Annotated in this window: 42 protein-coding genes, 4 tRNA genes and 2 pseudogenes (1 of these 48 only partly in view); 24 read left to right on the top strand and 24 right to left on the bottom strand. The window is 38.4% G+C overall.

Features of this window, described 5'->3' with window-relative positions; all coding sequences use genetic code 11:
- The first annotated feature begins 33 nt into the window (after window positions 1-33).
- The 7 genes from C2M25_RS16325 (at window position 34) to C2M25_RS16295 (ending at window position 5757) form a co-directional block, all read left to right on the top strand.
- Window positions 34-109: transfer RNA gene (locus C2M25_RS16325), tRNA-Val, on the top strand.
- A gap of 43 nt (window positions 110-152) precedes the next feature.
- Window positions 153-228: transfer RNA gene (locus C2M25_RS16320), tRNA-Val, on the top strand.
- Window positions 229-270: 42 nt separating this feature from the next.
- Window positions 271-346 (top strand) — tRNA-Val (locus C2M25_RS16315).
- Between the two features lie 103 nt (window positions 347-449).
- Window positions 450-525, top strand: a tRNA-Val gene (locus tag C2M25_RS16310).
- Window positions 526-793: 268 nt separating this feature from the next.
- The gene (locus C2M25_RS16305) at window positions 794-2428 is read left to right on the top strand and encodes a response regulator (protein WP_105181581.1); all 1635 of its coding nucleotides are present in this window, start codon (window positions 794-796) and stop codon (window positions 2426-2428) included.
- 6 nt (window positions 2429-2434) lie between these two features.
- Window positions 2435-3811, top strand: coding sequence for an extracellular solute-binding protein (locus C2M25_RS16300; protein WP_105181580.1), 1377 nt, complete (start codon window positions 2435-2437; stop codon window positions 3809-3811).
- Complete coding sequence (locus C2M25_RS16295) at window positions 3808-5757, top strand: ATP-binding protein (protein WP_105181579.1); 1950 nt, start codon at window positions 3808-3810, stop codon at window positions 5755-5757. The genes C2M25_RS16300 and C2M25_RS16295 overlap by 4 nt, the downstream gene beginning before the upstream one ends.
- Before the next feature lie 7 nt (window positions 5758-5764).
- On the opposite strand, the gene msrB is transcribed toward C2M25_RS16295, so the two are convergent.
- The 5 genes and pseudogenes from msrB to C2M25_RS16270 form a co-directional block, all read right to left on the bottom strand.
- A complete protein-coding gene (gene msrB, locus C2M25_RS16290; RefSeq protein ID WP_063707007.1) occupies window positions 5765-6208 on the bottom strand; it encodes a peptide-methionine (R)-S-oxide reductase MsrB in 444 nt (147 codons plus the stop codon).
- A gap of 80 nt (window positions 6209-6288) precedes the next feature.
- A complete protein-coding gene (locus tag C2M25_RS16285) occupies window positions 6289-6741 on the bottom strand; it encodes a hypothetical protein (RefSeq protein ID WP_105181578.1) in 453 nt (150 codons plus the stop codon).
- A 9-nt stretch (window positions 6742-6750) separates the two neighbouring features.
- On the bottom strand, window positions 6751-7239 hold the full coding sequence (locus tag C2M25_RS16280) for a DUF2919 domain-containing protein (RefSeq protein ID WP_063707002.1): 489 nt from the start codon (window positions 7237-7239) through the stop codon (window positions 6751-6753).
- A complete protein-coding gene (locus C2M25_RS16275) occupies window positions 7236-7580 on the bottom strand; it encodes a DUF3392 family protein (protein ID WP_105181577.1) in 345 nt (114 codons plus the stop codon). The genes C2M25_RS16280 and C2M25_RS16275 overlap by 4 nt, the downstream gene beginning before the upstream one ends.
- A pseudogene (locus C2M25_RS16270) lies at window positions 7573-8451 on the bottom strand (helix-hairpin-helix domain-containing protein); the annotation flags it as partial. The gene C2M25_RS16275 and the pseudogene C2M25_RS16270, both read right to left, overlap by 8 nt.
- Window positions 8452-8806: 355 nt before the next feature.
- Here C2M25_RS16270 and C2M25_RS16265 point away from each other — a divergent pair.
- Genes C2M25_RS16265 through C2M25_RS16250 form a run of 4 tightly spaced genes read left to right on the top strand, consistent with a single transcriptional unit; the run spans window position 8807 to window position 14610 of the window.
- The gene (locus C2M25_RS16265) at window positions 8807-10780 is read left to right on the top strand and encodes a hypothetical protein (RefSeq protein WP_105181576.1); all 1974 of its coding nucleotides are present in this window, start codon (window positions 8807-8809) and stop codon (window positions 10778-10780) included.
- Window positions 10773-12722, top strand: coding sequence for a hypothetical protein (locus tag C2M25_RS16260; protein WP_105181575.1), 1950 nt, complete (start codon window positions 10773-10775; stop codon window positions 12720-12722). Before C2M25_RS16265 ends, C2M25_RS16260 begins: the two co-directional genes overlap by 8 nt.
- 5 nt (window positions 12723-12727) lie before the next feature.
- The gene (locus tag C2M25_RS16255; protein WP_105181574.1) at window positions 12728-13282 is read left to right on the top strand and encodes a hypothetical protein; all 555 of its coding nucleotides are present in this window, start codon (window positions 12728-12730) and stop codon (window positions 13280-13282) included.
- The gene (locus C2M25_RS16250; protein WP_105181573.1) at window positions 13279-14610 is read left to right on the top strand and encodes a site-specific integrase; all 1332 of its coding nucleotides are present in this window, start codon (window positions 13279-13281) and stop codon (window positions 14608-14610) included. Before C2M25_RS16255 ends, C2M25_RS16250 begins: the two co-directional genes overlap by 4 nt.
- A 1-nt stretch (window position 14611) precedes the next feature.
- On the opposite strand, the gene C2M25_RS16245 is transcribed toward C2M25_RS16250, so the two are convergent.
- The 3 genes from C2M25_RS16245 to C2M25_RS16235 all read right to left on the bottom strand — a co-directional run bounded on the left by C2M25_RS16245 (window position 14612) and on the right by C2M25_RS16235 (window position 18993).
- Window positions 14612-17179, bottom strand: a complete 2568-nt coding sequence (locus C2M25_RS16245; RefSeq protein WP_105181572.1) for a DEAD/DEAH box helicase — start codon at window positions 17177-17179, stop codon at window positions 14612-14614.
- A complete protein-coding gene (locus tag C2M25_RS16240) occupies window positions 17179-18114 on the bottom strand; it encodes a HamA C-terminal domain-containing protein (protein WP_105181571.1) in 936 nt (311 codons plus the stop codon). Before C2M25_RS16240 ends, C2M25_RS16245 begins: the two co-directional genes overlap by 1 nt.
- A 129-nt stretch (window positions 18115-18243) precedes the next feature.
- Window positions 18244-18993, bottom strand: a complete 750-nt coding sequence (locus C2M25_RS16235; protein WP_234003592.1) for a WYL domain-containing protein — start codon at window positions 18991-18993, stop codon at window positions 18244-18246.
- Window positions 18994-19305: 312 nt separating this feature from the next.
- On the opposite strand from C2M25_RS16235, the gene C2M25_RS16230 reads away from it, so the two are divergent.
- The 6 genes from C2M25_RS16230 to C2M25_RS16205 all read left to right on the top strand — a co-directional run bounded on the left by C2M25_RS16230 (window position 19306) and on the right by C2M25_RS16205 (window position 25855).
- The gene (locus C2M25_RS16230; RefSeq protein WP_105181569.1) at window positions 19306-19617 is read left to right on the top strand and encodes a hypothetical protein; all 312 of its coding nucleotides are present in this window, start codon (window positions 19306-19308) and stop codon (window positions 19615-19617) included.
- Between the two features lie 22 nt (window positions 19618-19639).
- The gene (locus tag C2M25_RS16225; RefSeq protein ID WP_105181568.1) at window positions 19640-20278 is read left to right on the top strand and encodes a helix-turn-helix transcriptional regulator; all 639 of its coding nucleotides are present in this window, start codon (window positions 19640-19642) and stop codon (window positions 20276-20278) included.
- Window positions 20279-20732: 454 nt separating this feature from the next.
- Window positions 20733-21080: a hypothetical protein gene (locus tag C2M25_RS16220; protein WP_105181567.1), complete on the top strand. Its 348-nt coding sequence runs from the start codon at window positions 20733-20735 to the stop codon at window positions 21078-21080.
- A 401-nt stretch (window positions 21081-21481) separates the two neighbouring features.
- Complete coding sequence (locus C2M25_RS16215) at window positions 21482-23227, top strand: hypothetical protein (RefSeq protein WP_105181566.1); 1746 nt, start codon at window positions 21482-21484, stop codon at window positions 23225-23227.
- Window positions 23224-24960, top strand: a complete 1737-nt coding sequence (locus C2M25_RS16210; protein ID WP_105181565.1) for a hypothetical protein — start codon at window positions 23224-23226, stop codon at window positions 24958-24960. Before C2M25_RS16215 ends, C2M25_RS16210 begins: the two co-directional genes overlap by 4 nt.
- Window positions 24953-25855: a hypothetical protein gene (locus C2M25_RS16205; protein ID WP_105181564.1), complete on the top strand. Its 903-nt coding sequence runs from the start codon at window positions 24953-24955 to the stop codon at window positions 25853-25855. Before C2M25_RS16210 ends, C2M25_RS16205 begins: the two co-directional genes overlap by 8 nt.
- Before the next feature lie 226 nt (window positions 25856-26081).
- Here the strand turns inward: C2M25_RS16205 and C2M25_RS16200 are convergent, their stop codons facing one another.
- From C2M25_RS16200 to C2M25_RS16155, 10 genes and pseudogenes are all read right to left on the bottom strand, one after another.
- Entirely contained in the window at window positions 26082-27266 is a 1185-nt protein-coding gene (locus C2M25_RS16200) for a hypothetical protein (protein WP_105181563.1), read from the bottom strand.
- A complete protein-coding gene (locus tag C2M25_RS16195) occupies window positions 27263-28924 on the bottom strand; it encodes an AAA family ATPase (protein ID WP_158679735.1) in 1662 nt (553 codons plus the stop codon). Before C2M25_RS16195 ends, C2M25_RS16200 begins: the two co-directional genes overlap by 4 nt.
- A gap of 75 nt (window positions 28925-28999) precedes the next feature.
- Window positions 29000-30940, bottom strand: a complete 1941-nt coding sequence (locus C2M25_RS16190) for a BRCT domain-containing protein (protein ID WP_105181561.1) — start codon at window positions 30938-30940, stop codon at window positions 29000-29002.
- Between the two features lie 26 nt (window positions 30941-30966).
- A pseudogene (gene ligA / locus C2M25_RS16185) lies at window positions 30967-32166 on the bottom strand (NAD-dependent DNA ligase LigA); the annotation flags it as partial.
- 82 nt (window positions 32167-32248) lie between these two features.
- On the bottom strand, window positions 32249-32986 hold the full coding sequence (zipA, locus tag C2M25_RS16180) for a cell division protein ZipA (protein ID WP_105181560.1): 738 nt from the start codon (window positions 32984-32986) through the stop codon (window positions 32249-32251).
- A gap of 33 nt (window positions 32987-33019) precedes the next feature.
- Window positions 33020-36421 carry a chromosome segregation SMC family protein gene (locus tag C2M25_RS16175; RefSeq protein WP_105181559.1) on the bottom strand — a complete coding sequence of 1134 codons (3402 nt, stop codon included), beginning with the start codon at window positions 36419-36421 and terminating at the stop codon, window positions 33020-33022.
- Window positions 36422-36481: 60 nt separating this feature from the next.
- Window positions 36482-37213, bottom strand: a complete 732-nt coding sequence (locus tag C2M25_RS16170) for an RNA methyltransferase (protein WP_063706992.1) — start codon at window positions 37211-37213, stop codon at window positions 36482-36484.
- A gap of 118 nt (window positions 37214-37331) precedes the next feature.
- Entirely contained in the window at window positions 37332-37778 is a 447-nt protein-coding gene (locus C2M25_RS16165) for a flavodoxin (RefSeq protein WP_063706990.1), read from the bottom strand.
- Entirely contained in the window at window positions 37765-38538 is a 774-nt protein-coding gene (gene truC / locus C2M25_RS16160; protein ID WP_063706988.1) for a tRNA pseudouridine(65) synthase TruC, read from the bottom strand. Before truC ends, C2M25_RS16165 begins: the two co-directional genes overlap by 14 nt.
- 1 nt (window position 38539) lies before the next feature.
- Complete coding sequence (locus C2M25_RS16155) at window positions 38540-38854, bottom strand: YqcC family protein (protein ID WP_105175165.1); 315 nt, start codon at window positions 38852-38854, stop codon at window positions 38540-38542.
- A 106-nt stretch (window positions 38855-38960) separates the two neighbouring features.
- Here C2M25_RS16155 and C2M25_RS16150 point away from each other — a divergent pair, with 106 nt between their 5' ends.
- A complete protein-coding gene (locus tag C2M25_RS16150) occupies window positions 38961-39989 on the top strand; it encodes a DUF3549 family protein (protein ID WP_105181558.1) in 1029 nt (342 codons plus the stop codon).
- Window positions 39990-40289 (top strand): DUF3301 domain-containing protein, encoded by a 300-nt coding sequence (locus tag C2M25_RS16145; RefSeq protein WP_105175167.1) that lies wholly within the window; start codon window positions 39990-39992, stop codon window positions 40287-40289.
- A gap of 732 nt (window positions 40290-41021) precedes the next feature.
- On the opposite strand, the gene C2M25_RS16140 is transcribed toward C2M25_RS16145, so the two are convergent.
- Complete coding sequence (locus C2M25_RS16140) at window positions 41022-41669, bottom strand: GNAT family N-acetyltransferase (protein ID WP_063706980.1); 648 nt, start codon at window positions 41667-41669, stop codon at window positions 41022-41024.
- Window positions 41670-41816: 147 nt separating this feature from the next.
- On the opposite strand from C2M25_RS16140, the gene C2M25_RS16135 reads away from it, so the two are divergent.
- From C2M25_RS16135 to C2M25_RS16125, 3 genes are all read left to right on the top strand, one after another.
- Complete coding sequence (locus C2M25_RS16135) at window positions 41817-42047, top strand: DUF2789 domain-containing protein (protein ID WP_036969581.1); 231 nt, start codon at window positions 41817-41819, stop codon at window positions 42045-42047.
- A gap of 157 nt (window positions 42048-42204) precedes the next feature.
- The gene (locus tag C2M25_RS16130; protein ID WP_063706978.1) at window positions 42205-42471 is read left to right on the top strand and encodes a hypothetical protein; all 267 of its coding nucleotides are present in this window, start codon (window positions 42205-42207) and stop codon (window positions 42469-42471) included.
- Window positions 42471-43244, top strand: a complete 774-nt coding sequence (locus tag C2M25_RS16125; protein ID WP_105181557.1) for a Zn-ribbon-containing protein — start codon at window positions 42471-42473, stop codon at window positions 43242-43244. The genes C2M25_RS16130 and C2M25_RS16125 overlap by 1 nt, the downstream gene beginning before the upstream one ends.
- 61 nt (window positions 43245-43305) lie before the next feature.
- Here the strand turns inward: C2M25_RS16125 and syd are convergent, their stop codons facing one another.
- On the bottom strand, window positions 43306-43845 hold the full coding sequence (syd, locus tag C2M25_RS16120; protein WP_105181556.1) for a SecY-interacting protein: 540 nt from the start codon (window positions 43843-43845) through the stop codon (window positions 43306-43308).
- Window positions 43846-43904: 59 nt separating this feature from the next.
- Between syd and queF the strand changes: the two genes are divergently transcribed.
- A complete protein-coding gene (gene queF / locus C2M25_RS16115) occupies window positions 43905-44750 on the top strand; it encodes an NADPH-dependent 7-cyano-7-deazaguanine reductase QueF (protein ID WP_105181555.1) in 846 nt (281 codons plus the stop codon).
- A 66-nt stretch (window positions 44751-44816) separates the two neighbouring features.
- Here the strand turns inward: queF and C2M25_RS16110 are convergent, their stop codons facing one another.
- Window positions 44817-45851 carry an isoaspartyl peptidase/L-asparaginase family protein gene (locus tag C2M25_RS16110; RefSeq protein ID WP_105181553.1) on the bottom strand — a complete coding sequence of 345 codons (1035 nt, stop codon included), beginning with the start codon at window positions 45849-45851 and terminating at the stop codon, window positions 44817-44819.
- A 125-nt stretch (window positions 45852-45976) separates the two neighbouring features.
- Window positions 45977-46681 carry a SapC family protein gene (locus tag C2M25_RS16105; RefSeq protein ID WP_063706969.1) on the bottom strand — a complete coding sequence of 235 codons (705 nt, stop codon included), beginning with the start codon at window positions 46679-46681 and terminating at the stop codon, window positions 45977-45979.
- A gap of 234 nt (window positions 46682-46915) precedes the next feature.
- Between C2M25_RS16105 and C2M25_RS16100 the strand changes: the two genes are divergently transcribed.
- Window positions 46916-48433: a tryptophan halogenase family protein gene (locus tag C2M25_RS16100; protein ID WP_105181552.1), complete on the top strand. Its 1518-nt coding sequence runs from the start codon at window positions 46916-46918 to the stop codon at window positions 48431-48433.
- Between the two features lie 10 nt (window positions 48434-48443).
- Here C2M25_RS16100 and C2M25_RS16095 read toward each other — a convergent pair whose 3' ends face one another.
- Together C2M25_RS16095 and C2M25_RS16090 are read right to left on the bottom strand one after the other, a co-directional pair.
- On the bottom strand, window positions 48444-49871 hold the full coding sequence (locus C2M25_RS16095; protein WP_158679734.1) for a tetratricopeptide repeat-containing sulfotransferase family protein: 1428 nt from the start codon (window positions 49869-49871) through the stop codon (window positions 48444-48446).
- Window positions 49868-50441, bottom strand: partial view of a tryptophan halogenase family protein gene (locus tag C2M25_RS16090; protein WP_199775187.1) — the 3' end only. Its footprint extends 974 nt past the window's final position; only the last 574 of its 1548 coding nucleotides appear in the window; its start codon lies beyond the right edge, outside the window; the stop codon is at window positions 49868-49870. The genes C2M25_RS16095 and C2M25_RS16090 overlap by 4 nt, the downstream gene beginning before the upstream one ends.

Raw genomic sequence — 50441 nt, 5'->3', positions numbered from 1 at the left:
TAAAGTGGTGTTTCATATTACAAAAATCTAAATGGGTCGTTAGCTCAGTTGGGAGAGCATCGCCCTTACAAGGCGAGGGTCACTGGTTCAAGTCCAGTACGACCCACCATTAAATAAACGTTGATGGTATTTTCATTTAGATTATTCTTCGCGGGTCGTTAGCTCAGTTGGGAGAGCATCGCCCTTACAAGGCGAGGGTCACTGGTTCAAGTCCAGTACGACCCACCATTTACTTTTTAAAGAGTATGGTAGCGAAGAACAAGATTATATGGGTCGTTAGCTCAGTTGGGAGAGCATCGCCCTTACAAGGCGAGGGTCACTGGTTCAAGTCCAGTACGACCCACCATTACTTTTTGAAGCAGAGAGCATCGCAACTCTTTACAACGAAAAGGCTCGGTGGTTAAGTTCAGTAAAACCAACCATTTAATCTAAAAACAAAATTTATATGTGGGTCGTTAGCTCAGTTGGGAGAGCATCGCCCTTACAAGGCGAGGGTCACTGGTTCAAGTCCAGTACGACCCACCACATATAACAATCACTTCTACTATCTAACTTCTACTATCTAACTTCTAATATCTAACTTCTAATATCTAACTTCTAATATCTAACTTCTAATATCTAACTTCTAATATCTAACTTCTAATATCTAACTTCTAAAATCTATTACTCACTTCCCCCTTTATTGATATAGCCCAAAGCTAAACTTTAAATCGTTGCAAAAGCTGTAATTTGCCTTGTCAGCAGCTAGACTGTTTATTATAGTCATTGTTAACGTCACTTAGTCGCAAGTCCAATGCCTGCAAAGATTTTTTCGAAAGCCAAAATTTTAATAGTTGAAGAGCAGCCACTCGCTCAAAGCTATATGAAACAGTCCTTAGAGGGATTGGGGTTTCGTCAGTTGCGCTTTGCAGAGCATGCAATTGCAGCAAAAGAACAATGTCAAATTGAGCAATTTGATCTCATCGTTTGTTCATTTAATCTTAGTAAACATCAAGATGGCTATCAGCTTTATGAAGAGCTGAAAATGAAGCGTCTTATCAAAAACTCTACTGGCTTTATTTTTATTTCGGCTGAAACAAGTGGTTCTTTGGTTCACAGTGTACTCGAGCTACAACCAGATGATTTCTTAGTTAAACCTTTTACAATTAACGAATTAAAAAATCGTATTGAAAAAGTGTTATTACGCAAAAGTAACCTTCATCAAATTTATCAACTTATTGATGATGGGAATGACTCCAAAGCAATTAAACAAATAGATGCCTTGTTGCAAAACAAAGGCAATAGCTACAGTGCCATTCTATTAAGATTAAAAGGCGATGCCCTACTTCGCCTCAAACGCTTCGAAGATGCCAAAGCATTTTTTAAATCGGTGCTTGATATTCAAAAATTTACTTGGGCAAAAGTTGGTTTAGTCGAAGCACTGATTGCAAATAATGAACATACCCTAGCACACCGCATGCTTAAGACGATGTTGCAGCGCAGTGAAACTCGACTAGTTGCTCTTGATTTACTGGGTCGATTAGAAATCAAACTCAATAAGTTTGATGAGGCACAGGATTTTTTTAGTAAAGCTGTTGAAATTGCCCCGCGTAACATTGACCGCCAGAAAACCTTAAGTCATGTATCACTGCTTAATCACGATTATGAAAAGAATTATTTAACGCAAAAAGACATTGCCAGTTACGCAAAACACTCAATTCACGATAACCCTGATATATATTTAAATGCGGCGCGCGCAGGGATTGATTTTGCTTTAACGACGGATCAAACCGATCAAGTTAATCGTATTTCAAGACAGACAAACCAGTACTTGAGTGATTTAAAAAAGCAGTTTCCGAATAGTAATAATCAAACACAAATTGATGTTCTCAATGCGCGTTTACATTATTTAAAAGATGAACATCAAAAAGCTAAAGCACTTATCAACCAACTTGATGAAAGTGACACTCAAATTCGTTCAGTAGATGGTGCGCTCGATAAAGCGAAAGCGTTTCATGAGCTTGGTTTTCACCACAAAGCGCAGATGCTGTTTAACCAAATTATTACTCACTGTGAACGCCACCCATCGGTAAGCGATCCGGTGTATTTACGTTATATTCAACAACAACAAACTGAGCGACGTGATATTAAGCTCGGTCCGAAAGAGCTCAATAACCACGCAGTTACACAGTTTAATAAGGGCCAACTTAATACGGCGCTTGAGGCATTCACCCAAGCATTTAGGATCATGCCTAAAAATGCCAGTATCGCTTTAAACCTACTGCAATGTTTATTCGATACAAATAACCAAGGCCAATCTTTTAATTTAGCACTCGCGAAAAAGTGTTTTGCTTTGTTAGATACTCAAACATTAGAAGATGAACAAGCAATCCGCTTTGAAAAAATTAAAGCTCTGGCGGCAAAATTAAAAATTAAGCTTGCTGAGTAATTTCGTATGGCATCTCAATTATTTAAATTTAAAAAGCCCTTCTTATACGTTGCGCTTGTCATCTTTTGCCAATGCAGCTTTGCCTCGGCAACTTTACAACATTGGCAACAAGCCAGTATCAATTGGCAGAGTGAGGCCGGTAGCCATATCAATATTTTGGCCGATGAACAGCCCGCTTTTATGGCGCTAAAGCCCTACATTCCTTTATTTGAGCAACTAACTGGGATTTCGGTTGGCTTTCATGCCTTAGAGCAATCACAAATGCGTGTTCGTCGTCATCAAGATTTGAGCGAAGCCACAGGTCTTTACGATGTACTGCCGATGGGGATCACCTTTTTAGGTGAAGCGCAAAGCCAAGGCTGGATTGAGCCTTTACAGCCCTACATTGATAACCCAAAACTGACAGATAAAGCTTGGTATCAATTAGAAGACATCAGTGAACGTAGCCTAGCGCTTTGTAAAATTGATGACACGCTATACTCGTTACCATTTGATTTTTCTGCGCCGATTTATTTTTATCGTAAAGATCTTTTCGAACGCTTTAATTTAGATGTTCCCGATACTTATGAGCAACTACAAGCAGTTAAGATTAAGCTTCAAAAGGCTATTGACCGCACTCCTTCTTTGAACGGGATGCACGCATTTGCCTCACGGACGTTGCCCGGTGCAGGATTAAACACTTGGACAGTATTACCCGTTATGCGTGCTTATGGCGCTGAAGTTATCGACGCGCAGGGGCAGTCTGTTTTTGATAGCCCTCAAACAGCACAAAGCCTGCAAGTGTATCGCGACCTTGTAACAGGGTTCGGCAATCCAGATAACAGCCGTTTACTACACTTTTATGAAATTCGACGCTTGTTTAAAGAAGGTCAACTTGCCTCAGCCTTTTTGGCCTCGCATTTTTATAATGAAATCGATACCGCAGAAGAGTCTGATATTTGGAATAAGTGGGAAGCAGCCCCCTTGCCGGCAGGCCCAATCGCCCGAGAAACATCTCCTTGGGCATGGGCGTTTGCGATAAACAGTAAATCAAATAAAAAACGTGCGGCATGGTTATTTATTCAGTGGGCGACGAGTGAACAAACTGCTGCACTTCTGAGTACAGGTGGCTCACCGCCAAGACAAAAAGTGTGGCACGACAAACTATTTACTCTCGTAAACAAACCTGGCTTTAATCAAACCATGTTATGGGTATTTGAGCATGCAACACCGGATCGCCTGCAGGCTGGTATGGTTGAGTTTCCGGTTATCGGCGAAATTATCTCACAAACTTTTAGCCAAATTTTCTATGGTGCAGATATAAAACAATCAATTAAAAGCACCGACGCAAAAATCAACGCCAATATGCAAGCACTAAAAATACGGAGCAATATTCAGCAATGAGAATTAGTATTGCCCACAAAATTTTAATGATCATCGGCTTTACCATTACCCTTATTTTAGGAGCAAGCACCTCATTGCATGTGATGGAACTTAAAGAGCAAACGCTTTTGAACATGAGTGAAAAGGCCGATGCGATTGTCTCGCCCATGCTGTCAGAAATAAACAGCCTCACAAAAGACAATACCGTAGGAAGTTGGGTGCTTAAAATTCAGGGGATTACTTTAAAGAACATTTTAAAAAATAATACCTTCGATGATTTAAAAACGATTTACTTTATCGATCAAAATAATTTTATCGCCGCCCATCCTGATAACAGTAAAGTAGATACCCTTGAAACTAACCAAGAGCTGCTAAAGCAGCTCAATCCTAAGCATAATGTCATTGTAGCCATGGAGCAGCAATATGTTGTTGCTGTGCCAATTAGCAACTTTCAGGGCGAAAATATCGGTTACGTTATGGTGAGTTTTTCAGATAAAGACTTAGCGTTAAAGACCAAATCGATTATTAGCAATGCGGTTTCGCTGTTTGCTATTTACCTGTTAACCGCACTTATCATCGCCTATATCATTATTCGCCGTATTATTTTACAACCCATTGATCAGCTCGTGGAGTTTTCTCATGCCGTGACCACAGGTGATTTAAACTGCCCTATTAATATAAAGAGCCAAGATGAAATAGGTACTCTCGCCAGTGGCTTTAAAATGATGCGCGCTGCGGTTAGACAGCAGATAAACAGCATGCATGAACAACATAGTTTACTTGAAGACACCGTAGCAAAGCGCACTCAAGAGTACCTTGACGCTAAAGAGCAAGCTGAGCAATCAAATCAGGCTAAAAGTCGCTTTTTAGCTAATATGTCGCATGAGTTAAGAACTCCGCTCAATGCAGTGCTAGGTTTTAGCCAATTACTACAAGATAGCGAAACAGATAAAAATAAGCGTCGTTACTTAGAAGCAATATCAATCTCTGGTAATTCACTGCTTAATGTTTTGAATGACATTCTCGATTTATCAAAAATCGATGCTGGTAAAATGCAACTCGATATTGAGCGTGTAGAAATCCCTAAAATGTGCCATGAGCTTAATATGATGTTTTTACAACTCAGTGCGCAAAAAGATCTCGACTTACAAATAACCTCTCACCCAGAGTTAACAACCCCAGTGTTACTTGATAGCAATAAAGTTCGCCAAGTACTAACCAACTTAATCAGTAATGCCATTAAGTTCACTGCACAAGGCAGTGTTAAAGTGTATTTCGATTTTAAAACCCACGATGACAACAGTAATATTGATATTAATATTCATGTTACAGACACAGGTAAAGGTATTCCTAAAGATCAACAAGATCTTATTTTTAATGATTTTGAACAAGTACAAGGCCAACGTAGTTCGGAGTTTGGTGGGACGGGATTAGGCCTTGCGATTTCACTGCGTTTTATCAAGCTAATGGGTGGTGAGTTATCGGTGATCAGCGATAAAGACAAAGGCAGTGAGTTTATCGTGTCTTTACCAAATGTTGAATTAGCTGAGTCTAAAAACGAAGTGGAACATCGTAACTACCCTGCTATTTCAAGCTACCATTTTAATCCTGCTCGCATTTTGATTGTTGATGATATTCCTTACAACCGTGACTATTTAGAGTCCTTCTTATCACGCTGGAGCTTTACCATCGACACCGCTATCAATGGTGAAGATGCCCTTAAAAAAATTGAGCAGCATCAGCCTGATTTAATCATCATGGATTTAAAAATGCCGGTGATGGGCGGGTTAGAGGCTAGTCAGTTAATTCGCAGTGATGATCGCTTCAAGCATATTCCAATCATTGCGGTTACAGCGTCGGTATTAAAAGATGATAAGGCGCAATCCAGTATTTTGACAGACTACATAATTAGTAAGCCAATTCACCGTGAGCACCTTATTTTCATTATTGCTCAGTATTTAGATTAGCCACGCATTAGTCGCGTTTTTTCATCGCTATGGCATTCATGCAGTAGCGTAAACCACTTGGCGGTGGGCCGTCTGGGAATACATGCCCTAAATGCGCATCGCAAACATTACAGACGGCTTCAATACGCTGCATGCCATGGCTAGAGTCCGCGATATAGGCAATGCTTTCAACACTGCTAGGCTGAGTAAATGACGGCCAACCAGTGCCGCTATCGAACTTTTCATCGCCATCGAAAAGTAAGTTGTCACAACATACACACACATATTGACCCGGTTCAAATATCGTACATGAATCAGAGCTGTGAGGACGTTCAGTGCCTTTTAAGCGGGTAACATAGAATGTATCTTGTTCGAGCTCAGCTTGCCATTCAGATGGCGATTTTTCGACTCGACGTGGAGGTGTTGGGTTACCGTTATGGGCAAACTCTAAAATATCTTGCCAAGTTAACATAGTGCTCCCTCAGGGTTGAATACAACAGTTGCACAGTACATCACAAGCCCTACCAAGGGCAAGCAGCATGCGTTTAGTGATTACTGTGTTTGCAGCCGGATATCTATTTGTGCACGTTCACGCTCAGAAAGTAACTGTGCTAAATGGCTATTAATTTGGCTGCTATTAACACTTAATACGGCAGTTATCTGCTGTTCGTTGACATCCGTTACATGAATGATCCCTTCGCCGATTTCAATCTGCTTAATTTGGCCAATTAATACAAACTCAGCTTTGCGTTTAAAATCGAATAAACCAGCCAGACTAATCAGTGCTAGCTGATTCACATCGCGCTTTAGTAAATCGGCAATGGGATTACGCGCGACAAATAACGGCGTGACTCGATAGAGGCTTGATAGCGTTATAAAGCCCCATAACATCACAAACAACGAGAATGCAGCACTGTGCCAAAGTGGCGTAAATACCCATAAAGCACTTAATACCAGCGCGATAGTGAGTGAAATTTTTGCTAAAAGCTTATTAATTGCCAACATAGTGTTGCCCTATTTCTTTTCAATTGGATCAGGCCAATCATTAAAAAAGACCGACAAATATCTGCTTTTTAATAGATATAACAGTACCCATAATACCAGTACCATTTGGCAGGCTAAGAACAACGAAAATTGATAATGACTGTGTGCAGCCTGATAGGTTAACCAACTTAAATCCGTGATGGCACACATTATTAATGGCCAGCGCATAAATCGCCAAATAGACGACAGACGTTTTGCACTTTCGGCGTTTTCTTGAGGTCGGCGTAAACAAAAGATCACCGCCGGTAATAAGGCGATTGCAGCTATGGCAATGGCTATAAAGAAATCGCTTTTCGATTTAAAAAACAGCGACATGATATCTAAATCAGGGCGACGGCTGAGCGCCGCCATCAGCCAAATAAAGTAACTGCGTAACAGCACTAATAACGTTAAATGAAACGCCACAGGGGTTCGATAAGCACCGTGTTTATCCCAGTATTCTGGCCCGTAACGGTTCATATTTGGTTCTTCTTATCGGCAATGATACCAAGGATCAAAAACGCAGCGGTAAGTGTCAGTGCCAGCCATTTAACACCGAGTAGCATTAGCAGCTTACTTAAAAATGGGGTCACAAACACCACAAGTAAGCCCATGCCAAACCCAGTGACCAGCACAAAGCAAAGCACGCGAATAATAAAGTGACGACGCGCGACAAAGCGCTTGGTCACTTTAATAATGTCGTTTGCGTACAAGGATATAAAACACACCACCAGCAGTAATGAAATATTGTAAAGGTGTGGTTGCAGCCAGCTGCCGATTGTTAAAGCAACTGACGACAATGCCTGCAATAGACTATCCATTGTGCTTACTTAAAAGCGCAATAAGGTCAGCCTCAGTTAACACATCAATACCTAAGTCTTGTGCTTTGGTTAATTTTGAGCCTGCTTTTTCACCTGCAATCAGTGCATCCGTTTTCGCCGATACACTACCCGATACTTTTGCACCTAACGCCTGTAAACGTGCTTTTGCATCATTACGGTTAAGCTCGCTCAATGTGCCAGTCAGAACGTAGGTTAAGCCCGCTAATGGCTGCGAATCGGCACTCGGCGCGGTTAATTCTGGCCAGTGAATACCTTGCTCAACCAATGCATTTACAACCGCCATATTGTGCTCTTCGCTAAAGAAGCCACGTACATGCTTGGCAACGATTTCACCCACGTCACTTACTTCAGTTAACGCATCAACGCTTGCTTGAGTAATTTTTTCTAGCGTTAAAAAGTGGTTTGCTAAGTTTTGCGCTGTTGCTTCACCCACTTCGCGAATACCTAACGAGTATAGGAATTTAGCTAAGGTTGTTTGCTTTGCATCTTGCAGTGCATTAACTAAGTTCTTAGCAGACTTAGGACCCATTCGCTCTAGTGATTCAAAATGGCCTTGTTTAAGGATAAATAAATCAGCAGGCGTTTTGATCAGTTCACGGTCAACGAGTTGATCAACAATTTTGTCGCCTAAACCATCAACATCAAGGGCTTTACGTGACGCAAAATGTTTAATAGCTTGCTTACGCTGCGCTTGGCACACTAAGCCCCCCGTACAACGGGCAACCGCTTCACCTTCAATGCGCTCCACATGTGAGTCACAAATTGGGCAAGTCGCTGGAAATTCAATGTCTTTGGCATCGTCAGGGCGACGTTCAAGGACAACTTGGGTAATTTGCGGAATAACGTCAGAGTGTAATGTTAGATCTTTTTTCAAATAGACATTCGGAAAAACGAATCGCGTATATCTACTTGCATTTTCAACATATTGATTACTTATCACATACCCTACTTAACTGAAAATAATTTCAAACAGAAGCTTCTGATTATTTGCTCTAATTTTATCAGATTAAATGACGGTGAGACTAGAGCTAGCCGAGTAAATTTAACCTATACAGAAAAATACTGTTGATCATCCACTTCGTCAGCACTTTAATAAAACAAAGTTTTTACCAAACATATCAACAACTTAAACTACATTAATAATTGACTTTCAGTAAAAGTGAGTAATATTTGTATCTAAATTCTTTAAATTTAGAGTCATAGTTTTGAAAAAAATCACAAACAATCATTACGAGAATAATGGCACCATCAAAAAGCCAGATTTTGACACTCGATACCTAGAACCGAAAATAGAAAAGCTAGGTAAATTATTAAATTCAAAAAAATTAGCTTCTGATCTGTTTTATAAAATTACAAGTGGAGTAAGTAGTAAGACCTACATCCGCTATCACATAAGACTGGCAATAGACTTAATCCAATACCACAACAATAAACGTCATCTGCCCCCCCTTGAATTAAGCTCATTTCAATCATCTCTGACTGACTACATAAATGATATTCAAAGAAAACAAGAAAAGATTGATATTGCCTTTTATTCAATTTTAAAGAAAATTTACTTCTTTTTCGAGAAACGTGAATATTTTCATAGTGATGAACTTAGTGATAACTTTAACATTTATGAGCTATGTCCAGAAAATGGCGGCGAGATTCTAAAAAAACACTTCAAGCGCTTAGAGCAATATTCTAAAAACATAGAAATCACACAAACTACAGAACAATTTCTCAGCTCAAAAAATGTCATTAAAAACTTTGTACGCTGTTACGCCGATGTTTTTGAGAACATAACTAAAATAGATCCCGATTGGACTCCAACAGCCATCAGGTTGGGTATTGAGGAATATAGAGATCATTTCAACACTGACACGGGCTCGCTTAATACTAAATACCATGAAACAAGCCGGGTCCTTGAATTGTTCAATTACTTAAAAACTATAGGATTAATTGATAAAAAAACGGTACTACCTAGAAATATAAAAAGACCTGCATATTCAAGTCTAATGAGAAACACTAATCCGACATTTTCTGTCATAAATGTTGACTCTCTAAGTATCGAGGAATCAATGAGTTCAGCAAAAGTGTTAATTGATAATTTCTATAGTGATTTGATAAAAAAGCTGGATTGTTTAATCTCTGCTGCTAAAAAAGTTGTTACTGACTTTTATAATCAATTTTCACAAAGTGGTGCTTTTCCAATTGATGGCATGAGTTCAAAACTTATATCAGCCATGCATGTAGTCATTATTGATGAGATGGGACTTAACCCAACCTCTCTATATAATTTACGAGTCAGTACTAAACCTGGCATACGAAATAAAAAAGAATTTATAAAAGTAGACGACGATGGCACTGTAAGGATCAATATTATTAAATGGAGACAGCGTTACCTTCAAAAAAGAACAACTTCATCAGTAGCTACACTTAAAGATCAAACACTTCAACAGCAAGATGTTAATGCTTCTTTTTGCATCCAGTTTGCCATTGTTTTAACAGATGAAAAAAGGAACGCCCTGAATACTAATTTACTTTGGATAAGGGAAGGTCAAAAAGTAGTCCGGACATCAAATGCGTTTGACCAAGATTTCCGTGACTTTTGTAACACCCATTTACCGTCAGATTTCGCAAAATTAAAACCTACCTTGATGAAACTGCGTTCATCTAGAGCCATAGAAATTTACATCAGCAGTAACGGCGACGTAATAAAAACGGCTACATACTTAGGAAATAAAGTTAAAACAACTCTAAGCACCTATATACCTCTATATTTACAAGAGGTTATGTACAGAAGAAAGTTATCTGTCTTTCAACATTTATATTTATTACTTGCTACAGCCCACGAATCAAAAAAACTTGAAATGCTGGGTATGACAGAAAATCAGTACAATAATTGTATAAGAACAATTTACAAAAATGATGACTTTGGCGGCCCCCTTTTTGAATTACTCAACCCCAAAATAGACGATATTTCAGATGATAATGTCACTGAAGTTTTCTTTATCTGCTCACCTCAAAACTTCGCGTATGCAATAAAAATAATCAAAACATCAGCTGACAAGGCTGATGAAAAATACAAAGTTTGCCTAGATGCCATCAACAAAGCATCTTCAGGTTCAACAATCTTTAAGAGCATGATACTTGAAGCTGAAAAAATTTTGGAAGATGAGGAAATTGATAATGAATAACACTTTAAATCCAAAATTTTCAGAAGTAACAATTGAAACAATTACGACTAAGAAGGAATGGATTGCTAACGATATCACTAGCAACTTTTGGTTAGTTGCTAAATCGGGCTACTCGAATAACGTAGACAGCAACACACCTAGAGACAAGTTAGAAAAAATAAGTTTTGAAAAAGAAATTTGTCCAGGAGGCTTCCTGACTGATAGTTTGTTCAGCAACCTTCTAATAGACTTAAAACAATGTTTGATTAACATTTTTGAAAGTGGTTCTTCTCAAAAGCCATATCGTTTGAGAAGTATATGTAACAATATTATTTACCTAATCATCTCTGTAAACGAGCACCGTTCGGAATATGGTTTACCACCAATACTGGCTTTCAACCAAATAACAGAAGACGATATCTATGACTTCTTAAAATCATTCACGATCGAACCTGAACTTATTAACTCAGTTTTAAGTGAGTTAATATCCTATGAAGGAAAACCAAAAAAGCAAGATTGGCTTAATATAAAAAATAAATATTCGATAAGATCTAAAACACTCTCCATTCTTAAAAGTCGTATAACAAGTTCTAAAAACTCAAAATTATATAAATCATCAAAGACTGAAATAAAAAAATTTGAAGATGCAAATATAAATAGAGATATCTGTAGTTTTCACGCACCAAATAAGAAAACAATTCAGAACTACATTTCAGATATTAATCACATTTTTCATAACTCTAACCACCTAATGTTTCCTTTACAATTTTCTCCATATGAGCTGTTTAGTAGCGAAGAAAGCTTAGCAAACATATTTAAGGAATTTCAGCGCAACATAAAAACTTCGATTGTTCCACTTGAGGTTGCATTTCACCTTATATCCAACGCACTGAAATTTCAATACGACTATGGCGAAAGTATTCTTAAGTATTTAAGATCTGTTGATGAGCACTACAAAATCAACACAGCACATTTAAAAAAGTCGACTTTACTAAAAGATTGCAATAGGAGAGAGAAACTATTCCATGAAGTGGAAATTCCTGAGCCACTGACCTCTCTAAATATCAAAACCCTAGGTCTAGAAAAAGAGCCAAAAACCCCTGGCACGCTTAGCCTAACACAGGTTATTTATTTATATGCTGCTTCAATGTACATTTTGCTCGCTTCATTTTCTGCAACAAGAGAGTATTCACTTTTACTGTTGAAGCGAGATTGTTTCAACCATTCTCCTCTAGACGGGCTATTTGATATTAGTTTCAAACAACAGAAAGCAAATACTACTAATATGCTCCAAACAATACATCGACCAATACCAAAGCCAATCTATCGCCTAGGGCTTCAATACGCTGAGTTTTCTCAATACCTAGAAAATAGGTTCAAAATATTTAATGAAGACCATGAAAGTTACTTATTTACCAGCTTTCACGGAATAAAAAAAATCATAACTCGTCATTTTGATCGCTTCTCTTACGATAATGCACCAAACCATTTCTACGAAGATAAAATGCAATCAATATTAGATTTTTTTAGTGATTGGACTGACGTTCCGCTTATTGAAGGTAAACGTTGGTACGTCAATGATCATCAGTTTAGAAGGCTGTTTGCTGTTTTATATTTTAACCTCACTGATGAAACCGGAATTGAAGAGTTAGCTTGGTTTCTGGGTCATGAGGATTTAGAAATGGCGTTTCATTATGCTGAAGTCGACCCATCCAGTGAATGGATAGACGAAGCAATAATATCGATATCTAAGAGAGCGACAAGCATTAATCGAAACTTAAATGCGGATAAGGAGATAGCCAAAATTATTGAAGTATCAAAAGAGAAATCTTTGAAGCTTAATCTCCAATTGGAAGGAGTTATATATGAAGCAATTAACGAACGAATTAAGACTACTGGAGAAAAAGTTCATTTCAAGCGAGTAGATGATAAAGATATTTATTTCTATTTTTCAATGGAGTAAAGCTAATGGCATATCAGAAAGGGAAAACCTCACCAGAGATAGAAGCTAAGAGTAATGAGATTACACATTCAATTATAGAAAAAGCCAGACTGATCAGAGAAGCCATTGCGCATAAGAGTATCCCAGAATACATTCCGCTAAATAAAACAAAAACCAAATTAAACGTACTTGACGTCCATGCATGGGAGTCAAAAGAACTTAAAATAGTGGGATACTCATACAATGCAACAATTACAGAAAAAAACAAACCACATTTAGCTAATCTAAAAAGTGCAATTTTCAAATTGAATGAAGGGCTCGCTAACAACAATATAACTGTAACCGTTGGGAAATGTGAGAACTCAAATTCAGGATACAAAACACGCGCTCAGTTGGATCTCGAAAATAAAGAGCTAAAAAGTATGATTGAAAAATTAGATAGGCAGGTCGTTGAACTTTTTCGAGCTTATCTTCAATTAAACCACTTCATTAAGCAAAATGGATTTGAAAACAGGCAGTATCACGAATTACTAAAGTTACACTGTCAAACTGAAAATCAATATTTAAGTAAAGTAAAATGAGCAAAGCACGCATAGCTCACAATCCTGATCTAAGTTTTCTGATGGTTCACCCTGAACACTCATATGATCACCCTTACCTTCTTGATTCCGGGGGGAGATTTGATTGGGATGCTAATACATATCTAGTAGAATATGGTGGGGGAAGACTATGCTACGGTGCAAAGCCGCAACCTTCTGAGATTGTTAAGGAAGCAAGAAGTTTGGCGATTTTTTTAACTTTTATAGAGGATGTTTTAAAAATAAATAAACTAAATCTTTGTGACGACCACCTCTTTACTTATGTAAAACATATTAAAAAAAGAAACGTGGACAATGGTACAATTAAAACTCATTGCAGAACCGCAATTGATTATATATTTTACTTACAAGCTAAGAATAAGCACATAAATCTTATTACTGATAAACCGAATGAACAAGAAAACTATCAGATACATGTAACAAAAAAATTCTATAACGGCGGCGGTAAAATTACACCGTATTTTGACCATAAATCTTTTGAGAATTTAGTTAAAGTAAAGGAAGATATTGACTATATTAGAGATGACGAGTTTATCGATTGGCTTGACGCTATCAACCATACTACAGTGCACCCTTCTCCAGATAAATTATTAAAGTTAAGGTGGCAAGCAATTAGTTACTTATTAGATGCGACCGGTTCAAGAATAAGCGAACTAGCTAAAATCACTCGTAGCAGTATTAAAGATATATATAACCCATTTGCTGATGGTAACGATACCTCTGAACTTAAGTGCATACCTATAAATAAAGGTAAAAACAAAGGTAAATTTCGAAAAATCCATATGTCTAACGGGACTATTCAACTCTTAATGGAATATATAAAAACTATTGAGAGAAAGTGGCCAAATATGGAACATGATAACCTTTTCGTTAATGTTGATGACGGCCAACCACTTAAACCGAGCTATATAAAAAATTATACTTTATCAGTTATAAAAAATAGTATTTACGGCAATTCACTAAAGAATATAAACAACCACTCCTTCCGTCATCGTTTCATAACTTTAAACGTTGCTCAAAAAATAAAAGAATTATCACCAAGTTCGCCGTTCCCAAATCTATATTCACTGGCTATGCATGCAGTTAGAAAGCTCACATTACACGCATCTGCCAGTTCAATGGAAACTTACGTCCACCTAGCGCAGGAATATAACAACAAATATCGGTTAAAGAATGAACACGCACAAGTTAACAGTATTGTAAAAACAGAACTCAAAAAGCTTAAGAGGTTACAAAAACAGTTAGAATCTGGGCAAATAAATGAATCATTTGCCCTTGAACGTATGGTCTCAATCATTAAAGAGATCTAATTCAATGCAACTCTTTTAGTAGAAGTTTAATCTCTTCATGTACAAGCTTAGGCAAATCAAAGTCCTCAAGATTCTGTTCTTTTATCCATTTAATAACAGCTTGAACTGACATTTCTGAATCGGATGCGTATGAAGATAATTCTATTGCAGATGTTCTAGATAGACCAATTGATATCATAGACAATTGGGTTTTAATGTTAACACCAAATTCTAAACTTAATTGAACATCACCCAGATGATTTACCAAGTCTAACTTACCTTCCTCCGCTAACACATGTTTAAGAATATCGTTGTAGCAAGATAAGTACTTAGGTGCCCTGAAGCGAGCTACATTCTCAATATCTTCCAATACACTTCTTATCAGAGCATTAATTTTTACATCTTTACCTTTGTCAGTTAAATATTTCTCTCTATCACTGATCAGTCTTGCCACACTATACCCGTTCATCCATTTCGTAATTAACATTGAAAGTACAAATGTAGCTTGTGGTTTAAAACCAAATGCATTGGGTGACAAATATTTATTAATTCGAGCCAAAACTTTGGTTAGTTCAATAACAGGTTCTTCACTAGCTGGATGCGGAGGAATGAGCGACTCAAGTGCACCATTTTCTTTCTTTATCAGAAAATATTTGTGCATTTCATCGATTGCTATCGGACTAACTCCTGGATTATTCTGATAAATCTCGTGCGGCAAATTGCATTCATCTACAACCATTTCTACTGATTCAATTAGCCGAGCATAATCCTGATTACCACTAACGCTATCTAAGATTCGTTGATCTTTTTTAGTCACTCCTTCAACTAAATAACTTAAAAGATATTCGAAATTAATATTTTCTGCGGATTCATTTCTTGGTGTGCCACGATTTACATAATCTATAAACTGACTTGAATTCCGTAATTCCTTTTCGACAGATGGCTTTATTTCATATGGCTCGCGCTCTCTTGGTTTTCCGTTAGGCCATAAATCTTGTCTAGACACATCAATACAGAACACATTACCTTGAAACTCTTGACCCCACCTCCCAGCCCTACCAGCTAAGTTCCAAAAGTCCTCGCTTGTCATAGCCATATTTTTCTTTCTGCCTTTTCTAGGCCCCCTTACAAAAATATTCTTACAAGAAAGGTTAACGCCCTCAACTAGAGTCGATGTACATACTAAAAACTGTAAATGACCGAGTTTAAATAATTCTTCTACTTTACCTCTTATTAGCTGTGGAATATTTCCATAGTGAAATGCGACTCCGTATTTTAGAAACTTCCCTAACAAAAACTTTTTATGGATTGTTTTTTCGCACAGTTCAATTAAATCCTGTATTTCTGGAATTTCTAGCTCCTTGCAGCCTTCTCTTATTTTTAAATCCACTATTAAATTGCAAACCTTTTCCGCATCACTGGGAATATTTACATAAACCAAATTTCCATGATTATGCTTTCCAAGGTTGTGAGCAATGAAAGCTAGCCGCTTAAGTTCACTGTTAGGGGTATTACTAAGCTCCAACTCTCCTATATCCACAACTTTTTCGGACACATATTGTATGTTCCAATTCTTAGGCTTCTTTGGTATCTGATTGACCCAAAACAAGTTTTGATTAACAGTCGCAACGGCATCATAAACAGAATCCTTTTTCTCTTTATTTGAATGTAAATCTAAGAGCTTTTGGGGATTTTTCGAGAATGGACTGGCATAAACGATTACGGTTTTTGGAGAAGCAGCTCTAAAAATTGCGTGCTGTAAAAGAACTCCCCTGTAAGAGTCAGATAGTTTATGAGCTTCATCTACGAATATATAATCAAATTCGACTTTATGACTTCCCAATAAGAAATGCAGCCGCTCTTGGGTAAATACAAAAACCTTTTTAAGTGTAGTGTCAAGAAATTCATGGTTCGGGAGAGTAACAACTTCATAATTATCCAAAGCTCCTCTAACACTATTTTTAATATCTTCGCTTACTTGACTAACCAGTGCCCTAGTGGGTACTAAATAGAGTATATTTACCTCATTTCCCGAGAGCATTATCTCCAAAAGCTTTTGGCAAAATATAAAAGACTTACCTGCTGCTGTTGGAGCTGAAACAGATAACACCTGATTACTAGAAGCTTTATTCCAAAAACTATTTTGAAACGCATTACCTTTAAAAGAATTTCCATTTGGCAAAAAGTTAGTGTGTTGCAACTCTATTTTGCTTTGAATTAAAACTTCATCCAATCCAATCTCATTTGTATCTTCAGCTTCTAGTAAACCTTTTGAGTTTGCTAGGGATATAAGAGGGTAATTCCCTAATTTCTGTAAAATAAAAATTGCTTTATCACGATAAAAAGCGGATAAATCAGGGTCAGTTATAGTAGCTTGACAAATTCTCAACACTTTATCTAACACACTGTAATTATTAGAGAATGATAAGACATCCGCACATTTTAATAAGTACTTAATATCAAATGAACCAATATCTTTCCGCTTTATTTGCTCATGAAACTGGCTTCCAATATTTTTTTCTAAAAGCGAATTAAATTGATTAATGAAAGCCTCAGAGGTAACAATTTGTGGGATTAAGCTTTGAATCATTATGCTAACCCCAACTCTTTACGGAATGTGCTTCTAAAGTTATCAACCGACTGAACTGGCAGATAAAAGAATATTACCTTGCAAAACTGAATATTATTTTCTGCTAATTTTCTTTCTAGATTTTTTTTCCAGTGAGTATTGAAGGAGTGCTCCACTTTGGCTTTCAAGTCTTCATTGGTTAGCTTTTTTACTGGATCGAACTTATAGGAAACATGATCAAAACCCACTAAGCAGACTGCACATGATTTTAATTTGTCATAATTCGGAGAATTAAAATCAAAATACTCTTTAATTGCATTTTCTAACTGCTCATTATCTAAATCAATGAAATCAATCAAACGGATATCGCTATCAATTTCGGATTCCATTTTTAATATTGAAGCAATGCTTTCAACACATTCTGCTAATGCAGATGAGTGATCTGCGTGAAGTTTTGACTCCCCCCAAAAGACACTAAGCATACCATCATCATCTACACCTAAAAAAACACCATCTGCACCGTGAAAATGCACCTGCTCATCTGTCTTTAAATTCATTTTACATAGAATTTGAGGGTACTTGAGTATGCTTTCTGTTAAAGCGAAAAGAAGTAATTCTCCTCCTTCCCCTGATTGTTCCAACTTAGTAAACAACTTCCTTGCTTCTAGAGTAAGTCTCGTAAATTCTTCTGTGGAACCTGTCTGAGCCAATTTTGACAATGCTGCCTGCACTTTACTTCTTGGAATTGCATAATCGGTTATCTTCAAGCTCATGTATTTTATTAACTCGGTCAAACGAGGCCTTCCGTTAGCATCGACCTTAAGGTGATAACAATCCACTTTGTTATCGTTATACTGGTGCTTAACGACAGGAGAAATAAAGCTGGAAATGTCATCTAACTTGCCCCTTGCTAGGTCTTTTAGCATTTCACCGATTTTATCGAGATTCCCTTCCATAATATTCACTTTTATCTTTTTTTAATTAATTTTTAATAACATACAATGACACTTACATTAAGAAATACATTCACTGTGACATCATAAGTTACACTTTCAATCTCAATCTGCCTTAGTCAGTCAAAATTATTATCTGCTTTTATAAATTGATTTATAGTCGATTAAATCGACCAAACTGTTTTTATTCTTCAAATACAATTGGTACTCGTCGCCAGTTAATGTTGCGTCTTCTGTACAATCAACATTCCACTGGCGGAGTAAGTAAATTGCTAAAGCGGATCGAACCTCAAGGTGAAGCATGCCCTTTGTCATGCCATAGTCCATTTCAATCGCCTTGCTATGGCTAAGCCTTGGATGAGGTACTAGCTGCAATTCACACACCGTATTCCAAACACTATCTGCCTCAGCTAATTCATAATTATGAGGCTCTGCTTCTATTAGCTCTACTCGCTTGAATCGCGTGCAAACAAAATCCCGAAATTCTTTACCCTTACGATCATATGCTCTTACATGCCAACGGTGGCCGCTATTAACAATGGCATGTGGTACTAACTCTCTCTTGGTCGTGCCGCTGCTGAGTGACTCATATTCGCACCAGATTGCTGAGTTAGAGTAAATCGCTCGCATAATGGCAGAAATGATATCAGCGTTTGGATAAACCAACCGAATCGCATCAAAGCATGTTGGCGACTTCTCATGTGGCAACGAGAAGCCGTCTACAAAGCCGTTTGCCAATGTTCTTAGAACTGATTCGGGATCGTGCTCGAAAATGGCTCTGAATGTCTCTGTGCGCACATATCGCTTGTTTTCATGCATGAGCACAGCATTGCCAGGTGCCAACTCCCTATACAGAGAAAGGTCGCGAGTACATGAAGCCAAACCAGTTCCAAATTTTTGGATCAAGTCTGCTCTTGCTATTTGACCAAAGAATTCAAGGCTATAGTCAATAAAAGCGAGGCGTTCGCGTTGTGCATGATTCAGATTTTCGAGCTGCATACTTTAATAAAACCAAGTTTTAATCAAAGAACATTAGCTTAATCAGCTCTATGGAGCAATCAAATTGATGTAATCATTTTGATTACTTAAGGGTTGATGGTGTAGTCTTAGTGAATAAGAGCATTCTAATTTACGTTTAGCTGCGTATATCTCGGTGTATTTAAATACGGACACATTTTGCAAAAAGGTGAGCATATGAACAAAGATGTTCATGATGATGAATTTGTATCGATGATGAGACTATGGGTCATTAAGAATGGTACTTACCCGCTCGAATTAATTACATTTCTGCGGGCAAAGAATCAGGAGAAAATTATTGCAATACCTCAATACGTCGATCCTGATGAATACCTTTATCTGGGGGCAAAGTCGTATGCAACATATCAGTCAGCATTAACAAAAGTAGGAGCGCTTATGGATAAAATGAATTACCCAGAAGCACTACATATATTTAAGGAAAACCACCCCCTAAGTGTGTCCAAAGCCGCTCAGAAAAATGATTTTTAGCTATATAGAGAACCTGCTTTAAATGTTTGAAGTTATTGTTAATTTTGAAGTAAAAGATAATTCATTAACTATGGATGAGATAGATGATGCCCTCTTTGAAGCAGGATTCGATGATGCGATTGTTAGTCATCCAAGAAACGGAAGAGTTGCAATAGAATTAAGTCGAGATGCAACTAGTTATTCTGATTTAGTCGAATCAATTGTTTTCGAGGTAATGAATGCTATCCCGCTTGCAAAAGTCATCGGGGCTTCGTGTGAAAGTTGTCAAACAAGCCAAAAGCAACAACCAAACCCTTTCAAGAACAACGGTTTGGATAACCCAGGAGTTGATGTTACGACCTCTAGAACTCGCAGCCGACAAAAGCTTAAATATATTGCTGATATTGAAGACGATGATATTGTGAATGTTCCAGATGGCAAAGAGATGCTACATCCTGCTAGATATTTCGAGGCTTTGTACTTACATAAATTCCGAGCTCAAGGACTAGGCAATACTGACCTCGGTAAAATGTTAGACCTCCCGATCGAGCAATACGATGATTTTCTTAAAGGGAAAATAGGCGTAACAGTTTCTTTAGCTGAGCGACTTGAAGTGGTAAGCGGAATGCCGCGTGAATTCTGGTTACGCGCACAACGAAAATTTGATAATTCACGTAAATAAAATTGTTGGTGATCAAAATGAAGGCTTATATGAATATTTGAGCTTATCATCAAAGCTTCATTTAGTATTGAGATCAGAATGAAGCCTTATTTGAATATTTGAGCTTATCATCAAGGCTTCATTTTAGTATTGAGATCAGAATGAAGCCTTATTTGAATATTTGAGCTTATCATCAAGGCTTCATTTTAGTATTGAGATCAGAATAAAGCCTTATTTGAGTATTTGAGCTTATCATCAAGGCTTCATTTTAGTATTGAGATCGGAATGAAGCCTTGTTTGAATATTTGAGCTTATCATCAAGGCTTCATTTCAGTATTGAGATCAGAATGAAGCCTTATTTGAATATTTGAGCTTATCATCAAGGCTTCATTTCAGTATTGAGATCAGAATGAAGCCTTATTCTAATATCAAGAGCTGATTCAAGACTAATTAAATACCATACACAGGTTGATATATGATTATGAAAGTAGGTAAAAATGGAGCTATTCCGCTACCAGACAACGAAGAATGCAAGTTTGCTATCGGTGATATTCTATTATGTAAACTTACTGAAGATAAGTGCTCAATTGAGCTTGAAAAGTTTTCAGATCAATCTTTAAATAATGAACAAATAAAAGCCCACGGCTCTTTAGTTCGTGTTGAGCCACTAAACCCTGATGACTACAATAAGCTATTCGACTTAAATAACTTTTTCGGTATCTTAGTCATTGATAGCTGTAAGCAACCCTTCTTCAATCAAAAAGAAAGCACACTATGCACGACTTATGGTATGCACAGCAAATTTACTCAACTGATGATGTAAAGATAAATTATCGGGAATAATAAACGAATATTATATGTAACGACTAAATTAAACAAAGCTTAAAATGCATGGCAACATCAAAATTTAAACGTTACTGTAACATTTATAAAACATTCTGCGCCTCTGGAGTAGGTCCATGATTATGCAACCAGATGGCTATTTTTGCATAATCAAAAGCAGTTGCGTAAAGCTAATGACAGAAACTCACTTTCAGTGGCTGCATAAGCTCCACTTTTACGAGGGTTAAAGAGGAGTGTCACCAAGATGCTACGGATACCAGTTAAACAACCCAAATCCGTCTATTATGCTACGAACAAAACTGGCACATAATTTTCTTACATCTTACCTGTTGATTTATCAACCAACTGCCCCAATAAACCTGCTTAAGAACAAGTACTTCTATGTATGGTGATTTAATTAGCGTGTCTGAAATAAAAACAAAAATTCTAACTGCAATAAATGAAAACCGCTTTATTAATGAAGTTCTAGAGCTAGAAGACAGAAGGAAAAATACTGAAAGTGTTGTTAGTGAACTTATAGAGTTACACAAGGGTCTTATAATTAATATACCTGAGCTATTTTTAAGCCTTGATGATACAACAGGACAGTATAACTTATTCTTGGCTTTAGACTTTTTTTCAAAGCTATTACCAAAGCTTGATATTGAAGTCAGCGAGGCAATCGAAGTTGTTGACTACCTACACGAATTAAATCAGCAAGACCTTGCTTCAGGTACGATATTAGATGCTTATATTGACTTTTGTGTTGCAAGTGAAGATCGAGTAATTGATAGCCTAAACTACTCAATAAAACATAGTGAAACAAAATCCCATTTTATTCCATTGTCTTTAATAGCTGGTTCACGAGTTAACTTCCCGAAATACTTCTCTCAAATAATAGAGCTTACAACTAATAAATCCGCTGTAGTTAAAACATCCGCTGTTTTCGCACTTGGACGCATCGACTACGAAGAAAGACAAGAAGAGACAGAGCATGCACTGAAACAAGTATCAGAGATAGTCATAAAAGAACAAGTATCTGACTTATACGCTAACGCTTTAAAAACAATGATATCGCTAAAACGAGCCAATCCTCAATTAGCAATAGAAGAAGAAATTGACAATATTTTATCGGTTACTGACGATGCTGTATTGCATGTAGCGTCTTCTACTTTTGCACATCAACAAGATGTAATCACGCAAAGTATTTCTTCAAAGCTATTAATTTATTTACTTTCAACAGATACTAGAAACAAAGGTACGCTAAGTAACATTGACTATGGTTTAAGCAGACAGATCAAAGCTGAAAATATTGATTCTGTACTGGAGTTTATTGAACCCTACTTGATTACCAATCAAAAGCACATAACTATCAATAGCTTTAGCTGCACTATTCGAATGCTACTGGACAATGACAATAAACACTTAAGCTACATAATAACTAAATGGCTCAGCTCCAAACAAACGTTCTTGTGTAGGGCTGTAATGGATATACTCGAAAATGTATACGCTGAAGAGTTTTCAATTTACGCAGATATTAAATTACTTGGCAACGATACTGATAAAAGAATATTTACAGCAAGAAAAGCTGTAGGGTGGCTGTTCCTCAAGCCAATCACAGCCGCTAGCTATTTAATTTCATTAATTGATACTGCCAGCGATGAAGAAGCTCAACACATAGAAGAGCTATTGTTCGAACCTCTACTGCTAAGTTACTCAGGCAAAGTAAAGCGATACTTAATCAAACAAAAAGAAATTGGCAATGAGAAAACGGCTCAAATAGTATCAAGAGTATTCAGCAGGCTATTGTCATACGATGAAGGACTAAAATCTGCCTGGGAAATAAAAGAGCTTCGATGCCCCCAATCACAATACGAGGCTTGGCATAGGCACTTTAACCAACAAGTGTCAGAGTCTTATAAGGAAACTAAGAAAGGTTCAATCACTGAGCTATTTACTAGTGTAACGCTTTTGTACGGAAACTGTTCTATTCATCAAGTTCACCTAGGTGATGGTGATTCTAAACGAGTAGAGTCTCCTCTCCAGTCATTTGAGCACTCTACTGAGTTTCCTAGACTCGATTCACTAGACCCTTACGGGTGCGATTTTGACCTGCGCGTTCTCAGAGTAGAGGGGTGTGACAAATGAAATTAATCATCAGCCAATATCTTGCTTCGTTAAGAGAACGTGATGAATTAGATGTAATACTACCAGATCTGTTAAGTGAACTAGGACTAACAGTATTTTCTCGTCCTGGAAGAGGCACAACCCAAGACGGTGTTGATGTTGCGGCTGTCGGCTCTTTAAATGGTGAGTCAGAAAAAGTTTATCTACTGTCAATAAAGTCAGGGGATCTAACTAGAAGCACTTGGAATGGAGATTCTCATCAAGCACTTAGACCTTCATTAGAAGAAATTATTGACGCTTACATTCCAAACAGACTCCCTGTACAACATAGAAACAAAGAAATTGTAATTTGCTTATGCTTCGGAGGTTTTATCAATGAGCAAGTACGACCAAAGGTAGAAGGCTTTATTGCTCGCAATACCCTTGAGAAAATCAGTTTTGCTGAGTGGAATGGCGACTTTATCGCTGATTTAATTATGCGAGGATTTCTAAAAGAAGAGTTGCTCCCTATAGACGCTCGCTCTATGCTCAGAAAGTCTTTGGCACTTATTGATGAGCCAGAGTACTCATATCAACATTTTTGCAGACTGGTTCACTGGTTTAGCAATCAAGAAACTAAAGACGATAAAGAGAGTTTAACACTACTACGGCAACTAAATATTTGCCTATGGATTCTTTTTTCCTGGTGCCGAGACGCTAATAATCTCGAACCAGCCTATCTTGCAAGTGAAATTACATTACTAAACGCATGGGAAATAGCTAAGTCGCACAGTGCATCAAACTTAAAAATATCTAAAAATATCATGAGTACGTTCTCATCATGCCTACACACTTATCGATCTATCACTAACGAATACTTAGATAAATGCATAACCCCACATGTTGATAAAAGGCATGCGATTTCAAATGCAGTTAACCCTATGTGCAAATTCGACGTTAACTTAAGGCTATTTGATTTACTTAGTAGGTTAAGCATGCAAGGCATCTGGCTTTCAAATGAAATAAGACAGAACTACGCTAACAGCGAAATCGTAAGCGAAAATTTAATCAATAGCCTGCACGAAAATTTCGATGCAGTAAAAAAACTCATACGTAACAACCCTGTTTTACTGTCACCTTATAAAGATGACCAAGCAATTGATATAGGCATAGCGCTATATTCTCTTTCCCTTGATCAATCAAATATGACTTTCATAAAAGATTGGTTAAAAGAGTTAATAGAAAGAGCTACGTTTTCATATGAAGCTAATGGTATTTTTCCAAGTATTACACACGATTACGCAAAGTTAATCACACTGGGAGAGCGGCAAACTAAAGAGCAGAAAGAAGAACTTACAAAATCTAGTGTGTTGTATCCACTAATTTCGACTGTAGCTTCACTGTACAAAATGGAAGATATCTCTAAAGCAATAGGTGATTTTTGCGAAAAATCACTAAGCCATTGTGCTATGCAATACTGGTATCCGCTGGCTGATACTGAGGATTTTCTTTATACAAACAAACATAGGCACGGGGGAGTAGTTCATCCAATCGATCTTTTTGGTAAAGTTGAAGACAGGCTTGAGCAAATATTTGACGAGTGTACCAACACAGAATATTACAATAAATTGAGTGCTATTGAAGGTGGGTTAGAGCCACTAATAGCGATGGCATGTAGGCACTATAGATACCCATTGCCTATCCACTTCTGGCTAGATGATTATGAACTATTCAAAGAACAATTAAATTCAGCTGAGGCAGCAATTAATGGCTAGTACACTTAAAGAGCAGTTAATCACAATTCTACTTACCTCTGCACTAACTAGCACAGGTTGGGTTGGTGTCCAGTATTACAACGCAACTAAGCAACAAGAACAATTTTCCAATCAATTGTATAAAGAGCTATACGACAAAAGCGCAAAAGCACTTGAAGAGATTGATGACAAGTACTCAAAATTAATGGATTTCTATGCCACTAAACATGGTTTATCAACTCACGAATATAAGAGCGAGTTTAACGAATTTAAAAATGCCGTTGAGGGTTATAAATCCTATGTAAAAGAGCTTGAACGCTATGGGAATTCATCACAAGTAAAAGCAGCTAACTACCTGAAAGAGTTGATATGGGGTCTTTATGGTGACTTCTATTTACACTTTAGCACTATTGAGCAAGTAGAAGGCCATGTTCAGTTAGTGCTACTTAATCAATATTCAAACAGTGAGTACTTTGACGCGTTAAATGAAACTTTAGATAATGATTTGGATAGCTTAATACAGCTAGAAAACCGGACTTATTATGAAGTTAGCCAATATAAGAAACCGCTAATTGACGCTTATAGACAATTTTTAAACTACCATTTCAGATCATCGTTAGGTCTAGAGGCGACTGAAGATATGGTAAATGCGATAAATTCAATTGCAAGTAAGCAACAGAGAAATCCTGAAAATGAATACAAAGATAAAGCTCTTCCTTTTATGTTTTCCGAGCAGCGAGTCTACCAAGCTGCAACGCTTGATTTCTCTGAATCAGATGATTTTTTAAAGCAAAAAAACGCCGCTTTAAAGCATAATACTAAATTGAAGTTCATCGCCCTTGTTATCGAAAATGAACCAAGTCTAAAGAGCAAACTTGAAGAGCAAGTAAAAGATAAAAAGGAAGTTATAGAATAACTACCCTTGAACCATAGTCCATTAAATGGGTAAGTTGAATACTTCGGACTTTAGTAGATCTAATTTGACTTTCTAACCTGTAATAATGTGATCACGTCAAAATCGCTTGATACTTATACCGTCAGTATCCCTTGGTAATCACACTTATCCATCTAATCAAAGGTAAAAAAGATTAATTTCAATAGCTTAGCTAGTAAGTATTATCAAAAACATCTTATTTATAGCGTCATTTTTTAGTTGAAAAATTTTTACCAGTTACTTTTCTTAACGTATCAATCTTAAATTTTTGAAGACGCCTATCCTTGATTGGGACTGTTAAATCAACATTTAAATCATGGTGTATAGCCTTGACGTCACTCAATTTTTTTTCATAATCACTTTTATCCAAACACATTATAAATTTATTGCGTGTAAAAATGTCTACAAAAGTCTCTTTTATATCCTTTTTGTTGTATAAGTTTTTGAAATTAAATAGCTCAAAGTTTTTACTGAAATTTTTATCATCATTAACTTTAACAACTAAATTTTGGACAGTAGCTCCTTGATCTGGAGGATATTCAAAATCAAATAAAGTATTGTCACTAATACCATCAATATAAGGGTTTCGATAATCAAGCATTACCCTATTTCTTTTGTACTTTTGGTTACATTTCTCTCCTGCTGGCAACAAATTTGATAATGTTAAACTCAAAAATGGAAATTTAGCTTTCGGATGAAAATGATCTAAATCAGGCCTCGTTGTACAAATATCATCACCAAAGGTCTCTGTATCTTCATAATTACAATATGGGCATATGTTTATATCCAACTCCTTTGTAAGCTCAGAAGCAAACTTCTTCGCCATGCTGTCGTAATCAAAAACAATAGCCAATTCATGAACCCAATTGTCAAATAAACCTAATTCTTTTTTGTTTAGTAAATAATTTCCAGATTTGAAGTTATTTAACCTATTTAGATATTTTTTTATTTCAGATGCCACATTAGTACTTTTTAGACTTGATATAACATCAAAAATAACAACGGATTCTTCTATATTTAATAAATCATTAAGCTGATTAATAACTTCTTCCTTGTATGCTTGAATAAGACTCTTTGATGCCTTGGTAGAAATATTCATATCAAGAAATTCGGGCTCGAGATTCAAACCACTCAGACTATACTCTAAGCAATACCTCTCAGCCAAAATAGGAACTAAGCTATAAAACTCATCAATCTTTAAAATTAATTTATCAGGAGAAAGTAATATCAGCTCTTTCAATCCTTCACCTGTTATCAAACCTCTTAAATTATCTGAATAGGGTTTTGGTACTCTATTTAATAAATCTAAACATTTTTCCTCTAGAGGATTGATAACTAAATCAGTATATCGCGCCAACAGTTCTTCACGGCAAGTAAAATCAACCCTTATCATGGCTTCCTCAAGAACATATTTCTAATTGAAATATCCTCAATCCTAGAAATAAGCAATCTATCCTCATGAGTTAGATTATTTTCATCTCTGCGTTTTAAAATAGAACTAAGGAGTTTTTTAGAATACTCTCCAAAAGTAGAATTTAGGTGCATTCCATGAAGATATAGATCTGTAATTTGCGTACCAAATCCATATGCTTTGCACAAAACTGTTTTCCCTTCATTATCAACTTTTAATGACACAATATCTTCGGGAAGGAAGTCGCTGACAATGATTGGTGAGTGAGTACTTAAAATTAACTGAACTCTATCTTTTGGAAACATTAATCCAATAAAATTTAGTAAATCCTCCAAGAAAGTTCTTTGCCAATCAGGGTGCTGAAATAAATCAACCTCATCCATCACAAGCAAGTATTTTTCTTTTTCATTCCGTTTTTCACTGTTAATAAAATGAAAAAGCTCAGAAAATAAATTCAGCCTAGCAAATTCGCCAGTGCTGAGGCCATGCCAACCAAAAATAAAGTTAGTCGATATGTTTGAAGGCAACAACTGTATGGCCCCAGTCAATCTTACAATCAAATCAACATTGGATGTCGAAATTTCATTACTCCCGACAACTGTAAAGTCTTCTTGGTAAAAATCTAATAACCTTCCAACATCCCAAAACACTTTCGAAATTTCATTGAATTTTTTAGCAATTATTAATGTATCCATTTCAAGTAGACTTTCATCGCTCCTGATAAAATCAGAAGCTACTTTCTCTATGAGACCTTTAAGCAACTCAAATTTTAGACCTCTCTTATCAAATTCAACTAAGAAAGAAATAAAGAAAATATCCCTTTTTTCAGATGGGATAATCGAAAGTGAAGAGAGATTTCTTACAATAGATAATAGGTTTATGAATAACAACTCTTTACATAGTCTATGAGGACTTGAAAATGAGAGCTCATCCATATGATTATTTTCTATTACATTTTTTACTGCAATTAATTGCTCATTATCTAAACTAGATCTTAACGCTTTGTTATTTATTAAAGAATTAACATATGAAACGGAGGATTCTTTAAACTTAAAGTTAAAAGTAACTTTTGTTCTCTCAAACCCATCATTCTGGTACATCGAAAAATATTCTAATAAACGACTTGTTCGTTCAATTACTTTCCTTTTAGATCCTTTCGCGTATTGAGATAATGACAAATCATGAACAAATTTTTTGGCCTTGCTCTTTACAAATGAAAGCTCTTCAAGACCAGTCAAATTATTAGCTTTAATTAACTTAATGGCGCTACTAGACACAAAAGATTTATAAGATGGTTCAATCTTAAATTTAAAGCTAGTTTCTATACCTTCTTCATTTAAATATAAGTTAATAGGACAAACATGATATCGATTTAGGACTGAGTCATAAAAAATTATAATCCCACTCGAATCAGTCAAACCATATGCTTCTTCCAAGAAGTTTAAAATTGTACTTTTACCAACCCCGTTATTTCCTATAACCGCACTACATTCAACGCCGTTGTAATAATTAACCTCATTCTTTTTAAAACGCAAAATGAGGCTTTGATCATCATAAAAGCAGCCGTGCTTGCCAGAAAAAGGAACGTTCAACTTTTTTATAACTTTATATTCTGAAATATAAACATGTACTAGCTTCAAAAACTTAACTCTCCATCCCTTGAATGCATATATTATTTGTAGTGAACAATTAAACTATGACCTACCTAAATTCATCTATGTAGCTAAAAAATCGATATATTCTTGCTCTGTAAGAACTGTGACACCTTTATCGCTGGCAGCCTTTATTTTTGTTTCGCCAACCTTCTCACCTGTTACTAAATAGGTAGTATTACCAGTGACTGATTTAGCCACCTTAGCTCCAAGAGCTTTTGCTTGCTTTTCCATGTCGCCACGAGAACCTTGTTGCATCGAGCCGGTAAAAACGACTACTTTTCCAGCGATAGGAGAGCTTGAGTTTTCTCTATCGGATTCCTTTGGTGTGACACTTAAGTTAAAACCAAGGTTGTACACCTTGAAAAACTCTTCTCTAACGTTTGCAAGTCCCTCGACAATTGCTTCTGCACTTAGTTGTGCAAAGCCATCTATTTTTACCATCTCCTCGACTGATACTTCGAAAAGCTCAATGATTGAGTGATGTTGAAGTAATTTTTCACAGTTTCCTCCAGCTAATCGGCTAACACCAAATGCTGCAAGAAATTTCCAATCTTCAATTTCGATGTCTTTACTTGCTTGTAATTGGTCAACGAGGTTTTGAGATGTTTTATCACCGAATCCAAAACCAACAAACTTATGCTTTGGTATTTCATAGATTTCGTGAATATGCTTTATGCCGTAATTGGTTATTTTTTCAATGACTTTCGGGCCAAAGCCGTCGACATTACCTAATGTCTTAAAAAAATGAATAAGCGTATTCTCTGTTTGAGCAGGACAATCTGACTTATTTGGACACATTAAATGATCACCTTCCCAAATAAGGTGAGCATTACAGCTAGGGCACTTTTCTGGCAACTCAGGTTTAGTTGATTTTATAACCATTTCAATTTTTGGAATAACCAAGCCACTTCTAACTAGTTTAATGATTGCCCCTGGACCAACTCCATTTGTTTTCACCATATTATAGTGATGGACTGTTGCTTTGCTTAAAGTTGCACCACTCAGTTTGGTCGGGACCAATTCAGCTACAGGGGAAACACGACCAGTCCTTGAAGTCTGAGGAATAACTCTCAACACTTCAACTTCAGCAGATTCATTATTCACTTTGAACGCAATTTGCCACCTATGGAACTTTCTAGTAGCCCCCATATGTTCTTTAACTAGCGTATTAGTCGATTCTATGATTAATCCATCAATATCAAAATCAACTGCATTCCACATCTTTTCAAGAATACTCTCGAAATTTGACAACAATTCATCAATACTTCCTGTCCAGTTCTGTAATTCTGAAAAAGGGTAGAAAACACAGGCGCCGTCGTCGATTGCTTTTTGGACGTCTTCATCGACTTTCTTTTCGGCAATAATCGCTGCTTGTATATTTCGAGAGTTCTCAAATTTATCACTTAATACTTCATCAAAATAACTTTTCTTAATTACGATTTCACCGGGTCCTAATCCTCTTGCCGCGTTATTTGCAACTTTGAGACCTCGTTCAAATGCACGAGTAATGTCTTGACCCCTAGTGCCATCACCACGGGTATAAAGTGTTGTTCCATCATCATATGCAGCATAACCATCAAGCTTTGGAGTGATTTTTAGTTCAATTAACTTTCGATCAAAATTAATTTCTGAAGCTGCTTTTATAATTCTCTCAGTCCACTTTTTTATTTCTTCAAAAGAATAAGCCTTATCAGTCGACAGCATTTTTTGAGGGAGAGGGACCGTTTTACTGTCAATCAGAACTTCAGGCTCTACATTTGATAAGAAAGGATTGTCAGGATCTAAATCACGGAAGTAAGATAAATAGTCATCGTACGTCTTATCTTCAATAATAGGGTGGCCAGATCTATAGAGCGCATTGGCAACTTTAAGAAGTGTTTCCAACTCTTCAACACTGTACTTGCTTAAAGAAAAAAGATTCTCTACATCAGTGACACTAAGTTCTAGATTTAGCTTTTCAATAATAGCGATTTGGTTTTCGTTTAATTTATAGTTAGACATCACTACTACCCTTATGCTGCCATTTGGAATTCTAATTGCGTTCTATTTGAAACATTTGTGTTCAGGGTGACACCCACATCACCCGCTCGGCGGATAATCACGGTATCGCCAATTTTAACGCCTAAACGGGCAATTTCATCGCCATTGTGAAGCGTTGCGTTAGATACCGTCACGCCACCCACAAATACCGGCTCTAATCGTGCTACAGGGGTAATAGCGCCAGTGCGGCCTACCTGAAACTCAACATCAAGTAATTGGGTGATTTCTTCTTGCGCAGGGAATTTAAAAGCAATTGCCCAGCGTGGTGCGCGTGCCACAAAACCTAAACGCTCTTGGCGTTTTTTGTCGTTAACTTTAATAACCACACCGTCAATTTCGTAGGCAAGGCTACTACGACGCGTCAAGATATCTTGGTAGTAATCAAGTGCAGCTTGCTGGCCTTCAACCAGTTTTGTTTCTGGGCAAAGTGGTAAACCCCAATCGGTAAGTTTAGCAAGCTGTTGATAATGATCTTCTGGTAACTGCCCATCTGCAACAAGCCCAGTGCTGTAAGCATAAAACATCAGTGGACGTTTTGCTGTTACTTTAGAGTCAAGCTGACGTAAGCTACCGGCCGCAGCATTACGTGGGTTAACAAAGACTTTGTCGCCACGTTTTTCGGCTTCACTGTTTAGTTTGGCAAAACCAGCGCTGTCCATAAATACTTCACCGCGCACTTCAAGCTCTGCTGGGAAGTCATCGCCACGTAACTTAAGCGGCACATTACGAATTGTTTTCACGTTTTGAGTGATGTTTTCACCCACCATACCATCGCCACGGGTAGCCGCTTGAACCAAAACACCATCACGATAAATAATCGATACCGCTAAACCATCAAGCTTTGGCTCACAACAAAAAGTCAGCTCATTGTTGTCCATTAAACGCTCTTTGATACGGCGGTTAAATGCGGCAAACTCTTCTTCTGAAAAGGCATTATCAAGTGACAGCATTGGCACTTGGTGAGTGACTTGCTCAAACTTATCAAGTGCTGCGCCACCGACTTTTTGAGTCGGAGAGTCAGGGCTTTGAAACTCAGGATTAGCTTGCTCAAGGGCGCTTAATTCGCGCATTAAACGGTCATATTCAGCATCAGGAATGCTAGGTGCATCCAGCACATAATAATTATGGTTATGCTCTTCTAACTGGGCACGAAGTTGGCTAATTTGCTCAATGATAGGGCTGGACATGAAAACCTCAAAAATCTACATAAAAAAGCCACTTCGACGACTTAACGCCAAGTGGCCTAATACTTATACTCTGTTTGTGCGACTAAGCTGAAAAGCTGCGTACTTTCTCAACATACTCACGAACGCTTTCAACCGTCATTTCTTCTCGGTTGCTATCTAAAATAGTTGCACCAAATTCATCGGCTAGCTTTTTAGCTGCACTGTGCAACATATTGAATGCACTTAGACCATCGCCATCACATGGTAAGGTCATAAATAAACTAACACCGGCCGTGCTGAACTGTTCCATATTATCAATATCAAACGTGCCTGGGTTGTACATATTCACTAAACGGAATAACACCGGGCCTGTGCCTGCTGGGTCTAAGTGACGGTTAAAGAAACCTTCTTCAGAATACTTAAAGCCTAACATATTAACGGCTGGCAATAATTGGCTGCCATCCATTGTTAAGCCCTCTGGCATTTGTAAATGCACAATAATAAAATCGGTTGGAACTTGTGCATCTGCAGCTGGTTCTTCTTCAACTTCTTGTTGCTGAGTTTCTGCTTCAGGCTCTTCAACAACCTGTTCTGACACAGCTGGTTCGTCGTGACTTTCTGCTGAGAAGCTTAAATCACCAAACTCTGGCTCATCACGCTCTTGCGATTTTGCAGTCGCAGGCTCTTGAACCTCGCTGGTCGTTTCATTTGGTTCAACCCGCTCAACTGAAGGCGTATCTGGGCTGTCCTTTTTACGCACCGACCATAAGCCGTGAATTAATAAACCACCAATGACAAATACACTGATTACGATTAAAGCCCATCTTAATTCTTCGGCCATCCCCTCACCTTTATTATTTGATATGCCTAAATTTTATGCATGTGCCATTTGCACAGCTTGTTCTATGTCTACAGCGACCATACGTGATACACCTGGTTCCGCCATAGTTACACCGGTCAATCTGCCTGCCATTTCCATAGCAATCTTGTTATGACTGATATAAATAAATTGTACTGATTGTGACATCTCTTCTACCAAACGGCAAAAACGACCCACGTTCGCATCATCCAATGGCGCATCCACTTCATCTAGCATACAGAATGGAGCTGGATTGAGCCTGAATATTGAAAACACCAATGATAATGCGGTCAGCGCTTTTTCTCCACCACTAAGCAGGTGAATTGTCGAATTTTTCTTGCCCGGTGGTCTAGCCATGATGCTCACCCCACTTTCAAGTAGGTCATCACTGGTCAATTCAAGGTAAGCACTACCGCCACCAAACACTTTTGGGAATAACTCCCCAAAGTCAGTATTTACTTGTTCAAAGGTTGCCTTAAAACGGTTTTTTGTTTCTCGGTCAATTTTTTGAATCGCCCCTTCAAGGGTATTTAATGCTTGTGTTAAGTCATCAAGCTGCTGATTTAAATAATCGCTGCGCTGTTTAGCCTGCTCAAACTCATCTATTGCCGCTAAGTTCACCGCGCCAAGTTCATTTAAAGCTTGCGTGGTTTTTGTCAGCCAAGTTTGCATGCTATTTAAATTGGCATTGTCAGGCAGTTCTTCAAGTACTGTTTTTAAATTTTGCTCCAGTTCTTCAAGTGGCTCTAACGCGGCTTGTGCTTTAACGATTAAGCTTTGCTCATCCAGTGCCAATGCTTGCAACTGCTCTTGTAGCGTAACCAACTCAGATTGCGACGATTTCAGCGCTGTTTGCTTATCAGCAAGCTCCTTTTTAGCTTGACTCAAGGCCGCTTGCAAGTTTTTCAGCTCAACGTCACTTTGTTGATGCTTTTCAAGCAATAGCATAATCTGCTCTGCTACTTCTTCAAGCGGGATCACTAGCTCTTCTAGTTGCTCGTTGAGCTCTAATACAGCTTCACTGGCAGCACTTTGGGCTGCATTAGCATGCTGTAGTTTAGTTTCGCTAAGTTGACACTCACTGCGAGCTTTTTGTTCAGCCAAATTAGCTTGATGTGCTTGCGTTTTATATTGCTCAAGCTGAGAAGCCATTTGGCGATAGTTGTTATTTGCCTCAGTTTGTTGATGTTTCGCCTGCTCTAACTCAGTTTCAAGTTCTAATTGCTGCTCTAATAATTGCTCAAGTAAACTCTGCTGCGTTTGTTGCTGTTCGTCAGCACTTTGCTTTTGTTCAGCCAGTAACGTCTGACGCTGTTGTAGCTTAACACGCTGATTTTGCCACTGCGTTTGCTGCTCTAATAGCATATCGCGTCGAGTACTGGCCGATGCAATCTGCTGAGCAGCTTGGTGAATTCGTTCTCTGTATTGCTCTTTGTCAGCGATGAGCGTTTTCTTGTGAGCTAGATGCTCATTTAGCAAATGCTGCTTGGTTTCTAATTGCTCGTTGAGCTCTTCATCTAACTGCTGTGCATCGCTTAGCTGAGCATGCTTTAAAAGCAAAGAATTGTCGGTGTCTTTATTAGCATCGGTATGAAAGTTACGACCATGTATACAGCCTTCTTCATCAATCACTGCCAGCCAATATGGATCCGCTAAAATAGCGTCATCAAAACTAGGTTGAAAAGCAAAGCGTGCTAATAAATCAGGGTAAGCACCCGATTCGATGTAATTTGCTAATGACTCTTTTGGTAACTTAGCATTATTAGTTACAGACCAAACACTGTTTGGCTCTTTATGCTGACTGACCTTTAGATGCTCAAGGCCAAGCAAAGCTTGCTCAACTAACGGCTCAAAGCCAGCAGCCACTTTTAACTGTGCTAATAAAGAGACACTCCCGTTGTCGGTTTGCTCTGATAGCAAAGAATTAAGCGCAGCTATGCTGGCTTTGTTTTCATTACTGTGTTGTTGAACCCGTTTAAAGTCTTGCTCTAAGTGCAGCTGCTCTTTATCCGCTTGTTCTAGACTCTGAGTGAGCTTATTTAGCGCACTTTGTTGCTGCGCAAGCTCTTTTGTCAATGTTTGAATATGCTGTTGCTGCTCAGCAATTTGCGCTGCAACTGGGGTCGCTTCGAGCTCAGTAATTTCAGCGGCAAGTTGTGTCTGCTGAGACTCAAGTTGTGCAAGAGTCTGGGCAAAGTGAGCCTGTTGACTCTTTGCAACATTAATATCACTACTATGAGCTTGATTTTTCTGTAAGGTGCTTTGATATTGCTCATTGGCACTTTGCGTTTGTTGCTGCTGCAGAGCGACTTGCTCTTCAACCTCTGCAACTTGCTCAGCGCACAGCAAACTTTGCTCAATCGCGTCTTGTAGCAGCTCTTGTAAAATAGCGGCTGAAGCATGTTGCTCTTCTTGCAGTTCTTTATTTTGTAACTGCAATTGTTGCTGTTTGATAAGGCTTTGGCTAAGTGTTTGCTGTTGCTGCTTTAAACTGATCTGTTGCTGTTCTTTGCGGGTTAACTCTGTATGAGTTTGATGCTGAGCTTGCTGGGCATCTTGCAGTTTCTGCTGCTCAAGTTGCACCTGATTTTCAAGGCTTGCTAAAACATCATCGTGGCCAGAATGCGCTTCTCTAAAGAACTGAATTTGCTCTTTAAGTTTATTGATTTGCTCAGCTTTATCAATTTGTTGTTGGTGTAACTTCTGCCACTTTAAAACCGCAATTTGCCCTTTTAAGGTACGTTCTGTGGCTTTTAGCTCTCGGTATTTTTTTGCATCGACTGATTGCACTGCAAGCTTATCGAGCTGTGTTTGCAACTCTTGCCTTACATCAAGCAATCGTTCAAGGTTTTCGCGGGTACTTTTAATGCGGGTTTGCGTTTCTCGACGACGCTCTTTGTATTTTGAAACTCCCGCGGCTTCTTCTAAAAACACACGCAAGTCAGCCGGTTTGCTCTCTATTAAACGCGAGATCATGCCCTGCTCAATAATCGCATAACTGCGCGGGCCAAGACCTGTGCCTAAAAAGATATCGGTAATATCACGCTTACGGCATTTACTGCCATTTAGAAAATAAATTGACTGACCATCTCGAGTCACTAAGCGCTTGATCGCCACTTGGTTCCGATCAGCAAAGGTATTCGGTAAATGGCCACTGGTGTTATCAAACACCAACTCAACAGAGGCTTGTGAAATAGGTTTTCGATTAGTTGAGCCGTTAAAAATAACATCGGTCATGGCATCGCCACGTAAGTTTTTAGCTGAGCTTTCACCTAGCACCCAACGCACTGCATCAATGACATTTGATTTGCCACAGCCGTTCGGGCCGACAACACATGTCATCTGATCAGGAAATGGGATCTTAGTGGGTTCAACAAACGATTTGAAACCCGCTAATTTTATGGTGCTTAAGCGCATCTAATTGTTTTACCGATTTTTATTGTTATTCTTCAATTTAACCCATTTTAGGGTAAAAGGTTAAGCGTGACGCTTAAAATTATCTAAAATAATACCCGTTGCCATTGCTACATTAAGCGATTCTGCTTGGCCATAAGCCGGAATAGTGATTTTATCAGTAACTAAGCTTTCGCAATCAGCACGAATACCATGGGATTCACTGCCCATGAGTAATACGGCATCTTGCTTAAGAGCAGTTTTGTGAATGTTCTCACCTTCTAAAAATGCGCCATACACAGGAAGGTTTAAACTAGGTAAGTAACTGGTTAAGTCGGTTTGTGTGACACTCACACGAGCAAATGAGCCCATGGTTGCGCTGATGGTTTTCGGGTTATAAGCATCGGCACTGTCTGTGCTGGTAACAATATGCTTAATACCATACCAGTCAGCAACACGAATAATCGTGCCCAAATTACCCGGATCCGACACACCGTCAAGGGCTAAAATAAGTCCTGATGTTGGTAATGCTTGCTGGCTTGGCATATCAACAACAGCAATGGCTGCGTTGTTACTAACAAGCGTACTGGCTTTAGTTAGGCTGTCTTCGTCTGCTTCAATGACTTGATGGGCTGCAAGCGCTGTTTGATGCGCAGAAATAAATGCAGGAGTCGCAAATATATGAGCAATACTTAACCCACTGTTTAGTAATTCAAGTACATTTTTTTCGCCTTGAACAAGGTACTGGTTATATTGCTTACGGTATTTCTTTTGACCTAATGCACGAATTAGTTTCAGTTGGTTTTTTGAAATCATAACAGCCTCATAAAATGATGGTTTAGTATATCAGATTCTGTACTCGAAAAACCAAGGGGAAAGTGCCAATTGCTTATTCAATCAGCACTTTTAAGAGACACTAGCTAATTAATAGACATTAACTAATTTTCGTCAGCCATTCGTTTAACCATGGCTCAGTAACAGGCCAAGGCTCAAAATCTTCACAGGCATCAATTTCTAAACGATGACCGACAGGTTTTGCCTGTAAATCGCGAAACAGCTCATCAAAACTGCGACCTGCTCCACAAAACGTATCGCCATAGCTGCGGTCGCCCATAGCAATAATGCCGTATTGCTTGCCTGTTAACAGTGGGAATTGATCGTTTAATTGGCTGTATAAAGTGATTAAGTTATCAGGAATATCACCCTGACCCGTCGTTGATGTGATCACTAAAATATGTGACGCAGCCAGCATGTCATCAACCGTGCCATTTTCAACTAATTGCGCTTGATGCTCTGACTTTTCAATAACTTCAATAACTTGCTCGCTTAAACGCTCAGCACCGCCATAGACACTGCCGACAAAAATACTAATAGTTGCCATAATAATCCTTTTCTTCTGTTGGCCAGCCAAGTTGCTGGCAAATCGTTAACATTGCATCGCCTAATGGCGCTCTAATTGTTATTGGTTGTTTGCTATAAGGGTGCACAAACTTTAATTCAGAGGCAAATAACATTAAACGACGAAGCTGGAAATGCTCTCTAAAAAATTGATTATGCTGATTATCACCATGATTTACGTCACCAATAATTGGTAATGATAAATGTTTTAAATGACGACGAATTTGATGTTTGCGGCCAGTTTTAGGAAAACACTCCACCAGCGAGTAACGAACTGTTGGGTACTTACCAATTGGAATAGGTAAGCTTGCTTGGTGCAGGCAATGAAATTGCGTTTGTGCTTCTTGCGGTGCTTTATCTTGATCAGCAAACTTATCGGCAATTTTATCAAGCTCTTCTTTTAAAGGTTTATCTAAGAAGATTGATTCATTTAAAAAGCCTCTTACTAAAGCTAAGTAACGTTTTTCAATTTGCCCATCAATAAACAACTGGTTCATGTCCCGGGCTGCTTCTGAGCTTAACGCAAACAGTAATACGCCTGAGGTTGGTCTATCTAAACGATGTACAGGAAACACGTGTTGGCCTATTTGGTCACGCAGCATTTGCATTGCAAATTGGGTTTCGTGTTTGTCTAAAAACGAACGGTGAACCAATAAACCAGATGGTTTATCAATCGCAACGTAATTTTCATCGCGGTACAGAATCGTTAACTCGTCAAATTGTGGCTTAACAATCTCTTGCATCTTAGTTATCACTCAAAAGTTGATCGAGTTTTTGTAAAACACTAATCACATCATTACCACCGCTGTGTTGTGCCAACATCATTTCAGCCATAGGCGCAATTGCAAAATTACGAGGTAAAGGCTGAGCGTGTGTAATTAAGGCATGCATTTTTTCAAGAAAAACAAATTGCAGCCATTGCTCAAAAGCCATGGTGTCATGACAAAACGGTACACTTGAGTTAAGTGCACTTGGGTCAATTGGTGTTGTTTGCCACAGTGAATGGCGTTGTAATGTGGATTCTAATTCGCGCAGCAGCGCCAAAGTCTGTTGATGCATTGTAAAACTCTTAATACCTTTGTGCTTAGTATACCCTGTTCCAAGGCGCCATGGTATGGCGTATAATTCGCGGCTGATATAGATTAATTACGGTAATTGAGATTTTATGACTGAGCAGATCGCCACTTTAGGGCAACTTCTGGATGCAGCCGGTACCACTTGGCGTGCCTTCGATATTGGCAGACACATCACGAAATTAGACAAAAAACAATTTCTTGCCATTGAAGAAACAAAAATCCCTTACCCTTACCCGCTTGCTGGTCATGCTTGGCTTGCTATTCAATTTTGGGATGTAAAAGCGTCTAAAGAACCTTATGTATGGTTTTTAAAATTTCCATTAGATGAGCAAAGCCGCCTAGTAAGCGCAAGCCGCGATCACTTTGCAAATATGGTAATTGAAGCACTTGGTACAGAAATTACCGGTGAAAATGCCGAGGGCAAACTTGATAACAACCCCTATGTATTTACGCCAAACGCCAACAAGCTAGCGGCATTTAATGCACAGGTTAAATGTTTACTTAAACAAAGTGCTTCACAGTACTACGAATATGCTCAGCTGTATTTCTCAGGCAAACTGGGGTTTGATAATTGGCAAAGTGTTGCAGTACAGGGTATTGCTGATTTTGCGATGCGCTTAGATAACGACAACAATTTAGCAAACCTACAAGCCGCTTGGGGACAATTACCTGTCGAAGTATTACAGCCGCTGAGTGCGATGCTTGAACATGTTGCAATCGAACCGGTGTTTGCAGAGCAATTGTTAGCCTATGGTTTAAAGGCGATAGAGCAAAAAGACGACATTGCTCTTGTTGCAGCTCTTAGAAGTTTATCAAAAACAACGGCGCAAGGTTTAACTGCACAACTGGTAGATGCTGTATTACGCTCTGAGATGAACACCCAGTCAGATGTCCTATTAACAATTGCAGGGCGTTGTTTTAGCACGCTTGAAGACCCAGAACGCTTACATGTGTTTATGGATTGTTGTGCACACCACACTGAAATTGAACAACTGTTTGTGAGTATTTTCACCGATTTAGTTGCAATTCCTAGTATTCGCCCTCACCTACTAGGTTTATTAAGAAAAGAAAATCGTAGCGAAACACTCGCTCGAGCAATTGGAAGGTTATTCTCGTAAATGGCAGGCTTGTGGACACTTATCATCATTGGCAGCATCATCTACTTTTTTTGGTTAAACAGAAAAGTAGCCGAAGCAGCTAACCTTCATGCACAAAGACAAATTGAGCAATTAAATGTGCAATTGGTGAGTGTCGCTTGCAATAAACGCAGGGTTGGCATTTTAAAAAGTGGTAAGCCAGGAATTAAAAGCGAGTTTATTTTTGAGTTTTCAAGTGATGGGCAAAGCGTGTATCAAGGCGTTTTGATCATGGAAAATGAATTACTTAAAAGCGTAGTAATACCGCCGCATAAGATTTAAGTTGCGAGTTGCGAGTTGCGAGTTGCGAGTTGCGAGTTGCGAGTTGCGAGTTGCGAGTTGCGAGTTGCGAGTTGCGAGTTGCGAGTTTTACAAAAATAATTGCCTGTTTGAGAAGTGCAACCTCCAGAAAGAACTAAGGCGTAGCTACTAGCCACGCCCCAATCTTGCTACTTCCATGATTAAGTATCCTTACTTATGCCGAAGCTGCCTTTTTATCTTTCCCCTGAACGGGTATACATCCGATACACCCACCATGCTACCTCTTGTAGCATTTAACACATCCTAGTGCCGTCCTCTTGCCGTCAATGGCTATCCACTTCGTTTTCCAAACGCTCCTTTAGCTTCCTGCTAAAATCATCCTTTGGTCAGTCCTTTTCAATCGCTCCGCGATTGTACTGCATCCTGGCAGTGTCCTCGTTCTTCCTTGCTTCCCTAGCTCTTGTCCCTTTGCTTCCTGCTAAGCATCTTGCTTTGTTGCCATAATCCTAATCCTTGGCATCAGTTCATTCATTGAACCTGCGTCTTCTTGACATGATTAAGTTTAGAGAAACGGAGAAATCTTGGTAGGCATAAAAAGTAATTTTTTCTAAGTCACAAAAATGACAAAAACAATAAATCCTTTAAAATCATTGAAATAAACAGTTTTAGGTACAAATTTAACGGCATTAAACTGATAAAACTCACAGCAATGTGAGATTTATCTCACATTGCTATTTCCAAAACGTCCTTTCGTCACTGTGCAGCTTTGAACATCAAGTCACCTTCGACTTGGTTAAAGCTCAAGGCTTTGAACACCTCAAACCCTTCAGAGCTAAAGAATTCGCGTTGTTCAGAGCGAGTAACAAAAACTGCTAATCCACTTGCTTGATTGCTTGATTCAACTAAATCATCAAGGCCTCGTAGCAGATATCGGCCTAAACCTTGCCCTTGAAAATGTGGATCAACGGCAATAAAGGCTAAAAATAAGTAATGACCTTTGGTCGACAGTGCTTCACGAATAGTGCGCTCCTTTTCTATAAGCTGATTGGTTTGCAAGTAACCTGCACTGAGCATCAGCTTTAATCGCCAATGCCAGTATCGCTCAGCTTGTAGCTCACTTGCCGAATCAAATACACACGCAATGGCTTTTAATCTACTTTGTGAGTAAAGGCCTATTAATGGCTGTTTTTCTTGCCAAAAACTTGCCAGCTCTTCACGCACTAAGGCACGTAATTTAGTTTCATATTTACTTGGATTATCTTGTTGAAAACCTAACACGTTCTGAAGAACGGGATCATCATGATAAGCTTGATAGATAAGGCTTGCGGCAGTGCTGATATCTTCAGCACTTAGGTATTGCACACTTAAGGTTTCGGGTTCAGCAACTGTCAAAATACTCATCCTTTTATTTGTTTTATTATTTTAGTACTAGACTATAAGGTATATACCCTACTGCGATTAAAGACAAATTCAGCGTAAGTTAAACTGCTGTTCATCATCATTAAGTTCAAGCAGTAATAATTATCGCCATACACAAGGAGCAGAACTATGGATACGACAAAACATGACATTTCGACCCTATTTGCACAACTTGGTTTGCCAAGCAAAGAAAGTGAAATAGATGCTTTTATAGCATCGCATCAACTGTCTGATACGACCCTCTTGCAGGAAGCACCTTTTTGGGATGAAGCTCAGCAACACTTTTTAGCAGAATCACTTGCTGAAGATGGAGCTTGGAGCGAAGTGATTGATGAATTAGATGCAAGGTTACGTCAGTAATGTTTCGCTTTCTTATTTACACGCTCTCAATGCAAACTTTTAGTGTGTAAATAAGGAAAGTAATTTCACTCCACATCTATTATTGCTACCATACGCGCGCACTGCAGCCCATATACTGCGGTGCTTTTTAATCTTTTATTAAAGAGTTTATACGAAAATGAATGCCGTTGTATTTGATGCAATTAAAACCCTTCTTGATGAAGGTAAAACCCCAACAGTTGCCCTAACCAAAAGTAAGCTAACTCAACCTATGCCGATGCCTGTGATCATCGCAGCGGTTAGCCAATATAAAAACAACCCGGATTCAATTAAAAATTTCATTAATAACCCGTCAAATGAACAAGTAAGTACAGCCAATGAAAGTCAATTGGATCGTATTGAAGCTAAATTAGATAGGTTATTAGCACTGCTTGAGAAAAAATAATGTTTGTTGTCGATCTGACTTTTGATTGCTACCAAGATACCACCCTAGAGCTTGCTGAGCAGGCGATAAACCGCCTTGTTAATGCACTTCGTTTTAACGGCCAAATCATTGGTGATGAATTTCCAACGGTTTTAAAAGATGGATTTTTCATTACCCGTGTGATGTGCCCAACCGAAGATGCGATGCATCCGCTCAACCATAGCCCGTTTGTAAAGCACAGTATTGAGCAATTACACACCGCGGGCTTACTGGCACCAAAAGTAAAAGTGATCGGCCAAGACATTCACTCAAATGGCGCAGACATGTGCAATGATCCATCGTGCTATATTTTATATACCACGTATGTGCATACCTGCAGCCCACTTTATTGTGGTGATGACTTTTTGCCTGTGCCGTTATTTCGCATTCCGGCAATTGCCAATGGCGATTACAAAACACTGATAAAATGGCAAGAAGACTGGCAAGCGTGCGATCAAATTCAGATCAATGGTGCAACCCGTTGCGAATTTCCTGCGCTTGAAGAGCTAACTAGTATCAATAGTGACTTATATCGCCGTGGTCGTGATATCACTAAGCGTATTAGTTTTCTAACCAAGAAGCCTGTTTATTATTATTTATATCGTGTTGGCGGCGTTGATAAAGAGTCGGAGCTTAAACGTCGTTGCCCAAGTTGCGATGGCGAATGGAAATTACCTGAGCCATGGTTTGGCTTATTTGATTTTCGTTGCGAGCCTTGTGGCATTGTTTCGAATATCTCGTGGGACTTTCAATAGCTTAATAAAGGCAATAACCAGATACATGAAAGGGGCAACCGCCCCTTTTTACTTTTTAAGCTTATACCGCTACTTTGTCCAAAAACTCACTGATGCTAGTTGCTAGCACATGATGTGGTTTTTTACCCACGTACTCTAAACAAACCTCACCGCTTTCGACTAATACCGTGATCAGCAGATCATCTTGCTCTGTAAGACCAATAAACACGGTTTCTGGCTGCTTTAACTTACGCTTCATTAATACGTGACCGGTAATATTTTGCTGTAAGCGGCTAAAATCATCTTCATTCCATGCTTGTAGCAGCTCAATGTGATGATCATCAACACTCAATAACAAATTACCCGCATAGACATGACCAAACAATGGGCTTAAATCTTCAGGAAACGATAATTCGAGTGCCTTGGCTAAGTCTTCTAAACTGCCAGTAGGTTGTTGCGGAACTGCACGCCACTGAATAAGCCCTTGCTCATCGACTTCGCCCTGCTCACAGGGACTTGGCCATGCTGAATCATGTTCAATAACAGGAAGCTTTCCTGTGCGTTCGAGGCATTTTTCACTAAATGCTTGATGTAACTTATCTAATTTTGTAGAAACAGACATACTGCGAAACTCATTGGCTTTAGGTATAATGCCGCCATTGTAACTACAAAAGTGTAAAGATGACAGATTACAGCAACTCACCCGAACTGAAAAACAGTGTTCTTGGTAAAAGCACAGAGTATGTAGATACCTACACACCCAGTTTATTGTTTCCTATTGCCCGCAAATTAAACCGTGATGCATTAGGTGTTAGCGAAGATAACTTACCGTTTAAAGGCCAAGATATCTGGACTGGCTATGAATTATCGTGGCTAAATAGCAAGGGTAAGCCAATGGTCGCTGTGGCAACATTTGTATTTCCTTGCCAAAGCAGTCACATCATTGAGTCAAAGTCATTCAAACTGTACCTAAATAGCTTTAATCAGACACGCTTTGAGACGCGAGATGACGTTCACCAAGCACTGAGTAAAGACTTATCAGATGCGGTAAATGCACAGGTGTTAGTTACCTTATACCAAGCAGACGATTTCAACTGTTTACCTTTTACAGCGTTACCGGGTGAGTGTATTGATGATCTCGATATCGAAATCACCAGCTATGATATTGATGCAAGCTCACTTCGCCATAATGGTGATGAGGTTGTCTCAGAAACCTTACACAGCCATTTACTAAAATCGAACTGTTTGATCACTTCACAGCCTGATTGGGCGAGTGTGATTATTCGTTATAAAGGCCAAGCCATTTGCCATGAAGCCTTATTAAAATACTTAATTTCGTTTCGTACTCATAACGAGTTTCATGAGCAATGTGTAGAGCGTATCTACTGCGATTTAATGCAGCAGTTAAACCTCGAAGAGTTAGAAGTATATGCGCGTTACACACGCCGTGGCGGTTTAGATATCAATCCTTATCGCTCAACTAATCAAGATGAAACTCCCTTCAAGGTGAAAATTAATCGCCAATAACGTTGGTGACAATAAAAAACCGAGTTCAACTTGGTTTTTTATTGTCTGAAGATTCATTACAGGTAATTATTCGTCTTTAAAAATACCCACATACGTTGGTGATGTATTTGATTTACTCGCACGATACATACCAGCGGTGTTAAACGGCAAGCTGATGTTCCCTTTAGCATCAATGATGATCACACCGCCTGTGCCACCTATAGGCATTAATACATCGTGGATCACTTCGTTACCCGCTTCAACAATGGTTTTACCTTGGTATTTTACGCGAGCACAAATATCAGCTGCCACATTGTAGCGAATAAAATACTCACCATGCCCTGTCGCAGATACTGCACATGATTCATTTTCAGCAAAGGTACCCGCACCAATCACTGGGGAATCGCCCACACGGCCAAAACGTTTTGCTGTCATACCACCTGTTGAAGTACCAGCAGCAATATTGCCGTTTTTATCAAGTGCAACTGCACCAACGGTGCCCATTTTGTAATTAACAGGCAGGGCTTTATGCGCTGCTTGGTAGTCTTTACTGGTGACTTTTTGTTTATCGAGCTTTTCTTTTGCTTTTAATAATGCTTTGTAGCGATTTTCAGTATCGAATAGATTGTTTTCAACCAGTGGCATACCTTGAGTTTTTGCAAACTCTTCTGCACCTTGACCACTAAGCATGACATGCACTGATTTTTCCATCACTAAGCGTGCCAGGTTAATTGGGTTTTCAATGTGTTTAACCCCTGCAACAGCACCGGCTTGGCGTGTACGACCATCCATAATTGATGCATCAAGCTCATGTGCACCGTCATAAGTATATACAGCACCGCGACCTGCGTTGAAATACGGCGAGTTCTCAAGCACATTAATTGCCGCAGTGATGGCATCTAGGCTCTCACCGCCCTTTTCTAGCACCGCATAGCCTGTTTCAACGGCTTCTTTTAATTTAGCGCGATAGGCTTTTTCTTGTTCTGGCGTGAAGCGGCTCTTTTCAATCGTCCCTGCACCGCCATGAATAGCGATAGCGAAAGGTTGATCACTACTGTGGCTTAAAGTACTAAATGATAATGCGCTAAGGGCAATGGCTGAGGTGAGAAATGTTTTTAACATAGGGACACTTATATTTATTTTAGTTTGTAAGCCCAATGTGAATAATTCGGCGCTGGTTTTCAAGCTTTAACCGATGAAAGAAACAAAAAAAGCGCCTAATGGCGCTTTTTTTCAGCAGTTTAAAATTAAGCTTTAGCTGCTTTTAAACGTGCTAAACGTGCAACTTGATGAGTAGACGTTAAGAAAGAGTAGATTGGTGCTAGGTAGCCACGCTTACGAAGGTCTAAGAACTCTTCATCGCTCAGTGAGTTAAGTTTTTTCTCGTCAACAAGGTAGATACCGTTGATGTCTTTTTTCTCACCTTTGATTTCTACTGTTAGCGTTTGAGCTACTAGTAGTTCTTTGTCTGCAAGGTACTTAGTGAATGCTTCAGTTACCTGAGAGAACTCGATGAAAGAAACAAGTGCTTCTTTACGACGCTTAAGGTATTCAGTTTCTTCACCGTTTTCGAAAAGTGCATTACCTGTCTCTTCACTTACAAGCGGGCTTGCTTCGTCGATTACGATACCAAATTGGTCAGCTTCAGGGTGCTTAACAAGACCAAGTGGGTAACGAGTCATAGACATAGGTGCAAATGCAGCTGTCCATTTGTCATCTTGAATGAAAAGGTTTTCGCCTGGCTCTAGACCAAATAAAGCAACTGCTTGGAATTGACCTGATTCGTTGTTTTTAACAAATGCCATTGGGAATTCATTTGCGATGCGTGCAAATTCGTGTGCAACCACAGGTACTAAGTGCTGAGATTTCATGAACTCGATGTTGATGCCATTTTGAATTTTAGTGTTGGCATGTTTTTCGTTATGTAAAGGCTGTACTTGTTGCTCCGCCATGATACTGCTCCATTAATTTTATAATATGTTTTTGCTGTTAGTGCCCAAAGCCTATAGGTTTTGGCAACAAAAAGGAAGTGAAAATTTTGTGGCAGTTTGTACATACTTACTTAACATTTATTTATCAGCAGCTTTGATCTCAATCTATTCTTCTCTAAAAAGCCGAAAAGCTTAATGACATCGCTGTCACACCTTGTATACTTGATGAAAATGAACGTTAATTAGGCAAATAGTATGAGCTCTTCACAACTAATAAAAAAAATTACAATTGTGGGTGGTGGTTCGTCTGGCTGGATGACAGCAGCGTATTTGAATCACTTTTATAACAAAACCGAAAAAAACGTCGAAATCACCTTAGTCGAAAGTAAAGATATTGGTATTCTAGGTGTCGGTGAAGCGACCGTACACAGCATCCGATTTTTCTTTGCCGCGATGGGTCTCGATGAGCAAGAGCTACTAAGAGAAACACAGGCAACTTATAAAACAGGCATCATGTTCAAAAATTGGATGAAGCCTGTTAATGGTAAAATGCATGAATACTTTCACCCATTTGAGCAAATAAAAATAGGCGATAACTTTGATATTTCTACCTCATGGGTTTTATCACAGCAAAACTCTGGTATGCGTTACGATGAAGGGACCTGTATTTCATCAGCTTTGATTAAAGCCGGCCATGGACCAAAAGCGATCAATTCCCCTCCTTACCAAGGTGTAGCTCCTTATGGGTATCATATAGACGCTAATCAACTAGCACGCTTTTTACGAAAAAAAGCAACGGCAGCAGGTGTAAATCATGTGGAAGCAACTGTCAGTAAGGTCAATTGTGACGGTGAGAGAATTATCAGCGTTGAGACCGACGCAGGAACGTTTCAGGCTGATTACTTTATAGATTGTACTGGATTCAAAGGCTTGCTGATAAATGCTGTTAGTGATGATAACTGGATTAGCTATGAGGATGCTCTTCCATGCAATAAAGCTGTTGCTGTTCAACGCCATTATCCAGAAGGAATAGAACCTAAACCATACACAGAAGCTACAGCATTATCGAATGGATGGGTATGGCAAATTGATCTAGTAAATCGCCAAGGTACTGGCTATGTTTACGATGGTTCAAAGCTGAGCAAAGAACAGGCCGAGCATGAATTAAAGTCTTTTTTAGGCCCAGAATCTGAGTTTATTAAAACATTACATATTGATATGCACATTGGCCGTCGAAAACGTTTTTGGGTAGGTAACTGTATCTCAATTGGCCTGTCTGGTGGGTTTATCGAGCCCCTTGAATCAACTGGACTACATCTGATCAATTTAGGTGCTCGGTTATTATCTACTCACCTTGTCAATCGCCAAGTAAGTCAAGAAATCCAAAATTCATATTCAACATTGATGATCAATGCATACGAAGATCTAAAGCAGTTTATTGTCTTACATTATTGCATTACTAACCGAGACGACTCAGAGTTTTGGCTTCAAGCACAGCAATCTGTTGAATACTGCCCAGAACTAAAGCAAAAGCTTGCAATTTGGAAGCACAAAATATGTGAGTATGCAGATTTACAAACGGCAAGTACCTCATGTTTTAACGACGAGAACTACCGTTTCATCCTTTATGGCATGCAATATTATCCTGACTTTTCATATTCATATGATAAAAACAGAATGGATGCTTTATTTAGTAAAGTAAAAGAACGCTGCCAACAAGCGGTTAATTTTACTCAAACACATCAAGCATCATTAGCTAAATTACATAGCTAGAAAAGGAGCCTTAGTGCTCCTTTTTCAGAATATTTATCACTTCATTTAATGCAAACTCATAATGTCGCCAACGGCCAATTCCTGATTTAAAAATGGGTTGCTTTACTTGCTCATTACTGATGGTATGAACAACTCTTTCAGTGCGATGAAAATCTAAACATTTGCTTTCAAAGTCGAGCTCCAAGAAATTTAGCATTCTTCTAATTTGCGGCTCTGTCTCATCCACCAGTGATTCGTACTCAACATTTAAGATATGTGTTGGATAAAGACTCAACCAATGGTTCATTAACTTATTATATCTTAAGTAATAATTAGCTAAGTGCTTTAAATCGTAGCTAAACCGAATTCCATCACCAAATAGCTGTCTATAATTCCCCCAAATTGTATCTAAAGGGTTACGCTTACAATGAATTATTTTTGCATTTGGGAAAGCACGTAAAATGATGCCAATCGCCTTAAAATTAAGAGGCATTTTGTCTGTAAAATAACGCTTACTTTGGAATGAACTTGTTAAAGTTAAATAGCTATCTGCAATTGCTTTATAAGCATCCTTTGGTAGCTCATCAGCCCAATACGGATAAGGCTTGTTCGGCCTAACTTTATGCAAAACAGATTGGCAAGCCATAGCTAAATCACTTAATTCATCTGCCCCTACTACTTGGCTATGGCTAGCAAGAATTTGTTCAACCAGAGTTGTGCCAGTTCGAGGCATACCGACAATAAACACAGGGCAAGACTCACTATCTAGAGCATGATCTGCTTTAATAGCCGTGCTAAAAGCAGCCTCGATTTGATCTAATTCATCTAGCTCCTGTGCTGGCAGATAATGTATAAAAGACGCTTTTTTTGCTAAAGCACCTTGATTATAGAAGCTAAATGCTCTTTCGTAGTCATTTTGTTTATCAAAATAGCTAGCCACAGAATAAGCATACAACGCTTGTTCTGCTTGGGTTGCATTCTTTTTCTCTAGTAAAGTGATTAAACAATCAACATGTGCCTTATTTAAACCATTTTTTAATAATGCTTTTTGCCAATAAGCTTGTGCATCAGAGTTTGATTTTAAGAGTTGCAGATCGAGCTGTTGATGAGCTGCGGTAAAATCCCCCTGCTCTTTATAAAGCATTGCAAGTAGTAAGTGATTATCACTTTTTTCAGCAAGTAATAGCTCGATTGCGTATTGATGTTGTTTTTGTGCTCGAAGAGCAGAAACATATAGCTGCAAAATCGTCGGATGATTTTTTACTACAGCCAATTCATTTATTAAACGTTTGAATTGGCGTGTTTGCAAATAAAATTGCCCAAGCCAACTATATAGCTCAATGTTAGTGTTATCCTGTTCGACGGCTTCTTGCAAATGTAGCTCAAGCTCTTGCAACTTCCCCTGCCTAAATAAGAGTTTAGCTTGATCTATAACTTCTTTAGTAACGTGTATACTCACAGGGTTTGCAGCCCATACTGTTTGATCTTAGTGATCAGTTCTCGATGATCCGGCAGCTGCTTCAAAAGCTGACTTTGATAGCCCCTTAATTGTGATAACCACTGTTGGTAAGCCTGTGGGTCATTATATTGAAAGTGACTAGCCTGAATATCGGTTTCAAACTCCATTCCATAAAGTACATATAAGTAGTTATCCAGATTAAAAATCGACAATTTATTATGGAAGTCATAATCTGTAGGAATTTGATGGCGCCAATAATCTAAGTTTTCTTGTAAAGATTCAGGAATAGAGGCTAGACCGCAATTATCAATCCAAAACTCGCTATCTCGACGTTTCGAAATACAATAATGCAATTTGACGAAGTCTATAACACGATCCCAGGTTTGTTGTATCCGGCTATTAAATCGCTTTTCAACGTAAGGCATCATCTCAATTGTTGTCGGAAATAACTCTGCAAGCATTCTTGCAGTAGCATCAAATACAAGTAATCCTGTTGCTTCAAGAGGCTCAACAAAGCCCTGAGATAAACCAATTGCCACACAGTTTTTATGCCAGAACTTTTCCCTGTAA

The organism is Pseudoalteromonas sp. T1lg21 (genome assembly GCF_002964625.1).
Taxonomy (GTDB): Bacteria; Pseudomonadota; Gammaproteobacteria; order Enterobacterales; family Alteromonadaceae; genus Pseudoalteromonas; species Pseudoalteromonas gelatinilytica.
Note: the sequence above shows the minus strand (reverse complement) of the source record. Positions and strands in the feature narration are given on the sequence as shown.

Excerpts from the sequence above, each read along its gene's own strand:
- C2M25_RS16305 (WP_105181581.1), top strand. The coding sequence starts at position 794 with ATGCCTGCAAAGATTTTTTCGAAAGCCAAAATTTTAATAGTTGAAGAG.
- C2M25_RS16300 (WP_105181580.1), top strand. The coding sequence starts at position 2,435 with ATGGCATCTCAATTATTTAAATTTAAAAAGCCCTTCTTATACGTTGCG.
- C2M25_RS16295 (WP_105181579.1), top strand. The coding sequence starts at position 3,808 with ATGAGAATTAGTATTGCCCACAAAATTTTAATGATCATCGGCTTTACC.
- msrB (WP_063707007.1), bottom strand. The coding sequence starts at position 6,208 with ATGTTAACTTGGCAAGATATTTTAGAGTTTGCCCATAACGGTAACCCA.
- C2M25_RS16285 (WP_105181578.1), bottom strand. The coding sequence starts at position 6,741 with ATGTTGGCAATTAATAAGCTTTTAGCAAAAATTTCACTCACTATCGCG.
- C2M25_RS16280 (WP_063707002.1), bottom strand. The coding sequence starts at position 7,239 with ATGAACCGTTACGGGCCAGAATACTGGGATAAACACGGTGCTTATCGA.
- C2M25_RS16275 (WP_105181577.1), bottom strand. The coding sequence starts at position 7,580 with ATGGATAGTCTATTGCAGGCATTGTCGTCAGTTGCTTTAACAATCGGC.
- C2M25_RS16260 (WP_105181575.1), top strand. The coding sequence starts at position 10,773 with ATGAATAACACTTTAAATCCAAAATTTTCAGAAGTAACAATTGAAACA.
- C2M25_RS16255 (WP_105181574.1), top strand. The coding sequence starts at position 12,728 with ATGGCATATCAGAAAGGGAAAACCTCACCAGAGATAGAAGCTAAGAGT.
- C2M25_RS16250 (WP_105181573.1), top strand. The coding sequence starts at position 13,279 with ATGAGCAAAGCACGCATAGCTCACAATCCTGATCTAAGTTTTCTGATG.
- C2M25_RS16245 (WP_105181572.1), bottom strand. The coding sequence starts at position 17,179 with ATGATTCAAAGCTTAATCCCACAAATTGTTACCTCTGAGGCTTTCATT.
- C2M25_RS16240 (WP_105181571.1), bottom strand. The coding sequence starts at position 18,114 with ATGGAAGGGAATCTCGATAAAATCGGTGAAATGCTAAAAGACCTAGCA.
- C2M25_RS16230 (WP_105181569.1), top strand. The coding sequence starts at position 19,306 with ATGAACAAAGATGTTCATGATGATGAATTTGTATCGATGATGAGACTA.
- C2M25_RS16225 (WP_105181568.1), top strand. The coding sequence starts at position 19,640 with ATGTTTGAAGTTATTGTTAATTTTGAAGTAAAAGATAATTCATTAACT.
- C2M25_RS16220 (WP_105181567.1), top strand. The coding sequence starts at position 20,733 with ATGATTATGAAAGTAGGTAAAAATGGAGCTATTCCGCTACCAGACAAC.
- C2M25_RS16215 (WP_105181566.1), top strand. The coding sequence starts at position 21,482 with ATGTATGGTGATTTAATTAGCGTGTCTGAAATAAAAACAAAAATTCTA.
- C2M25_RS16210 (WP_105181565.1), top strand. The coding sequence starts at position 23,224 with ATGAAATTAATCATCAGCCAATATCTTGCTTCGTTAAGAGAACGTGAT.
- C2M25_RS16205 (WP_105181564.1), top strand. The coding sequence starts at position 24,953 with ATGGCTAGTACACTTAAAGAGCAGTTAATCACAATTCTACTTACCTCT.
- C2M25_RS16200 (WP_105181563.1), bottom strand. The coding sequence starts at position 27,266 with ATGATAAGGGTTGATTTTACTTGCCGTGAAGAACTGTTGGCGCGATAT.
- C2M25_RS16190 (WP_105181561.1), bottom strand. The coding sequence starts at position 30,940 with ATGTCTAACTATAAATTAAACGAAAACCAAATCGCTATTATTGAAAAG.
- zipA (WP_105181560.1), bottom strand. The coding sequence starts at position 32,986 with ATGGCCGAAGAATTAAGATGGGCTTTAATCGTAATCAGTGTATTTGTC.
- C2M25_RS16175 (WP_105181559.1), bottom strand. The coding sequence starts at position 36,421 with ATGCGCTTAAGCACCATAAAATTAGCGGGTTTCAAATCGTTTGTTGAA.
- C2M25_RS16170 (WP_063706992.1), bottom strand. The coding sequence starts at position 37,213 with ATGATTTCAAAAAACCAACTGAAACTAATTCGTGCATTAGGTCAAAAG.
- C2M25_RS16165 (WP_063706990.1), bottom strand. The coding sequence starts at position 37,778 with ATGGCAACTATTAGTATTTTTGTCGGCAGTGTCTATGGCGGTGCTGAG.
- truC (WP_063706988.1), bottom strand. The coding sequence starts at position 38,538 with ATGCAAGAGATTGTTAAGCCACAATTTGACGAGTTAACGATTCTGTAC.
- C2M25_RS16155 (WP_105175165.1), bottom strand. The coding sequence starts at position 38,854 with ATGCATCAACAGACTTTGGCGCTGCTGCGCGAATTAGAATCCACATTA.
- C2M25_RS16150 (WP_105181558.1), top strand. The coding sequence starts at position 38,961 with ATGACTGAGCAGATCGCCACTTTAGGGCAACTTCTGGATGCAGCCGGT.
- C2M25_RS16145 (WP_105175167.1), top strand. The coding sequence starts at position 39,990 with ATGGCAGGCTTGTGGACACTTATCATCATTGGCAGCATCATCTACTTT.
- C2M25_RS16140 (WP_063706980.1), bottom strand. The coding sequence starts at position 41,669 with ATGAGTATTTTGACAGTTGCTGAACCCGAAACCTTAAGTGTGCAATAC.
- C2M25_RS16135 (WP_036969581.1), top strand. The coding sequence starts at position 41,817 with ATGGATACGACAAAACATGACATTTCGACCCTATTTGCACAACTTGGT.
- C2M25_RS16130 (WP_063706978.1), top strand. The coding sequence starts at position 42,205 with ATGAATGCCGTTGTATTTGATGCAATTAAAACCCTTCTTGATGAAGGT.
- C2M25_RS16125 (WP_105181557.1), top strand. The coding sequence starts at position 42,471 with ATGTTTGTTGTCGATCTGACTTTTGATTGCTACCAAGATACCACCCTA.
- syd (WP_105181556.1), bottom strand. The coding sequence starts at position 43,845 with ATGTCTGTTTCTACAAAATTAGATAAGTTACATCAAGCATTTAGTGAA.
- queF (WP_105181555.1), top strand. The coding sequence starts at position 43,905 with ATGACAGATTACAGCAACTCACCCGAACTGAAAAACAGTGTTCTTGGT.
- C2M25_RS16110 (WP_105181553.1), bottom strand. The coding sequence starts at position 45,851 with ATGTTAAAAACATTTCTCACCTCAGCCATTGCCCTTAGCGCATTATCA.
- C2M25_RS16105 (WP_063706969.1), bottom strand. The coding sequence starts at position 46,681 with ATGGCGGAGCAACAAGTACAGCCTTTACATAACGAAAAACATGCCAAC.
- C2M25_RS16100 (WP_105181552.1), top strand. The coding sequence starts at position 46,916 with ATGAGCTCTTCACAACTAATAAAAAAAATTACAATTGTGGGTGGTGGT.